Origin of the sequence: Lentzea sp. NBRC 105346, from assembly GCF_030269605.1 — a bacterium.
Lineage (GTDB): Bacteria > Actinomycetota > Actinomycetes > Mycobacteriales > Pseudonocardiaceae > Lentzea.
Map to the genome: position 1 here is coordinate 249497 of NZ_BSTQ01000010.1, position 57671 is coordinate 307167.

51 protein-coding genes (1 of these 51 cut by a window edge) are annotated in these 57671 nt (G+C 68.5%); 25 read left to right on the forward strand and 26 right to left on the reverse strand.

Annotated features, from left to right (window positions below; genetic code table 11):
• Positions 1–554 precede the first annotated feature (554 nt).
• From QSK35_RS22555 to QSK35_RS22565, 3 genes are all read left to right on the forward strand, one after another.
• A complete protein-coding gene (locus QSK35_RS22555) occupies positions 555–3668 on the forward strand; it encodes a S8 family peptidase (RefSeq protein ID WP_285749328.1) in 3114 nt (1037 codons plus the stop codon).
• Positions 3669–3751: 83 nt separating this feature from the next.
• Positions 3752–6835, forward strand: a complete 3084-nt coding sequence (locus QSK35_RS22560; protein WP_285749330.1) for a S8 family peptidase — start codon at positions 3752–3754, stop codon at positions 6833–6835.
• An 11-nt stretch (positions 6836–6846) separates the two neighbouring features.
• Positions 6847–9873, forward strand: coding sequence for a S8 family serine peptidase (locus tag QSK35_RS22565; protein ID WP_285749332.1), 3027 nt, complete (start codon positions 6847–6849; stop codon positions 9871–9873).
• 60 nt (positions 9874–9933) lie between these two features.
• On the opposite strand, the gene hemQ is transcribed toward QSK35_RS22565, so the two are convergent.
• Genes hemQ through hemE form a run of 3 tightly spaced genes read right to left on the reverse strand, consistent with a single transcriptional unit; the run spans position 9934 to position 13093 of the window.
• Positions 9934–10626 (reverse strand): hydrogen peroxide-dependent heme synthase, encoded by a 693-nt coding sequence (hemQ, locus tag QSK35_RS22570; RefSeq protein ID WP_285749334.1) that lies wholly within the window; start codon positions 10624–10626, stop codon positions 9934–9936.
• Between the two features lie 17 nt (positions 10627–10643).
• Positions 10644–12065 carry a protoporphyrinogen oxidase gene (hemG, locus tag QSK35_RS22575; RefSeq protein WP_285749336.1) on the reverse strand — a complete coding sequence of 474 codons (1422 nt, stop codon included), beginning with the start codon at positions 12063–12065 and terminating at the stop codon, positions 10644–10646.
• On the reverse strand, positions 12062–13093 hold the full coding sequence (gene hemE, locus QSK35_RS22580) for a uroporphyrinogen decarboxylase (protein ID WP_502881699.1): 1032 nt from the start codon (positions 13091–13093) through the stop codon (positions 12062–12064). Before hemE ends, hemG begins: the two co-directional genes overlap by 4 nt.
• Before the next feature lie 74 nt (positions 13094–13167).
• Between hemE and QSK35_RS22585 the strand changes: the two genes are divergently transcribed.
• Both QSK35_RS22585 and QSK35_RS22590 read left to right on the forward strand, forming a co-directional pair.
• The gene (locus tag QSK35_RS22585; RefSeq protein WP_285749340.1) at positions 13168–13722 is read left to right on the forward strand and encodes a DUF3000 domain-containing protein; all 555 of its coding nucleotides are present in this window, start codon (positions 13168–13170) and stop codon (positions 13720–13722) included.
• A gap of 71 nt (positions 13723–13793) precedes the next feature.
• Positions 13794–14336 (forward strand): response regulator transcription factor, encoded by a 543-nt coding sequence (locus tag QSK35_RS22590; protein WP_285749464.1) that lies wholly within the window; start codon positions 13794–13796, stop codon positions 14334–14336.
• Positions 14337–14402: 66 nt separating this feature from the next.
• Here QSK35_RS22590 and QSK35_RS22595 read toward each other — a convergent pair whose 3' ends face one another.
• The 5 genes from QSK35_RS22595 to QSK35_RS22615 all read right to left on the reverse strand — a co-directional run bounded on the left by QSK35_RS22595 (position 14403) and on the right by QSK35_RS22615 (position 20153).
• Positions 14403–15578, reverse strand: coding sequence for a cytochrome P450 (locus QSK35_RS22595; protein ID WP_285749342.1), 1176 nt, complete (start codon positions 15576–15578; stop codon positions 14403–14405).
• Positions 15575–16624 (reverse strand): Rieske 2Fe-2S domain-containing protein, encoded by a 1050-nt coding sequence (locus QSK35_RS22600; RefSeq protein WP_285749344.1) that lies wholly within the window; start codon positions 16622–16624, stop codon positions 15575–15577. Before QSK35_RS22600 ends, QSK35_RS22595 begins: the two co-directional genes overlap by 4 nt.
• Positions 16625–16626: 2 nt before the next feature.
• Positions 16627–17619, reverse strand: coding sequence for an NAD-dependent epimerase/dehydratase family protein (locus QSK35_RS22605; RefSeq protein WP_285749345.1), 993 nt, complete (start codon positions 17617–17619; stop codon positions 16627–16629).
• A complete protein-coding gene (locus tag QSK35_RS22610) occupies positions 17616–18827 on the reverse strand; it encodes a cytochrome P450 (RefSeq protein ID WP_285749348.1) in 1212 nt (403 codons plus the stop codon). Before QSK35_RS22610 ends, QSK35_RS22605 begins: the two co-directional genes overlap by 4 nt.
• A gap of 189 nt (positions 18828–19016) precedes the next feature.
• Positions 19017–20153: a dipeptidase gene (locus QSK35_RS22615; RefSeq protein ID WP_285749350.1), complete on the reverse strand. Its 1137-nt coding sequence runs from the start codon at positions 20151–20153 to the stop codon at positions 19017–19019.
• Positions 20154–20407: 254 nt separating this feature from the next.
• Between QSK35_RS22615 and QSK35_RS22620 the strand changes: the two genes are divergently transcribed.
• From QSK35_RS22620 to QSK35_RS22630, 3 genes are all read left to right on the forward strand, one after another.
• Positions 20408–21124, forward strand: a complete 717-nt coding sequence (locus QSK35_RS22620; protein ID WP_015099292.1) for a response regulator — start codon at positions 20408–20410, stop codon at positions 21122–21124.
• Between the two features lie 68 nt (positions 21125–21192).
• A complete protein-coding gene (locus QSK35_RS22625; protein ID WP_285749352.1) occupies positions 21193–22440 on the forward strand; it encodes a ribonuclease D in 1248 nt (415 codons plus the stop codon).
• The gene (locus QSK35_RS22630; protein ID WP_285749355.1) at positions 22440–24257 is read left to right on the forward strand and encodes a tetratricopeptide repeat protein; all 1818 of its coding nucleotides are present in this window, start codon (positions 22440–22442) and stop codon (positions 24255–24257) included. The genes QSK35_RS22625 and QSK35_RS22630 overlap by 1 nt, the downstream gene beginning before the upstream one ends.
• On the opposite strand, the gene QSK35_RS22635 is transcribed toward QSK35_RS22630, so the two are convergent.
• On the reverse strand, positions 24248–24889 hold the full coding sequence (locus QSK35_RS22635) for a MerR family transcriptional regulator (protein WP_285749357.1): 642 nt from the start codon (positions 24887–24889) through the stop codon (positions 24248–24250). The genes QSK35_RS22630 and QSK35_RS22635 overlap by 10 nt on opposite strands.
• Positions 24890–24949: 60 nt before the next feature.
• Here QSK35_RS22635 and QSK35_RS22640 point away from each other — a divergent pair, with 60 nt between their 5' ends.
• From QSK35_RS22640 to QSK35_RS22655, 4 genes are all read left to right on the forward strand, one after another.
• Positions 24950–25846, forward strand: coding sequence for a hypothetical protein (locus tag QSK35_RS22640; protein WP_285749359.1), 897 nt, complete (start codon positions 24950–24952; stop codon positions 25844–25846).
• Complete coding sequence (locus tag QSK35_RS22645; protein ID WP_285749361.1) at positions 25843–26289, forward strand: ABA4-like family protein; 447 nt, start codon at positions 25843–25845, stop codon at positions 26287–26289. The genes QSK35_RS22640 and QSK35_RS22645 overlap by 4 nt, the downstream gene beginning before the upstream one ends.
• 87 nt (positions 26290–26376) lie before the next feature.
• Entirely contained in the window at positions 26377–27594 is a 1218-nt protein-coding gene (locus tag QSK35_RS22650) for a thiolase family protein (RefSeq protein WP_285749363.1), read from the forward strand.
• Positions 27591–29702 carry a 3-hydroxyacyl-CoA dehydrogenase NAD-binding domain-containing protein gene (locus QSK35_RS22655; RefSeq protein WP_285749365.1) on the forward strand — a complete coding sequence of 704 codons (2112 nt, stop codon included), beginning with the start codon at positions 27591–27593 and terminating at the stop codon, positions 29700–29702. The genes QSK35_RS22650 and QSK35_RS22655 overlap by 4 nt, the downstream gene beginning before the upstream one ends.
• A 44-nt stretch (positions 29703–29746) precedes the next feature.
• On the opposite strand, the gene QSK35_RS22660 is transcribed toward QSK35_RS22655, so the two are convergent.
• Positions 29747–30253, reverse strand: a complete 507-nt coding sequence (locus QSK35_RS22660; RefSeq protein WP_285749366.1) for a DUF2199 domain-containing protein — start codon at positions 30251–30253, stop codon at positions 29747–29749.
• A 106-nt stretch (positions 30254–30359) separates the two neighbouring features.
• On the opposite strand from QSK35_RS22660, the gene QSK35_RS22665 reads away from it, so the two are divergent.
• Entirely contained in the window at positions 30360–30506 is a 147-nt protein-coding gene (locus QSK35_RS22665) for a hypothetical protein (RefSeq protein WP_285749371.1), read from the forward strand.
• Here QSK35_RS22665 and QSK35_RS22670 read toward each other — a convergent pair whose 3' ends face one another.
• From QSK35_RS22670 to QSK35_RS22695, 6 genes are read right to left on the reverse strand one after another with little or no spacing between them, the layout of a single operon-like run.
• Positions 30507–30974, reverse strand: a complete 468-nt coding sequence (locus QSK35_RS22670) for a hypothetical protein (RefSeq protein WP_285749374.1) — start codon at positions 30972–30974, stop codon at positions 30507–30509. It lies immediately after the preceding gene.
• The gene (locus tag QSK35_RS22675; RefSeq protein ID WP_285749376.1) at positions 30974–31525 is read right to left on the reverse strand and encodes a hypothetical protein; all 552 of its coding nucleotides are present in this window, start codon (positions 31523–31525) and stop codon (positions 30974–30976) included. The genes QSK35_RS22670 and QSK35_RS22675 overlap by 1 nt, the downstream gene beginning before the upstream one ends.
• 30 nt (positions 31526–31555) lie before the next feature.
• The gene (locus QSK35_RS22680; protein ID WP_285749378.1) at positions 31556–31783 is read right to left on the reverse strand and encodes a hypothetical protein; all 228 of its coding nucleotides are present in this window, start codon (positions 31781–31783) and stop codon (positions 31556–31558) included.
• A 6-nt stretch (positions 31784–31789) separates the two neighbouring features.
• A complete protein-coding gene (locus QSK35_RS22685) occupies positions 31790–33061 on the reverse strand; it encodes a WXG100 family type VII secretion target (protein ID WP_285749380.1) in 1272 nt (423 codons plus the stop codon).
• Entirely contained in the window at positions 33061–33363 is a 303-nt protein-coding gene (locus QSK35_RS22690; RefSeq protein WP_285749382.1) for a type VII secretion target, read from the reverse strand. Before QSK35_RS22690 ends, QSK35_RS22685 begins: the two co-directional genes overlap by 1 nt.
• A gap of 7 nt (positions 33364–33370) precedes the next feature.
• Positions 33371–33829, reverse strand: a complete 459-nt coding sequence (locus tag QSK35_RS22695) for a YbaB/EbfC family nucleoid-associated protein (RefSeq protein WP_285749384.1) — start codon at positions 33827–33829, stop codon at positions 33371–33373.
• Between the two features lie 77 nt (positions 33830–33906).
• Here QSK35_RS22695 and QSK35_RS22700 point away from each other — a divergent pair, with 77 nt between their 5' ends.
• On the forward strand, positions 33907–35760 hold the full coding sequence (locus QSK35_RS22700) for an ATP-binding protein (protein WP_285749386.1): 1854 nt from the start codon (positions 33907–33909) through the stop codon (positions 35758–35760).
• Here the strand turns inward: QSK35_RS22700 and QSK35_RS22705 are convergent.
• Positions 35672–36133 (reverse strand): DUF6326 family protein, encoded by a 462-nt coding sequence (locus tag QSK35_RS22705; protein WP_285749388.1) that lies wholly within the window; start codon positions 36131–36133, stop codon positions 35672–35674. The two genes, QSK35_RS22700 and QSK35_RS22705, sit on opposite strands and share 89 nt — an antisense overlap.
• Before the next feature lie 110 nt (positions 36134–36243).
• On the opposite strand from QSK35_RS22705, the gene QSK35_RS22710 reads away from it, so the two are divergent.
• Together QSK35_RS22710 and QSK35_RS22715 are read left to right on the forward strand one after the other, a co-directional pair.
• Positions 36244–36663 (forward strand): acyl-CoA thioesterase, encoded by a 420-nt coding sequence (locus QSK35_RS22710; RefSeq protein WP_285749390.1) that lies wholly within the window; start codon positions 36244–36246, stop codon positions 36661–36663.
• 103 nt (positions 36664–36766) lie between these two features.
• Positions 36767–37144, forward strand: coding sequence for a hypothetical protein (locus QSK35_RS22715; protein ID WP_285749393.1), 378 nt, complete (start codon positions 36767–36769; stop codon positions 37142–37144).
• A gap of 89 nt (positions 37145–37233) precedes the next feature.
• On the opposite strand, the gene QSK35_RS22720 is transcribed toward QSK35_RS22715, so the two are convergent.
• The 8 genes from QSK35_RS22720 to QSK35_RS22755 all read right to left on the reverse strand — a co-directional run bounded on the left by QSK35_RS22720 (position 37234) and on the right by QSK35_RS22755 (position 46320).
• Positions 37234–38283, reverse strand: a complete 1050-nt coding sequence (locus tag QSK35_RS22720) for a hypothetical protein (protein ID WP_285749395.1) — start codon at positions 38281–38283, stop codon at positions 37234–37236.
• Positions 38284–38285: 2 nt separating this feature from the next.
• Complete coding sequence (locus tag QSK35_RS22725) at positions 38286–40193, reverse strand: coiled-coil domain-containing protein (protein ID WP_285749396.1); 1908 nt, start codon at positions 40191–40193, stop codon at positions 38286–38288.
• A 63-nt stretch (positions 40194–40256) separates the two neighbouring features.
• Positions 40257–42713, reverse strand: coding sequence for a hypothetical protein (locus QSK35_RS22730; protein ID WP_285749397.1), 2457 nt, complete (start codon positions 42711–42713; stop codon positions 40257–40259).
• Positions 42710–43426 carry a hypothetical protein gene (locus QSK35_RS22735; protein ID WP_285749398.1) on the reverse strand — a complete coding sequence of 239 codons (717 nt, stop codon included), beginning with the start codon at positions 43424–43426 and terminating at the stop codon, positions 42710–42712. Before QSK35_RS22735 ends, QSK35_RS22730 begins: the two co-directional genes overlap by 4 nt.
• Positions 43423–44988: a hypothetical protein gene (locus QSK35_RS22740; protein ID WP_285749400.1), complete on the reverse strand. Its 1566-nt coding sequence runs from the start codon at positions 44986–44988 to the stop codon at positions 43423–43425. Before QSK35_RS22740 ends, QSK35_RS22735 begins: the two co-directional genes overlap by 4 nt.
• A gap of 100 nt (positions 44989–45088) precedes the next feature.
• Positions 45089–45313 (reverse strand): hypothetical protein, encoded by a 225-nt coding sequence (locus QSK35_RS22745; protein WP_285749402.1) that lies wholly within the window; start codon positions 45311–45313, stop codon positions 45089–45091.
• Between the two features lie 330 nt (positions 45314–45643).
• Positions 45644–46054 carry a type II toxin-antitoxin system VapC family toxin gene (locus QSK35_RS22750; protein WP_285749405.1) on the reverse strand — a complete coding sequence of 137 codons (411 nt, stop codon included), beginning with the start codon at positions 46052–46054 and terminating at the stop codon, positions 45644–45646.
• Positions 46042–46320: a type II toxin-antitoxin system Phd/YefM family antitoxin gene (locus QSK35_RS22755; protein ID WP_285749407.1), complete on the reverse strand. Its 279-nt coding sequence runs from the start codon at positions 46318–46320 to the stop codon at positions 46042–46044. The genes QSK35_RS22750 and QSK35_RS22755 overlap by 13 nt, the downstream gene beginning before the upstream one ends.
• 73 nt (positions 46321–46393) lie before the next feature.
• Here QSK35_RS22755 and QSK35_RS22760 point away from each other — a divergent pair, with 73 nt between their 5' ends.
• Together QSK35_RS22760 and QSK35_RS22765 are read left to right on the forward strand one after the other, a co-directional pair.
• A complete protein-coding gene (locus tag QSK35_RS22760) occupies positions 46394–47119 on the forward strand; it encodes a DUF72 domain-containing protein (RefSeq protein ID WP_285749409.1) in 726 nt (241 codons plus the stop codon).
• Positions 47116–48927 carry a glycoside hydrolase family 5 protein gene (locus QSK35_RS22765; RefSeq protein ID WP_285749411.1) on the forward strand — a complete coding sequence of 604 codons (1812 nt, stop codon included), beginning with the start codon at positions 47116–47118 and terminating at the stop codon, positions 48925–48927. The genes QSK35_RS22760 and QSK35_RS22765 overlap by 4 nt, the downstream gene beginning before the upstream one ends.
• On the opposite strand, the gene QSK35_RS22770 is transcribed toward QSK35_RS22765, so the two are convergent.
• Positions 48864–49625, reverse strand: a complete 762-nt coding sequence (locus QSK35_RS22770; protein WP_285749413.1) for an arylamine N-acetyltransferase family protein — start codon at positions 49623–49625, stop codon at positions 48864–48866. The genes QSK35_RS22765 and QSK35_RS22770 overlap by 64 nt on opposite strands.
• On the opposite strand from QSK35_RS22770, the gene QSK35_RS22775 reads away from it, so the two are divergent.
• From QSK35_RS22775 to QSK35_RS22805, 7 genes are all read left to right on the forward strand, one after another.
• Entirely contained in the window at positions 49616–50446 is an 831-nt protein-coding gene (locus tag QSK35_RS22775) for a DUF72 domain-containing protein (RefSeq protein WP_285749415.1), read from the forward strand. The genes QSK35_RS22770 and QSK35_RS22775 overlap by 10 nt on opposite strands.
• A 30-nt stretch (positions 50447–50476) precedes the next feature.
• On the forward strand, positions 50477–50845 hold the full coding sequence (locus tag QSK35_RS22780) for a peptidase inhibitor family I36 protein (RefSeq protein WP_285749417.1): 369 nt from the start codon (positions 50477–50479) through the stop codon (positions 50843–50845).
• Positions 50846–50952: 107 nt separating this feature from the next.
• Positions 50953–53361, forward strand: a complete 2409-nt coding sequence (locus QSK35_RS22785) for an AAA family ATPase (protein ID WP_285749419.1) — start codon at positions 50953–50955, stop codon at positions 53359–53361.
• Positions 53358–53735: a hypothetical protein gene (locus QSK35_RS22790; protein WP_285749421.1), complete on the forward strand. Its 378-nt coding sequence runs from the start codon at positions 53358–53360 to the stop codon at positions 53733–53735. Before QSK35_RS22785 ends, QSK35_RS22790 begins: the two co-directional genes overlap by 4 nt.
• A 7-nt stretch (positions 53736–53742) precedes the next feature.
• The gene (locus tag QSK35_RS22795) at positions 53743–54576 is read left to right on the forward strand and encodes a metallophosphoesterase family protein (RefSeq protein WP_285749423.1); all 834 of its coding nucleotides are present in this window, start codon (positions 53743–53745) and stop codon (positions 54574–54576) included.
• Complete coding sequence (locus QSK35_RS22800; protein WP_285749424.1) at positions 54573–57230, forward strand: ATP-binding protein; 2658 nt, start codon at positions 54573–54575, stop codon at positions 57228–57230. The genes QSK35_RS22795 and QSK35_RS22800 overlap by 4 nt, the downstream gene beginning before the upstream one ends.
• A gap of 129 nt (positions 57231–57359) precedes the next feature.
• Positions 57360–57671: the 5' end (the start) of a hypothetical protein gene (locus QSK35_RS22805; protein WP_285749425.1), read on the forward strand. 324 nt of this gene lie beyond the right edge of the window; only the first 312 of its 636 coding nucleotides appear in the window; the start codon lies at positions 57360–57362; its stop codon lies off the right edge, out of view.

Consider the following 57671-nt stretch of genomic DNA (forward strand, 5'->3'; position numbering starts at 1 on the left):
CGGCTTCGCCCAATGGGCACGCGACCGCGGCGAACTCACTCCCCTTCAGCCCCAACGCAAGCACTGGTGGCGACGCACCCGCTGACCGCCGCTCACTCCACTTGCGCTCACCGGCCGTAGCCCATCCGCGCGCCGCGGGCAGCCGAATGCACGACGACGACGCCGGCTTCGCCCAATGGGCACGCGACCGCGGCGAACTCGCTCCTGTTGAGACGCAACGGAAGCGCTGGTGGCGGCGAGCGGTGTCAAGCGTTTTCGGTGAATCGATCCAAAACAACGAGAAGTAGCAATCGGTCGGCAAATCATTCACCAAATTCACCCATTCGGCCCCTGCCTGACGAACATCACCGTCGATAGCTTCGACCGAGTCGGGGGGCGTTCGTTCATTCTCACTTCGGATAGTTGTTGGTGCACAACGTCTTCCGGCCTGCGCGATCCACAGCGCGCAGCAATTGACCGGGAGGTGTCTGTTGAGTTCCAACCAACAGCGACGACGTGGCCGATGGGGATCAGCCGCTGTCGCACTACTCGGACTGACCATGGTGGCGGCGAGCATGGGGATGCCCGCCGCCGCCGATACCGGTCAGTCCATTGTGGCCGATCAGGCCACCGCGCAGCCCGACGACCGTGAGGCGAGAACGGTCACGCTGATCACCGGTGACCGCGTCCACGTGCAGGACAACGAGCCCAAGGCGATCGTCCGCGCCCAGGGCCGGGAGAACATCAGGTTCAACGTCCAGCGGCGTAACAACCACACGTATGTGATTCCCGAGGACGCGATGGACCTCGTCGCGAGCGGGCAGGTCGACCGCAGGCTCTTCGACGTCACCGGGCTGATCCAGTTCGGCTACGACGACGCCAGGCGCAAGACCACGCCGGTCCTCGTCACCCAGCAACTCGGCGTGCAGAACGCGCGCGAACTGGCAAGCACCGGCTTGTCAAAAGCCGAGGCTCCACGTACGACCGCGAGCTGGCAAGCGCTTGCCGGCAACAACACCAAGGTGTGGCTGGACGGTCTGCGCAAGCCGAGCCTGGACCGCAGCACCAAGCAGATCGGCGCCCCCGCCGCCTGGGAGGCCGGCTACACCGGCAAGGGCGTGAAGGTCGCGGTCCTCGACACCGGTGTCGACGACAAGCACCCGGACCTCAAGGGCAAGCAGCTCGTCGAGAAGAACTTCACCGAGGACCCGGACAACACCGACACGGTCGGCCACGGCACGCACGTCGCGTCGACCATCGCCAGTGGTGACGCCAAGTACCGCGGTGTCGCACCGGACGCCCAGATCCTCGACGGCAAGGTCTGCATGGAGTTCGGCTGCGCCGAGTCCTGGATTCTCGACGGCATGAACTGGGCCGCCGAGCAGGGCGCCGACGTGGTGAACCTGAGCCTCGGCGGCACGGACACCCCGGAGATCGACCCGCTCGAGGACGCGGTCAACAAGCTGTCCGCGCAGCACGGCACGCTGTTCGTGATCGCGGCGGGCAACTCGGGCGGGTTCGAGCCGGTCTCGTCGCCGGGCACCGCGGACGCCGCGCTGACCGTCGGCGCGGTCGACCGGGACGACAGCCTCGCCCCGTTCTCCAGCCGCGGCCCGCGCAAGGGTGACGGCGCCGTCAAGCCCGACGTCACCGCGCCCGGCGTCGGCATCGTCGCCGCCAAAGCCGGAACGTCCGACCACATCGCGTACTCCGGTACCTCGATGGCCACGCCGCACGTCGTGGGCGCGGCGGCGTTGCTCAAGCAGCAGCACCCGGACTGGAAGGGCGCGCAGATCAAGGCGCAGCTCGTCGCGTCGGCCAAGCCGAACCCGGCGAACACCGCCTACGAGCAGGGTTCGGGCCGTATCGACGTGGCGAAGGCGATCACGCAGACCGTGACCGCCGACCCAGTCAGCGTGGGCCTGGGCAACCAGCCGTGGCCGCACAACGACGACACGCCGGTCACCAAGGACATCACCTACCGCAACACGGGCAAGACCGACGTCACGCTCGACCTGACGATCGACACCAAGGCGCCGGGCGGCATGTTCACCGTGTCGCCCGCGAAGCTGACGGTTCCGGCCGGCGGCACCGCGACCGCGAAGGTCACCGGTGACAGCCGCGTGGGCACCGCGGACGGCACGTTCTCGGGCGCGATCGTGGCGACCTCCGGGTCCACGTCGGCGCGCACGCCGATCGGCCTGAACCGCGAGGTCGAGAGCTACAACGTCACGGTCAACACCAAGGGCCGCGACGGCAAGCCGACCGGCAACGGCCGCACCATCCTGATCGGGCTGGAGGCCAACTCGTGGGTCGACGTGCCGCGCGACCCGGACGGCAGCGTCACCGTGCGCGTGCCCAAGGGCCATTACTACGCGGAAGCCGCGATCTTCGGCGGCGACCAGAGCAAGCCGGTCATCGACCTCGAGTCCAACGCGGATCTCAACGTCACCGGCGACATGACGCTCGACTGGGACGCCACCAAGGCGAAGCCCATCGCGATCACCGGTCCGGACGCGGAGGCGAAGCCGACCGACGCCGTCGTGGTCCAGAGCCGCAAGACCAAGCTCGGCAGCTTCTCGTCCGGGTTCATCCTGCCGGGCTTCGACGGGATGGGCATCGCCGGCTTCGGCCAGAAGCTGTCCGGCGACGAGTTCACCGTCACGTTCAACGCGGGCTTCGCCTCCGCCGACGCGACGCGGCACGGCTACACGTTCGCCGAGACCGGCATCCTGCCCACCGGCTACACCCGGAAGGTCGCGAAGTCCGAGCTCGCCGAGGTGCGCACGAAGATCGGTCCGGTGCTCGCCGGGCGCAAGGTCTACTTCGGGCTCGGGGCCGAGGGTGGATCGGGGATGAGCGTCACCTCCCTGTATCCGGCGTCCGCTCCCGGCTCGGTGAAGTACCTCGTCAACACCCCGGCGGGCGTCCGCTGGGGCGCCACGTTCTGGCAGCTGGACGGCGACAAGTTCCCGCCCGAGGTGACGCTGGGCAGGCCCGGCAAGGCGTACAGGGCGGGCAAGGCGTACGACGAGCGGATCAACTTCGCGGTGTTCGGGCCGACGGTCAGCAGCCGGTACGCCAACATCGGCCGCCACGGTGACGACATCGGCGTCAGCGTGCCGATGCACGCCGACCAAGCGGACGGGTTCGGCAACACCTACGCGTTCGACTCGGCGTTCACGAAGCTGTACCGCGACGGGAAGCTGATCGCTCAGTCGCCGTACCCGGCCAACGGCTTCTTCGAGCGGGTGCCCGCGGGCCCGGCCACGTTCAAGGTCGAGAGCGAGGTCACTCGCGGCGTCGCCGAAACCAGTACGAAGGTCGCTACCGCGTGGACGTTCAAGTCCGACACGGTGACGGGTGCAGAGTTCAAGGCCGCGCCGATGTCCGTGGTCCGGTTCGAACCGGAACTGTCGGACAGCAACTCGGCGCCGGCCGGCAAGACGTTCCGCGTACCGCTGCGCGTGGAGCAGTCGAAGAGTGCGGGCAACGGCCGGATCCGGTCGCTCACCGTCGAGGCGTCGTATGACGACGGCAAGACGTGGCAGCGAGTTCCGGTCATCGGCAGGACCGCCCTCTTGCACCACCCCGGCCAGGCCGGCTTCGTCTCGTTGCGGGCGAAGGCGACCGACACCAAGGGCAACTGCTCCGAGGTGACCATCGTCCGGGCCTACAAGATCGGATAACTGAACAGGGTCCCAGGTGCGCAGGCTCACCGGCTTCCGGTGAGCCTGCGCATCGTCGTGTATCTACGAATCGGAGATTCGTCATGCACCGCAAGAAAACAAGTGCCCTCGCGGCACTTGCCCTGATATTCGGCGCGACGACGGCGGCGGTCGCCGCGCCGGAACCCCCAGGACCGTCAATCGGGGCACCCGCCTCGGTCACGTTGATCACCGGCGACAAGGTGCTGGTCGGCCCGGACGGGCAGGTCGTCAACGTCCAGCCCGCCGAGGGCCGGGAGCAGATCCCCGTCGCCACGAGCGTGGAGGACGGGCACACCTTCGTCACCCCGCTCGACGCGACCGAACTGCTGGCGGCGGGCAAGCTCGACCGGCGGCTGTTCGACGTGACCACGCTGCTGGACTTCGGCTACACCCAGGGGCAGCTGCCGCTGATCATCAAGGGCCACGGTGTCATGGCCGCGAGATCGGCCGAGAACTGGCGGGCGCTCACCACGAGCAGCGACAAGATCTGGCTGGACGGCCTGCGCAAGCCGGTTCTGGACCGCAGCGCGGCGCAGATCGGAGCGCCCACCGCGTGGGCCGCCGGGATCACCGGCAAGGGTGTGAAGGTCGCGGTGCTGGACACCGGCGTCGACGGGAACCACCCGGACCTCAAGGGCCGCAAGATCGCGGAGAAGAACTTCTCCAGCGATCCCGACATCGTTGACAAGGTGGGTCACGGCACGCACGTCGCGTCCACCATCGCCGGCGGCGACAGCAAGTACCGCGGCATCGCGCCGGACGCGCAGCTGCTCGCGGGCAAGGTCTGCGCCAGCACCAGCTGCTCCGACTCCGCGATCCTCGACGGCATGCGCTGGGCCGCCGAGCAGGGCGCGGACGTGGTGAACCTCAGCCTCGGCGGGCCCGACACCCCTGAGATCGACCCGCTCGAAGAGGCCGTGAACACGCTGTCCGCCCAGTACGGCACGCTGTTCGTGATCGCCGCGGGCAACTCCGGCGGCAAGGAGACCGTGGCCTCGCCGGGCAGTGCGGACGCCGCGCTCACCGTCGGCGCCGTCGACCGCGAGGACAACATCGCCCCGTTCTCCAGCCGCGGCCCGCGCGTCGGTGACGGCGCGATCAAGCCGGACGTCACGGCACCCGGCGTCGGCATCGTCGCGGCCAAGGCGGGCACGAACGGCGACCACATCGCCTACTCCGGCACGTCGATGGCCACGCCGCACGTGGCCGGTGCCGCCGCGCTGCTCAAGTCGCAGCACCCGGACTGGACCGGCAACCAGATCAAGTCCGCGCTGATCAGCTCGGCCAAGCCGACCGTCAGCCTCACCCCGTTCGACCAGGGCAGCGGCCGCATCGACCTGACCAAGGCGATCAAGCAGACGGCGTTCGCCGAGCCCGGCAGCATCCACCTCGGCTTCCAGTCGTGGCCGCACACCGACGACCAGCCGGCCACGAAGCAGCTCACCTACGTGAACCCGACGGACGAGCCGATGACGTTCTCGGTCTCGCTGCAGACCGCGGCACCCGCCGGTGTGTTCTCGGTCGGCTCGTCGACGATCACCGTTCCGGCTCACGGCAAGACGAGCGTGCCGGTGGTCGCGGACACGAGGTCCGGGGCTACGGGCAATCTCACCGGCACGGTCGTCGCGACCGCCGGTGACCTCACGCTGCGCACGCCGGTGAGCGTGACCAGCGAGGTCGAGAGCTACGACGTCACGTTCAACTACCTCGACCGCGACGGCAAGCCGACGGCGAGCTACTCGACCAACCTCGTCGGGCTGGACAACACCAAGCGCGCCACGCCGTACGACCCGAGCGGCACGGTGAAGACCCGCCTGCCCAAGGGGGACTACGTCACGTACGCCTACATCCGGTCCGGCGCGCGTCTCGACGCCGTGGTGCAGCCGAAGCTCGTCATCGCGGCCAACACCACGGTGACGCTGGACGCCCGCACGACGGAGCTCGTGGACGTCAAGTTCCCGAGCGCCGTCTCCGGGTGGCCGGGCGCCGACTTCAGCTTCGCCCGCCGCAGCGGCAACGCCGCCTTCGGCGCCAGCATGCTGTTCTTCGGCGGCTTCGGCACGTTCGGCACCAGCCACCTCGGCCCGGAGCTGCCCGCGGACGAGTTCGGCGGCAGCCTCTCGACGCAGGGTAAGCGAGCCGACGAGGAGAACGCCTTCTTCCGGTTCTCCTGGCAGTTCTCCGGCAGGATCCCGACCGGTTTCGCCAAGGCGCCCCAGGTGTCCGACCTCGCACGCGTCGAGTACAACATCGGCCAGCAACAGCTTGGCAAGAACTACTACAAGGGCATGTACCCGTTCCACACCAAGGGAATCTCGGGCGGCCGCAGCAGCTCGCTGTTCACGATCGCCGGCGGCGTCCGGCCGGTCGAGTACCTCACCACCGACAGCAACTGGCAGCCGCTCGTCTACCAGCTCGGGCCGGGGTGGTTCAACTACGAGGTGTCGCTGCAGGGTCCGCCGAAGGCGTTCAAGCCCGGTGACCGGATCACCGAACGCGCCAACTACGCCGTGTTCGGGCCGTCGATCTCGCGTGAGTACCTCACCCTGGGCCGCGCGGGCGACCGGCTCTACGCGTCCGTGCCGGTGCTGGCCGACAACAACGGCGGGTTCGGTTACTCGAAGGTGAACACGGCGAAGTCCGTGCTGTACCGCGACGGTGTCGCCGTGAGCACGCAGGACCGCGCGGCGTACGCGTACCTCGACGTGGCGCCGGGGGCGGCGGACTACCGGCTGGAGACCGAGCTGACCCGTCCGTTCGAGTTCAGCACCGAGATCAAGGCCGCGTGGACGTTCCGTTCGGGACACACCGACCCGTCCGTGTACGCGGCGCTGCCGCTCTCCGTGGTCCGGTTCACGCCGAAGCTCGACGACAACAACTCGGTGCGGGCAGGCCGGTTGCTGCGCGTCCCGCTGGTAGTGGAGCAGCAGGAGGGCGCGGACAACGGCAAGATCACGTCGCTCGACGTCGAGTACTCGTTCGACGACGGCAAGACGTGGCGCCGGGCGGGTGTCGTCGGCGGCAAGAGCGCGTTGATCTACCACCCGGACATCGACGGCTACGCATCGCTTCGCGCGACGGCCAAGGACAGCAAGGGGAACACGTCCGAGGTCACGATCATGCGTGCCTACAAGGTGACGAAGTAGGGGGATTTCCGATGCACAGCAGGAGAATCGCTTCGGCGTTGGTGGCCTGCGTGCTCGCGTGCGGAACGGCGGTCGCCAGCCCGGCGGCCGCCGCTCCGGCGGAGCCACAGGACTCGATCACATTGATCACCGGGGACAAGGTGCTCGTCGACCCGTCCGGGCGCATGCTCGGCGTGCGGCCGGGCGCCGGTCGTGAGCACATCACGTTCAGCCGCTCGCAGGTCGGCGGGCACACGCTCGTCGTGCCGCAGGACGCGATGTCGTTGCTGGCCGGCGACAAGGTGGACCGGCGACTGTTCGACATCACGGCGCTGCGGGAGTTCGGCTACACGAAGGGGCAGCTGCCGCTGGTCGTCGGCGGGCACGGCGTCATGTCCGCGCGTTCGGCGGACTCGTTGCGGGCGTTGACGTCCGGCGGCCAGAAGGTGTGGCTGGACGGTATTCGGCAGCCGACGCTGGACCGCAGCGTCAAGCAGATCGGCGCGCCGGCCGCGCACCAGGCCGGGATCACCGGCAAGGGCGTGAAGGTCGCCGTGCTGGACACGGGTGTGGACGAGAAGCACCCGGACCTGGCCGGGAAACAGCTGGCGGAGAAGAACTTCACCGAGGACCCGGACAACACCGACAAGGTCGGCCACGGCACGCACGTCGGCGCGACCATCGCCAGCGGTGACGCCACGTACGGCGGCGTCGCGCCGGGAGCGCAGCTGCTGGACGGCAAGGTGTGCGTCGAGTTCGGCTGCCGCGAGTCGTGGATCCTCGACGGCATGCGCTGGGCGGCGGAGTCCGGTGCGGCCGTGGTGAATCTCAGCCTCGGCGGCGGGGACACCGAGGAGATCGACCCGCTCGAGGAGGCCGTCAACACGTTGTCGGCCAAGTACGGCACGTTGTTCGTCATCGCCGCGGGCAACTCCGGGCCCAGTACGGAAAGCGTGGGCTCGCCCGGCAGTGCCGAGGCGGCGCTGACCGTCGGCGCGGTGGAACGCGACGACTCGATCGCCTCGTTCTCCAGCCGCGGCCCGCGCATCGGTGACGGTGGCATCAAGCCGGACGTCACCGCGCCCGGTGTCGGCATCGTCGCGGCCAAGGCGGGCACCAACGGCGAGCACATCGCGTACTCCGGCACGTCGATGGCCACCCCGCACGTCGCGGGCGCGGCCGCGTTGCTCAAGCAGCAGCACCCGGACTGGAGCGGCGCGCAGCTCAAGGCCCTGCTGACCAGCACGGCGAAGCCGACGCCCGGACTCGGCGCGTTCGACCAGGGCGCCGGCCGCATCGACGTGGCGAAGGCGATCAAGCAGGACGTCGTCTCGTTGCCCAGCAACATCTCCTTCGGCCTGCAGCAGTGGCCGCACAACGACGACAAGCCGGTCACCCGTGAGGTCACCTACCTCAACCCGACCGACGCGGCGCTCGAGTTCGACCTCAAGCTCGACGGCGGTGCGCCGCTGTTCTCGTTGAGTGCCAACAAGGTCACGGTGCCCGCTCGTGGCAAGGCGTCGGTCACGCTGACCACGGACACGCGGCTCGGCACCACCGACGGCGCGTACACCGGCCAGCTGACCGCCACTGCGGGTACGCGGGTGGTGCGCACGCCGTTCAGCGTGACGCGCGAGGTGGAGAGCTACGACGTGACGCTGGAGGCGCTCGACCGCGACGGCAAGCCGTCGTCGTCGAACTTCTTCAACATCGTCGGCCTGGACGTGTCGAAGTGGCTGTTCACGTCCGCGGTCGACGGCAAGGCGAAGCTGCGGCTGCCCAAGGGTTCCTACATCGCCTACGGTTTCGTGCTGTCCGGCGGCGGGTTCGACATGCTGGTGGGCCCGACGCTGAACGTCACCGGTGCCGCGTTGGCGACGTTCGACGCCTCGAAGGCCAAGCCCATCGAGATCACCGCGCCGGAGCCGACCGGTGACTTCACCATCGGCGAGCTGAGCTTCCAGCGCAACTACGGCGAGCGGCCGATGAACTTCGGGCTGATCAGCTTCGGCGGCTTCGCCAACACCCGGTCGCTCTACACCGGACCGGACGTGCCGCCTGCCGAGTTCTCGTCGTTGGTGTCGTTGCAGACGAACAGCGCGTCCGACGACGCGACGTTCTACCGCCTGTCGTGGGAGGTGCCCGGCAAGTTCCCGACGGGCTTCAGTGCCGCACCACGCAAGGAAGAGCTCGCGCGCACGGAGACGAAGTTCGGGTCGGTGTTCCCCGGTGCGACGTACCAGAAGGCCGTGCTGCCCAGCGGCACCTATGGGGGTGGCGGCGGCTCGGCCGTCTATCCGGTGCCGGAAGGCAAGAAGGCCGTCGACTACGTGACCACCGGCGTGGCGTGGGAGCAGATGGCGTTCCACCCGCTCGGGATGGCGTCCACGCAGCCCAAGCGTTATCAGGCCGGCCAGACCTACCACGAGAACCTGCTGTTCGCGGTGTTCAGCCCGTCGCTGCCGACGACCCGGTTCCCGTACGTCTCACGTGAGGGCGACGACCTCTACGCGGGCATCCCGTTGTTCGGCGACTACAACGGCGGTTACGGCTCGTCCGCCGTGGAGTCGGGGTCGACGTCGCTGTACCGCGACGGTGTCCTGATCGGTACTTCGGACCGTCCCGGCGGCGGCCGCTTCCAGAAGCTGCCCGCCACCTCGGGCACGTACCGCCTGGAAACCTCGGCGGTGCGGTCCGCGCAGTTCGAGCTGTCCACTTCGGTCTCGGCCGCGTGGACGTTCAAGTCGGCTCGGGGCACTTCCGCGGTACCGACCGCGGTGGTCCGGTTCCTGCCGAAGCTCGACGAGACGAACACCATCCAGGCCGGCCGGCTGCACCGCGTCGGGTTCGCGGTGCAGCAGCAGGGCGGCGGCACGTTCCGCGTCACCGACGTCGAGTACTCCTTCGACGACGGCAAGTCGTGGCGCCGGGCCGGCGTGATCGGGTCGGGTGCGTTGATCTACCACTCGCCCGGCTACATCTCGCTGCGGGCGAAGGCGACCGACCAGAACGGCAACAGCACCGAGGTGACGGTCATCCGCGCCTACCGCTCGGCCTAGCTGCCATGGGGGGAGCTTTCCCAGCGCTGAGCGCTTGGAAAGCTCCCCCCATGTCATGCCTCAGGGCAGGTTGGTGACCAGCTCCGCCGCGGGCACCCGCGTCCCGGTGTAGAACGGGATCTCCTCCCGCACGTGCTTGCGCGCGTCGGTGGCCCGCAGGTGCCGCATCAGGTCCACGATGCGGTGCAGCTCGTCGGCCTCGAACGCGAGCATCCACTCGTAGTCGCCCAGCGCGAAGCTCGCCACCGTGTTGGCGCGCACGTCCGGGTAGTCCCGCGCCTCCTTGCCGTGCTCGGCGAGCATGCGGCGGCGGTCCTCCTCGGGCAGCAGGTACCACTCGTAGCTGCGCACGAACGGGTACACGCACACGTACTTGCGCGGCTCCTCGCCGGCGAGGAACGCCGGGATGTGGCTGCGGTTGAACTCCGCGGGCCGGTGCAGCGCGACCTGCGACCACACGGGCGTCGAGACTCGGCCCAGCGGCGTGCGGCGGAAGCCGGTGTACGCGGCCTGGACCTGTTCGATCTCCTCGGCGTGCCACCAGATCATGTAATCCGCGTCGGCCCGCAGGCCGGCGACGTCGTACACGCCGCGCACGACGACGCCCTTGCCCTCCAGGGCGTCGAGGTAGTTCTGGGTCTCGGTGGCCGCGGGGCCGCGGTCCTCGGGGAGCTTGCCCGGCTCCACCCGGAACACCGACCACATGGTGTAGCGGATCGTGTCGTTGAGCTCGGTGTAGTTCAGGCGTGCCATGTGCTCATCTTCCCAAATCAGCGGCGGACCCGGCCGAGCAGGTGCGCGGCCACACGGGCGGCCGCCGCGTCCGCGGTGGCGATGCAGGCGGGGATGCCGACACCGTGCAGCGTGGCCCCGGCGACGGCGAGTCCGGGAACCTCGCCGACCGTCCGTTCGATGGTGGAGACCAGGTCGAGGTGACCGACGCCGTACTGCGGCAGCCCACCACCCCACCGCTGAACCACGTAGTCGATCGGCTCGGCGGTCACGCCGGTGAGCTCACGCAGGTCCGCGCGCACGGCCTTGACCAGGTCGGCGTCGCTGCGCTGCAGCAGCGCGGTCTCCCCGAAGCGCCCCACGGACCCGCGGACGAGCACCGGCTGCCCCAGGTGCGCCCACTTGCGTGACGAGAAGGTGAAGGCCTTCGCGGTGAACGGGGTGATGCGGTCCGAGTAGCGCTCCTTCTCGGCCAGCAGGATGCCGGACCGTTCGGGCAGCGCGGTCCCCGGCGGGAACGCCATCGCGACCACGGCCATCGACGCCACGTCGACCTTGCCGTAGGCGGCCGAGGCGTAGGGGGCGATGTCGCTGAGCAGCTTGCGCGCGGCGGGCGCCGGGACGGCCAGCACGACACCGTCGCAGTCCAGGTACTCCGGGGACGCGGCCGAGCCGATCTCCAGGCGCCAGCCGTCCGAACGCCACGACAGCACACGGACCGGGCGGCCCAGCATCATGCGGGGCCGGGCGGCGGCCGCGAGCTGGTTGACCAGGCCGGACAGGCCGCTGCGCAGCGTGCCGAAGACGGGTGGGCGCGAGGCGCGGGGCTGCGGCGGCGCGGGCATGGTCATCGCGGCCGCGGCCAGCAGCGACCCGACGCCCTTGTCCAGCAGGGTGGCGATCTGCGGCAACGTGGCACGCAGGCCTAGTGAGTCAGCGCGGCCGGCGTAGACGCCGCCCAGCAGCGGTCCGACGAGCCGGTCCCCCACCTCGGGGCCGAACCGTTCGCGCATCAGCGGGCCGACGGCCACGTCGGCGCCGCGCAGGTCGATGGGCGGCAGGGTGGGTTCCATCTCCACCCTCAACGCGCCTTCGGACGAGAGCACCGGCCGGACCGTCTCGACGGACGCCGGGATGCCCATCATCGTGTGCGCGGGGATCGGCGAGGTGCGGCCCGCCGCGTGCACCGAGGCGCTGAACCCGACGGGGTGGACGATCTCGTCCGCGAGCCCGACCTCGGTGATCAGCTCGGTCGCCTCGGGCCTGCGGTGCAGGAACGCCTCGGCGCCCACGTCGTAGGAGACGCCGGCCAGCTCGACCGTGCGGATCTTGCCGCCGATCCGGTCGGACTGCTCGACCACCGTGATCTCGGCGGACGGGCCCAGCAGCAGGCGCAGGCGGTGGGCGGTGGCGAGACCGGAGATCCCGCCACCGACGACCACGACGTGAAGAGGCCTCACAAGCTGTGGATCAACTCCACGGTCCGGGTGATGACCTCGGGGTCGGTGTCCGGGAGGACGCCGTGGCCGAGGTTGAAGATGTGGCCCGCGGCCGCCTTGCCCTCGGCGTGGATGCGCCGGACCTCGCGTTCGATCGCCTCCCACGAGGCGAACAGCACGGTCGGGTCGAGGTTGCCCTGCACGACCGGCTTGCCGGCCGCTGGATCGGCAGCGACCAACCGCTCAACTGCGACATTCAGGGGGATGCGCCAGTCGACACCAACGACGTCCGCGCCGGCCGACCGCATCGCGGGCAGCAGTTCACCGGTGCCGACGCCGAAGTGGATCCGCGGCACGCCTTCGATGGATCCGAGCACCTCGGTGGAGTGCGGCAGCACCAGCTCGCGGTAGACGCGTTCGGACAGCGCGCCCGCCCACGAGTCGAACAGCTGGACCGCGGACACCCCGGCCTCGACCTGCGTGCGCAGGAAGGTGCCGGTGATCCCGGCCAGCTTGCCGAGCAGCTTGTGCCAGGTCGCGGGGTCGGAGTGCATGAGCGCCTTGGTGCGCTCGTAGTTCTTCGACGGGCCGCCTTCGATCAGGTACGACGCGAGGGTGAACGGCGCGCCGGCGAACCCGATCAGCGGGACGTCGCCGAGTTCCTTCACGAGCAGCTTGATCGCCTCGACCACGGGCTGGACCTGCGACGGGTCCAGCTGCGGGAGGCGGTCCACATCGGCGACCGACCGGATCGGGTTCGCGATCACCGGGCCGGTGCCGGGGACGATGTCGAGGTCGACACCGGCGGCCTTGAGCGGCACGACGATGTCGCTGTACAGGATCGCGCCGTCCATGTCGTGCCTGCGGACCGGCTGCAGAGTGATCTCGCAGACCATCTCCGGGTCCATGCAGGCGTCGAGCATCGCGGTGCCCTCGCGGAGCTTGCGGTACTCGGGCAGGGAACGGCCCGCCTGGCGCATGAACCAGACCGGGGTCCTTGAAGGCGTGCCGCCACGCGCGGCCACAAGAAGGGGGGCTTCAGCGTTCATGTCGGTTGCCATGCTGCCACGTCCCGGCGTGCCGCTGTCACTCGGCTGGATTGCGAAGGCCTACAGTCAGTTGCGTGACCGAGCCGGAACTCTTCCGCCGGGCTGTGGGGACACTCAAGTCGGTTCGTACCCGGCCCGAGATCGAGCTCACGGAGGTGCGGCCGCCGCAGCGGCTCGCCCCGTGGGCCTTCGCGCTGACCGCGGAGGTCTCCGGCCCGTCCGACGAGCTGTCGACCGGACGCCTCGTGCTGCTGCACGACCCCGACGGCGACGAGGCATGGGGTGGCGTGCTGCGCGTCGTCGCCTACGTGCGCGTCGAGCTGGACCACGAGCTGGCGTCCGACCCGCTGTTGCCCGAGGTCGGCTGGTCGTGGCTGACCGAGGCGCTCGAGACGTCCGGCGCGCGCTACACCGCGCTTGGCGGCACAGTCACCCAGACCTCCAGCGCTCGGTTCGGCGACATCGCCGGCCCGGCACGCACGGACGACCTGGAGCTGCGCGCGTCGTGGACGGCGCTGGACGGCGAGCTCGCCGAGCACGCGACCGCCTTCTACGACCTGATGGCCGTCGCGGTCGGGCTGCCGCCCGTTGGCGTGACCATGTTCGGCCAACGCGGCCCCTCGGCCTGAACGGCGATCACGCTCCGTATTTCCGGCGGATCGGCGGTATTTGTGGGTCCGCTATTGTCCTGATCGTGGAAATGCGGACGGTTCTGCTCGCGGTGGACCATATCGTCGCACGCACCGGACTGCGTCACCTTCTTTCCTCGTGCGACCGCCTGCAGGTCGTCGAGGAATGGCAGGACCCGGATGTCGTGGTGATCGAGATCGACCACGGCCCCGACCGTTCCTGGGAGCGGGTGCCCACGGTGTGCGCGCCCGTCCCGGTGCTCGCCGTGACCCATGCCGGGCCCGGGGTGCTCAGCCGGGCCGCACAGGCGGGCATCGCCGCGGTTCTGACGCACGGCTGCTTCACCGAGGCAGACCTCGTGAACGCCGTCCTGAACCTCACGTCGTACGCACCACCCGCGCCGGCGGACCTGTGCCCCCGTGAGATCGAGACCATGGAGCTCATCGCCCGCGGACTGTCGAACGACGAGATAGCCGACCTGCTCCACCTGCGGGTCAAAACCGTCAAGAATCGTATCAACAGTATTTTCAGCAAGCTGCACGCGCGACATCGGGCGGAAGCCGTCGCCATCTGGCTCGGCGTTCACGAGAGCGCTCCCGAAAAGGTCGCTTAGACTCAAACGACGAATCCTTCGGCCACATTTCCGATCCATTCGGGAATGACGGTCCTATACGGTCTGTCACCGCAGCCACACCCGCAACGACGACAGCTCGCGCCGGATCACGTTCGGCGCGAACTCGGGTTCCGCGGCCGGCCGCAGAGCCGGGAACCTCCGCAACAGCAACCCGATCGCGGCCTCGGCCTCCGCGCGCGCCAGGGCGTGACCGAGGCAGAAGTGCGAGCCCGCGCCGAACATCAGGCGCGTCGGCGGGCGATGCAGGTCGAACCGATCGGGATCGTCGAACACCGCGGGGTCGCGCAGCGCCGAGGCCATCAGCATCACCAGCCGCGAACCGGCGGGCACGGTGACGCCGTGCAGCTCCACGTCCTCCAGCGCCGTGCGGCTCAGGCCGTGCTTGGCGAACGAGTCGAACCGCGACGCCTCGGCCAGCGCACCCGGCAGCAGGGACGGATCAGCCCGGACCAGGGCCAGGGCGTCGGGGTGAGCGAGCAGCGTGCGCACGCCGTTGGCGATCAGGTGCACGCTGGTCTCCGCGCCGCCGACGACCAGCGACGCCACGACGCCGAGCAGCTCCTCGACCGACAGGCCGGCCATCCCGACGAACAGGCTCAGCAGGTCGTCCCCCGGCGCGGCACGGCGTTGTTCGATCAACGAGCCGAGCATCCCGGCCGCGGCCGGGAAGATCTCCACCTCGCGGTCGAACTCGTCCGGACCGATCCACGGCAGCACCGACATGATCATCGCCTGGGCGAACCGGCCGAACAACGCGTCGTGCTCGGCCGGGATCCCCAGCAGATGGCTCATCACCCGCACCGGAATCGGCCGGGCGAAGTCGGAGACGATGTCCACTTCGGACTGATCGCCCCAAGAGTCGATCAGCGATCCCACCAACGCACAGATCGCGTCGTGGCGGCGTGCGGCCTCGCGCGGGGCGAACGCGGGCGTGACGAGCTTGCGCACCCTGGCGTGGTCACCCTTGGGCAGCCCGAAGAACGCGTGCTCGAACAGCGCGCGGTGGATCCGGCCACCCTCGGTGCGCGGCGGGCCGGAGTCCATGCCGGGCAACGCGAACCGCCGGTCCTTCAGCAACGCCTCGACGTCGGCGTACCGGCTGACGAGGTATACCCCGGCGGGTTCCCAGAAGTACACCGGCGCGTGCTCGCGCAGGTGGCGGTACGTCGGATGCGGGTCGCGGTCGAACGACGGGGTGAAGGGTTCGTAGGTGAACGTCACGCGAGCGCCTCCTCCCATTTGCTGATGGTGAGCCGCTGAAACTCCTGCACCGCCGGGTTCAGCTCGGGGATCGGCTGGTCGTGATACCGCTCGTGGCCCTCCTGCTCGGCCTCGATCGCGACCCGGTCCTGGTCGAGCAACGGCAGGATGTACGCCCGTTTGGCGAGCCTCAACATGCCGCGCACCAACGGAAGCGGCATGCGGATCCGGGTGAACGGCAACCGGTAGGCGTCCGGCGCGAACAGGAAGAGGAAGAAGACACGGGTTCGTCGTTCGTCGATCGGCAGCACGAAACACCAGTGCTTGATCTTCCCGCCGGTGTCGGACCATTGGTACGGGTAGGAGTAGCAGAGCTCGATGCTGCCGCGGTCGATCGCGGGGTTGAGCACCAGCTCGGTCTTCGGGTCACCGCCGACCTTGGTGCGGTAGGCGACGAACACCTTGTCGTCACGTGACTCCAGCCGCGTCAGCACCGGATCGGAGAACGGCCGGTACTTCTCGTGCAGGTACGCGTGGGTGAAGTCGCTGACGTTGTCGATGATCATCGAGTGGTGGCCGTGCCACGTGGCGTCCACGGGCACGCTCGGCCATCTCGCGTCCATCTCCGGAATGTCCGGAACAGACTTTTCGCCGGCGAGCGAAGGATTGCCCGGAAAGATCCAGATCAGTCCATATCGGACCTGCACCGGATAGCTCGTGATTCTGGACTTGGGAACCTGCTTGCCGAACGTGTCGTGCGGGATGTGCGCGATCTTCCCGTCACCGTCGTGTTCCCAGCCGTGGTACAGGCACACGAGGTTGCATCCCTTGACCTGTCCGGCGGAGAGTTTGAGCTGCCGGTGCGCGCAGCGGTCGTCCACCGCGCGCAGGACACCGTCCTCGCCGCGGAACAAGGCGATCGAGCGCTTCCAGAAAACGATCTCGACCACCTGTCCGGTCCTGACCGCGGTGTCCCATTCGACCGGGTACCAATAGTCCGGATGCAGTCCGGCCGACCGCGCCTTCTGGTGGCGCGTTCGTGCGTTCGCGAAATCTGGTGGTGCCACGGCTACCTCCGGATCAGTCCGCGCCGGACGAAGTCCTCGTAGGCCTCTCGGATCGAGTCCTCGATGGACGTCGGCGCGAAGCCCAGCTCGGTCCGCGCCTTGGTGCAGTCGGCGCGCCGCCTCTGCGTGAGCAATCGGACGGCGGCGGGCGTCAGCAGTTGCTCACGGCGCAACCCCGTCATCACCGGTGCCAGCACGCGCACCAGGCCCGCCGGGAGTTTCCGCGGCCGAGGCCGGCCGGTGACCTCCTCGAAGCACGCCATCAGCTCGTCCATCGAGCGATAGCCGCTGCCGAACAGGTACTGGCCGCCCGACCGGCCCTTCGCCATCGCCAGGGTGTGCCCGGCGACGATGTCGCGCGCCGGCACGAACTCGAAGCCGCCCGCGATGTACGCGCGCAGGTCGCCGTGCGCGAACCGCAGCAGCAGGCGGCCCATTCGTGAGGGCAGGTAGTCGTGCGGGCCGAGGATCGCAGTGGAGATCGCGAGCACGACGTCGAGCCCTTCGGCGTGGGCGCGCAACGCCTCGTGGGCGACGAGGACCTTCGTGGCCTGGTAGGGCGTGTGCGGGGTGAAGGGGTCGAACGGCACCCGCTCGTCGCTCGGCCGGTCGGGCAGGTGACCGACCGCTCCGAACGAGCCGGTGACGACGACCCGCTCCACGTTCTCCGCGGCCGCGGCGTCGAGCAGGTTCCTGGTCCCCACCACGTTGTTCTCGTAGATCTCGCGCTCGTTGCCCGCGACCGTCGAGATCATCGCAGCGCAGTGGTACACGCGGGTAGCGCCGGACAGGGCCGGTCGCAGTGCCTCGGCGTCACGCAGGTCGACGTCGAACCGGCGCACGTCGAGGCCGTCGATCGCCGTGTCGTCGCTGCCCGGTTTCACCAGCACGCGGACGGCCTCGCCGTCGTCGAGCAGCTGCCGCACCAGGTTCGCGCCGAGGTGACCGCACGCGCCGGTGACCAGGACCTCGCCGGAAAGGGATTCCGGGGTCACCCGTGCAACCTGACCGGCAGGTGCTTGATGCCGTTGGCGAAGTTCGACCGCAGATGCGCGACCTCGCCGTCGAGCCGGATCCCAGGCAGGCGCGTGGTGAGCTCGCGGAACATCGCCGCTGCCTGCAACCGCGCCATGTGCGCCCCGACGCAGTAGTGCGGGCCGCCCCCGCCGAACGCCAGGTGCGGGTTCTGCGCGCGCGTGATGTCGAAGCCGGACGGGTCGGCGAACACGTCCTCGTCGCGGTTCGCCGAGACGAACCACGTGGTGACCTTGTCGCCCTCCTGGATCACCTTGCCGTGCAGGGCCAGGTCGCGGGTCGCGGTGCGGCGGAACTGCATGGTCGGCGTCGCCCAGCGCATCATCTCCTCGACCGCGGTCTCCATCAGGCTTGGCACCTCGCGCAGCAGGTGCCACTGGGCCGGGAACCGGAAGAACGCCAGCATCGCCTGCGAGATCAGGTTGCGGATCGGCTCGTTGCCCGCGATCGAGAGCATCAGGAAGAACAGGCCGAACTGCAGGTCGGTCAGCTTGTGCCCGTCCACCTCGACCTCGACCAGCCGGGAGGTGAGGTCGTCACCGGGTTCGACGCGTTTGCGGGCGGCGAGCTCGGTCGAGTACTGGATCATCTCCATGGCCGCGGCGGTGGCGTCCGAGCGCTGGTCGACGTACTGCGGGTCGCTCCAGCCGAGGATCTTGTTCGACCAGGTGACGAGCTTGGCGCGGTCCTCGGACGGCATGCCGAGCATGTCGGCGATCACCGGCAGCGGCAGCTTCGCGGCGATGTCCGGGACGAAGTCGCACGTGTCACGGCCGATGACCTCGTCGACGGTCTCCCGTGCGATCCGGTCGATCTTGTCCTGCATGGTCCGCAGCACGCGCGGGGTGAACGCCCTGGCCACGAGCTTGCGGTAGGTCGTGTGCTCGTCCGGGTCCATGTAGAGCATGAGCATGCGCAACATCGCCAGCTCGTCCGGCGGGCTGTCGATGATCTCGATGCCGCCGCGCGAGTTCGAGTAGCTCTGCCAGTCCTTGCTGACCGCGACCACGTCGGCGTGTCGCGAGACGACCCAGAAGCCGGGGCCGCCGGCCTCGGGCTGCCAGTGCAGCGGGTCCTCGCGCCGCAGCCTGGTGAAGAACTTGTGCGGGACGCCGTGCTCGAAGCTGCCCGGATCACCCAGGTCGACCTCGGGGGCCAGTGCGCGCACCCGGTTCCTCCTCCTCGTCCGACGAGGCCGGGTGGCGGGTCCCCCGGCCCTGCTCAGCCCAGCACCGGGTGCAGTGGCCGGGACAGGGCCCACGGCCCCTCGAGTCGTGTCTCAGCTGGAGCGCTTGAACCGTTATGGCCACCATGACGGACTTGAGGTCCGTCATGGTGGCCATAACGGTTCTTCAGGTCAGGCGTCCGCTTCGCGCAGGACGCGCAGGACGTTCGCGCCGGCGAGCTTGGCGCAGTCGTCCTCGGACCAGTTCTTCTCCAGCAGCGCGCCGAACAGGACCGGGTAGGTGGAGACGTTCTCCAGGCCCTCGGGCAGCTCCCGGACGCCGTCGTAGTCGCCGCCGAGCCCGATGTGGTCGATGCCCGCGACCTCGCGCGCGTGCTCGAGGTGGGCGACGACGTCGTCGACGGTGACCTTCGGCCGGGGCCCGCCCTCGGTCCACGAGTCGGCGAACCGCTGCCTGACCTCCAGGTCAGCGTGCTTCTCACCGGCGGCGGTCATGGCGTCGCGCAGGGCCGCGTCCCAGGCCGCGACACGCGGCGACACGAAGTCCGGGACGAATGTGATCATGGCCACACCGCCGTTGTCGGCCAACTTGCCCAGAACTTCGTCCGGAATGTTGCGCGGATGGTCGGCGACCGCTCGGCAGGACGAGTGACTGAAGATCACCGGTTTGGCCGAAACCGCCAACGCATCGTGCATCGTGCTCGGTGCCACGTGGGACAGGTCGACGAGCATGCCGATCCGGTTCATCTCCCGCACGACGTCCTTGCCGAATTCGGTCAGACCGTCGTGTTCGGGCTGGTCAGTGGCCGAATCGGCCCACGGGGTGTTGTCGTTGTGCGTCAGCGTCATGTAGCGGACGCCCAGCCGCCGCAGCGCGCGCAACACGCCGAGTGAAGAGTTGATGGAATGGCCGCCCTCCGCACCGATCAAGGAGGCGATCCGGCCGGACGCGAACACGGCCTCGGCCTCGTCGGCGGTGGTGGCGATCCCGAGGTGGTCGGGGTACCGCTCGCAGAGCTCGTGCACCAGCTCTACCTGCTCCAGAACAGCCGTGACGGCGCTGTCGCCCTCAAGCCGGCAGGGGATGAAAACGGACCAGAACTGCATCCCGAGTCCGCCCTCACGGGCCTTCACGAAGTCGGTGTGGAGCTTCGGCTGGAGCTCGCGGAGATTCACCTTGGCGGCGGTGTCGAAGACGTTCTCGGTTGAATTTTCACCGAAGAAGTCCCGGAGTGACCACGGCAGGTCGTTGTGTCCGTCCACCAGTGGCACACGCTGCAACAACGCCTTGGCCCGGTCCTGACTCACACGCAACTCCTAGATGTCGTCATGAGGGGGACTCGCGTTACACCCCCTATCCAGTTGTCAGCCGATCGTGTGACAAGTGGGTCCATCTGTCACAACTCAATAGGGATAGATACCCGATTGATCGTCCCGTAGACCCGCTTGGGCGGCTACGCTGCCCCAGACGACACCACTTTCGGTCGATCAGTGGCGCGGCTGATTGGACGAAAGTCCCGGTGCCGGTCGGGGGGCACGACCGACTCCAGGGAGGTAGTGACGTGGCTGCCGTCGGCTTAGGTCAGGCCGTTCGTACCACGCCAGCCGGCTCGTTGCCGGCGAACATGGTCCCGCACCCGCGGGAAGAGCTTTTTTCAGTGCTGGTGGTCGACGACCACCCACTGCTGAGGGAGGCGATATCAGCTCGGCTCACCCAGATGGGAGCCGGGACAGTGCATGAGGCCGCATCGGTGGCGGAGGCTCGGGCGCGGGCACTCGCAACCGGTCCGTGCGACCTCGCGATCCTCGATCTGGGTCTGCCGGATGGCACCGGCATCGACCTGGTCACGGAACTCCGTGCCCAGGGCTGGCCCCGCATCGTGGTCCTCGCATCCTCCGACGACCCCTACGCGGTCAGGTCGGCCTTCCAGGCGGGCGCCCAGGCGTACCTCCTGAAGTCCGCCTCTCCGATGGTGGTCACCGACGGGGTGCGCCGGGTTCTCGATGGCGGCGTTTACGCAGATCCGAGCGTGGCACCAGTGCTCGCAGCGGGTACTCGGGTGCCGGGCACCGACAACACGCCGCGGGAGCTTTCCGCGCGTGAGGTCGAGGTGCTCCAGCTGGTCGCCGATGGCCAGAGCAACAAGGAGATCGGCGAGGCTCTGAGCTTGTCCGCGCTCACGGTGAAGTCTCACCTGAGCCGGATCGGCCGGAAGCTGGGCACCGGCGATCGCGCCCAGATGGTCGCGCTGGCCATGCGTGCCGGCGTGATCCGTTAGGACCGGTTGAAGCACTGAACCGGCCGAACACAACTGCGAGTGGTGCGTTCGTCGTAGGGTCATCCGCTGTGGATGTACCCGCCGACGAGCCAACCGCACCAACCGGAGCTGATCCGGTACCACTGACGGAGCCTGCTGATGGGGTTCCGCCCGTGGTCGCCGACCCAACTGCGCTCCGGCGAGCCGCTACCGCGCTCGCCGGGGCGAAGGGCCCGGTCGCGGTGGACACCGAGCGAGCCTCGGGCTACCGCTACTCGCAACGTGCCTATCTGGTGCAACTGCGCCGGGACGGTGCCGGCACCGTGCTGGTCGACCCGATCGCCCTGGGCGGTCGTCTCGACCCGCTGGTGGAGGCACTGGACGGCACCGAGTGGGTGCTGCACGCAGCGTCGCAAGACCTGCCGTGCCTCGCCGAACTCGGGCTGCGTCCCAGCGCGCTGTTCGACACCGAGCTGGCGGGCAGGCTGGCTGGGTTCGAACGAGTTGCCCTCGGCACACTCGTCGAGCGTTTGCTCGGCTATCGGCTCGAAAAGGGGCACGGCGCGGCCGACTGGTCGCGCCGTCCCCTCCCAGCCGACTGGCTGAACTACGCCGCGCTCGACGTCGAACTGCTCGTCGATCTGCGCGACGTGCTGGAGCAGGAGCTCGAGCGCCAGGGCAAGCTGGCCTGGGCTCTGGAGGAGTTCGAAGCCGTCCGGCTCGCTCCGCTCCCCCGTCCCCGCACCGACCCGTGGCGCCGGACGTCCGGCATCCACCGGGTCCGCAACCCCCGCCAGCTCGCGATGGTGCGCGCGCTGTGGGAGACCCGTGACTCCGTGGCCCGCGAGCGCGACATCGCGCCCGGCCGCGTCCTGCCCGACAGCGCGTTGATGGAAGCCGCCGCACGCAACCCCGCAGATGAGGCTGAGCTGCTCGCTCTGCCCGTTTTCCGCGGCCGGGCGCAGCGCCGCATGGTCGGGACATGGATGGGCGCGCTGCGCCGCGCTGGGGCCCTGCCGAAGGACCAGCTGCCCGAGCCCGCACCCCAGCACGACGGCCCGCCACCGCCGAACCGGTGGGGCGACAAGGATCCCGACGCCGCCGCCCGGCTCGCCGCCGCGCGCACGGCGTTGAACGCCATCGCCGAGGCCAACACGCTGCCCGTCGAGAACCTGCTGCTGCCGGACCTGGTGCGCCGCACCTGCTGGCAGCCGCCGGAAGACATCTCCACCGAGGGCATCACCGCCACGCTGCGCGAGGGCGGCGCCCGGTCGTGGCAGATCGAGCTGACCGCGGACGCCCTGGCCAAGGCACTCACCGCCACGGCGGCGGCCTGATGGGGCCCGACTTACCGAGAGCCCAGACGGTCATCCGGGCCAAGTCGATCAAGAAGGTGGTGGTGCACAACGCGCCACCACCGGTCGACTGGACCGGCACGAGCAACCTGCCCGCCCGCAACCCGCGGTTCACCGGCCGAGTGGATCTGCTGGCCGAACTCGATCGGTTGGACGGCCCGGTCGTGTTGCGCGGCCTCGGTGGCGTCGGCAAGAGCCAGCTGGCGCTGGAACACGCACATGGTGGCGAGTTCACCGTGCGCTGGTGGGTGCGCGCGGCCAACGAGAGCACGCTGACCGCCGACCTGGTCGCCCTGGCGGACGCGCTCGGGTTCGACATCACCCACGAGCGGGTGGTCGCGCGGCTGCTGGTCGAGCTCGGCAAGCGGGACGACTGGCTGCTGGTCCTCGACAACGCCGAGGACCCCGAGCTGCTCACCAGGTTCCCCTCGACCGGCCGCGTGGTGATCACCACGCGGAACCGGGGCATCTCCGGGGTGACGGTGGACGTGCCCGAGATGACCCACGGCGAGGCCGTCGCGTTCCTCGACGAGGCTCCCGACGCCGCCGAGCTGGCCGAGGTGCTCGGCCACCTGCCCCTCGCGCTCGCGCAGGCGCGTGCCTACGTGGACGTCCACGGCTGTTCGATCCGCCGCTACCTGGACCTGTACGCGGAGGCATCGGCGGAGCTGCTGAAGATCGGCCCGAAACCGGTCGGCTACCCGCACACCGTCGCCACGACGTGGTTGCTGCACTTCCGCGCCCTGTCCAAGGCGGCGGTCGGTGTGCTGGAACTGACCGCCTTCCTGGCGCCCGACTCGATCCCGTTGGGCCTGCTGCTGCACGTGCTGCCGAAGGAGGAGGTGGCGCGGGAGAGTGTGATCGGCGAGCTGGTGGCCACGTCGCTGCTCGCACGCGCCGACGACCACCACGTGCGAGTCCACCGGCTCGTGCAGGAGGTGACCCGGTCGCGGCTGACGGCCAAGGAGCGGGCGAAGCGGTTGTCCCACACGGTCAGGTTCCTGGGCGGCCTGCTCCCCGACGCGCCGGCCATGCCGGAGAACTGGCCGCTCATGGCGGCCATCGGACCGCACGCGCAGGCGGCCGCGCTGCATGTGAAGACCACGTCGCGCGACGCGAAACTCGCCGGACTGCTGCTTTCCGGTGTCGGGATGCACCTGCGCAGCCGCGGCGAGCCCGCCGCGGCCGTGGAGCTGTTCGAGCGCGCCATGTCCCTGCACGATGGCCGGAGCAGGACCGAGCGGCTGGCGAGGGCCGGTACCTGGATGGAGATCGGCGCCGCGCAGGCTGCGCTGCGCGATCCACCGGCGATGGTGAAGGCGCTCAACCAGGCGATGACGCTGCTGGACCGCACCCTGGGCCCGGCCCACCCGTTGCTGGTCGAACCGCTCACCCAGATGTCGATGATGCTGATCGTGCACGATCAGCACGAGCTGGCGATGCCCCGGCTGCGCAGCGCATTGATGATCAAGCTGGCGCAGCGCGGCGAGCAGGATGTCGAGCTCGCGATGATCATGCACAACCTGGCGATGTGCGCCGGCCGGGCGAAGCAGCACTCCGAGTCGCTCACCTTTCACCACATGGCGATCGGCATCATCGAGAAGCTGCTGGGCCCCGAGCACTCACAGCTCGTCTCCCTGCTGCCCAACTACGCCGCCGACGCCATCGACGCTGGGCAACCGGAGCTGGCGCGGTCGCTGTTGCTGCGGGCGTTGCCCGTACTGCGGGAGAAGCTGGGGCCCGAGCACGAGCACACGCGGCGCGCGGAACGACTGCTGGCCGAGCTCGGTCAGACCTGATCCTCTTCCTTGGCCCGCCGCTCCGACTCGACGGCGTGGGCCATCCGCCGCAGTGCGATGAGGGCGGCGTCACCGAGGATCGTGCCGACGACCATCGACTCGACCAGGTCGTCGACGGACTTCGCCCGGCCGAGCATGTAGTCGAGGTCGGCCTTCGCGATCATCTCCAGTGCGGCCATGTAGGGCTCGAGCTGCTCGTGGAACCGGTCGTGCCCGAGTGACCGGGCCGCCGACAGCACCGCGGTGAGCATCCGGCTGATCTCCCAGTGCTCGGCGTCGACGTCTTCGTGCCTGCCATGCCGGGCGAGGAAGTCCTTCACCTCCTGCACGGACCGCTCGTCGATCGGCGTGTTGGGCACGGTCGTGATCGCCTCCTGCACCATGCCGAGCTTCTTGTGCATGGTCTGCTCCGACGAGTCGATCGCCGCCAGCGCGTCGCGGACCGCCGAGATGGACAGCTCGCCGACGTCCACCAGCGCGCGCACCAGGCGCAGGCGGCGCAGGTGCGACTCGTCGTAGTGGGCCTGGTTCGGGCTGGTCAGCACGCCGGCGGGCAGCAGTCCCTCACGCAGGTAGTACTTGATCGTCGGCACCGGGACGCCACTTCGCTTCGAAAGCTCGCCAACACGCATGCGGATAGTGTAGCTTTCCGATAGTAGAGAGTGCCGCTATCCACTTTGGGGAGAGAAGACATGTTGCGCACCGCGTTGCAGTGGCACCGGCCGCTGGTGGTCTTCGGCCTGGCGATGGCCGCGCTGATCCCGGTCACCCTGATCGGCCTCGTGGCCGACGACCGCGTCCTGACCGGGACGCCGATCTGGTTCAAGCCGCTCAAGTTCTCGATCTCGTTCGTCCTCTACTCGTTCACCCTCGCCTGGTTCCTGACGTTCCTCGACGGCCGTCTGCGCCGGTTCGGCCGGTGGGCGGGAACGATCATCACGGCCGCGAGCGCGATCGAGATGAGCGTGATAGTCGGCCAGGTCATCCGGGGTAAGCGCAGCCACTTCAACTTCGAGACGCCGCTCGACGGCGCGCTGTTCTCGGTCATGGGCGCGACCATCGTCGTGCTGTGGGTGATGCACGCCGCCATCGCGATCCTGTTGCTGCGCGCCAAGTTCGAGAACCAGGCGCTGGCCTGGTCCGTCCGCCTGGGACTGATCGTCGCGTTCTTCGGCCTCGGCGTCGCGTTCCTGATGATCGGCCCCAAGCCCGGCCAGGACATGAAGGCGGGCATCATCGGCGCGCACAGCGTCGGCGCACCGGACGGCGGCTCGTACATGGCACTCACCGGCTGGAGCACCGAGGCCGGCGACCTGCGCGTGCCGCACTTCATCGGGATGCACGCGGTGCAGGTGCTCCCGGTCCTGATCGCACTGCTCGGCCGCTGGGCGACCGTCCGCCTGGTGTGGGTGCTCGGCGCCGGTTACCTCGGCGTGCTCGCCCTCACGACGTGGCAGGCCCTGCGCGGCCAGTCGCTGATCCACCCCGACTCGATCACCCTGCTCGCCTTCGCCGCCCTGGTCGCCGCGACCGCACTCGGCGTCGTGTGGGCCCGCACCGAAACGCACAAGGAGCTCGTCGCAGCATGAACACCCTTTTCAGCCTGACGTTCGTGGGCGTGGCGCCGGTCTGGGCGTTGATGATCTTCGCCCCGAAGTGGCGGTACACCGAGCGGATCGCCGCCTCGCCGTGGGTCCCGGCGGTGCCGGTCGCGATCTACATCGCGCTCGCAGTCCCGCGCCTGGGCGAGCTGCTCCCCCTGGTTACCCGGCCGGAGCTGCCCGCACTGGCGGAGTTCATGAGCACCCCCGCGGGCGCCACGCTGGTGTGGGCGCACATGATCGCGTGGGACGTCTTCGTCGGGCAGTGGATGTACCGCGAGGGCCGGCGGTTGGACATCAACCCGCTGCTCATGGCGCCCGTGCTGGTGGTCACGATCCTGCTGGCGCCGTTCGGGTTGCCGCTGTTCCTGATCCTCCGCAAGGTGTGTGACGCAACGAACAGGGGGACTCCGGTAGTTACTGGCCAGTAACGAGGGCTACAGTGGTCGTTACCGGCCGGTAGGACTCGCGCCCCTAGCCGGTTGGACAGAGTTGTTCACCACGAGTGGAGGAGAGCCGTGGCCGCACCAGCAGCGCCGGCACGCGTTCGGAACGTGGTCTTCGTCGACGGCGTTCGGACGCCGTTCGGCAAGGCCGGCCCGAAGGGCATTTTCGCCGAGACCCGCGCCGACGACCTCGTCGTCAAGGTGATCCGTGAGCTGCTGCGCAGGCACCCCGAGCTGCCGCCGGAGCGCGTGGACGAGGTCGCGATCGCCGCGACCACCCAGATCGGCGACCAGGGCCTCACCATCGGCCGCACCGCCGCACTGCTGGCGGGCCTGCCGAAGTCCGTACCCGGTTACTCCGTCGACCGCATGTGCGCCGGCGCGATGACCGCCGTCACCACGGCGGCGAGCGGCATCGCGTTCGGCGCCTACGACGTGGCCATCGCGGGCGGTGTCGAGCACATGGGCCGGCACCCGATGGGCGAGGGCGTCGACCCGAACCCGCGCTTCCTGTCCGACCGGATCGTCGACACCAGCGCGCTCGTGATGGGTCAGACCGCCGAGAACCTGCACGACCGGTTCCCGGAGATCACCAAGGACCGCGCCGACGCGTACGCCGCGGCCTCGCAGGCCAAGTACGACGCCGCGGTGAAGGCGGGCAAGATCGGCCCCGAGCTGGTCCCCGTCGCCACGCGTTCCGCCGAGCACGGCTGGGGCCTCGCGACGGCCGACGAGCCGCCGCGTCCGGGCACCACGGTCGAGGACCTCGGCAAGCTCAAGACGCCGTTCCGCCCGCACGGCCGGGTCACCGCGGGCAACGCGGCCGGCCTGAACGACGGCGCGACCGGCTGCATCCTCGCCGAGGAGGAGACCGCGCGTTCGCTCGGTCTGCCGATCGGCATGCGGATGGTCGGCTACTCGTTCCTCGGCGTCGAGCCCGAGGTCATGGGCGTGGGTCCCGTCCCCGCCACCGAGAAGGCGCTCGAGCGGGCCGGTCTGTCCATTGAGGACATCGGCCTGTTCGAGATCAACGAGGCGTTCGCCGTGCAGGTGCTGGCGTTCCTCGACCACTTCAAGATCGCCGACGACGACCCGCGCGTGAACCAGTGGGGCGGCGCGATCGCCACGGGCCACCCGCTCGCCTCTTCGGGTGTCCGGTTGATGACGCAGCTGTCGCGTCAGTTCGCCGAGCGGCCGGACGTCCGCTACGGCCTCACCACCATGTGCATCGGTATCGGCATGGGCGGAACTGTCATCTGGGAGAACCCGAACTGGAGTGGCGACAAGTGACCATCACCGCTGAGGAAGCAAAGGCGATCTTCCCCGACGAGGTCGTCACGCACGCCAAGACCCGGCTGATCTCCGTGCCCGGTCTGGACAAGCCGGTCGCGATCATCACGATCGACAACGGCCTGGACCACACGCGTCCGTCGACGTTCGGCCCGCAGTCGCTGGTGTCGCTGGGCGCCGCGTTCGACGAGGCGTACGCCGCCTCGCCGGCCGCGATCGCCGTGACCGGCAAGCCGTTCATCTTCGCCGTGGGCGCGGACCTGACCGCCGTCGAGGGCGCGACGGACCGCTCGCAGGGTCTGACGATCGGCAAGCTGGGCCACGACGTCTTCAAGAAGTTCACCGACTCGGACATCCCGACGTTCGCGTTCATCAACGGCGCGGTCATGGGTGGCGGCCTGGAGCTGGCGCTGTCGTGCCACTACCGGACGCTGGCGTCGAACGCGGCCGCGATCGCGCTGCCCGAGGTGTTCCTGGGCCTGTTCCCGGGCTGGGGCGGCACGCAGCTGCTGCCGAACCTGATCGGTGCGAACGACGCGGTCACCGTGATCTTCGAGAACGCGTTGAACCAGAACAAGATGCTCAAGCCCGCCGAGGCGCTGAAGCTGGGCATCGCGGACGTGCTGTTCGACTCCGCGGACTACCTGGAGCAGTCGCTGCTGTGGCTGTCCGGTGTGGTGCGTGGCGAGATCTCGGTGCCCCGCAAGGAGATCGACCGCGGTGAGGCGTGGGACGCGGCCGTCGCGCGCGCCAAGGCCATCGTCGCCGGCAAGACCAAGGGCGCCGCTCCCGGTGCGGAGAAGGCGCTGGCGCTGCTGGAGCTGGCGCGCGAGAACGACCTCGAGAAGGGCTACGCCGCCGAGACCGAGGGCCTCGCGGACCTCGTCATGAGCGACGAGCTGCGCGCGGGCCTGTACTCGTTCAACCTGGTGCAGAAGCGCGCGAAGCGGCCGGCCGGTGCGCCGGACAAGTCGTTGGCGCGCAACGTGACCAAGGTCGGCATCGTCGGCGCGGGCCTGATGGCCTCGCAGATGGCGCTGCTGTTCCTGCGTCGCCTGCACGTGCCGGTCGTGCTGACCGACATCGACCAGGCGCGAGTGGACAAGGGCGTCGGCTACGTCCACTCCGAGGTCGACAAGCTGCTGGGCAAGAAGCGCATCTCGCCGGACGAGGCGAACCGCCTCAAGGCGCTCGTCTCGGGCTCGCTGGACAAGGCCGCGTTCTCCGACGCCGACTTCGTCATCGAGGCCGTGTTCGAGGACCTCGCGGTGAAGCAGCAGGTGTTCGCCGAGGTCGAGGAGCACGTCTCCCCCGAGGCGATCCTCGCGACCAACACGTCGTCACTGTCCATCACGGACATGGCGTCGAAGCTGAAGCACCCCGAGCGGGTCGTGGGCTTCCACTTCTTCAACCCGGTCGCGGTCATGCCGCTGCTGGAGATCGTGCGCGCCGAGCAGACCGACGACGCGACGCTGGCGACGGCGTTCAAGATCGGCAAGGAGCTCAAGAAGTCCTGCGTGCTGGTGAAGGACGCCCCGGCGTTCGTCGTGAACCGCCTGCTGACCCGCTTCATGGGCGAGGTCATCAAGTCGGTCGACGAGGGCACGTCGTTCGAGGTGGCGGACAAGGCGACCGACCCGCTCGGCCTGCCGATGACGCCGATGATCCTGCTGCAGCTGGTGGGTTCGGCCGTCGCGCTGCACGTGTCCGAGACGATGCACGCGGCGTTCCCCGACCGTTTCTCCGTGTCGCCGAACATGAAGAAGTTCGTCGCGGCGGGCAAGACCGGTGTCTGGCAGTGGGATTCCGCCGGCAACCAGACGGTCGACCCCGAGGTGCTCGAGCTCTGGGAGTTCGGCTCGTCGCCGCTGACCGGTGACGAGGTCAAGACCCGTGCTCTGGAGGCGCTGGCCGAGGAGATCCGCATCATGCTCGACGAGGGCGTGGTGCAGGAGGCGCAGGACATCGACCTGTGCATGATCCTCGGCGCGGGCTGGCCGTTCTGGCTGGGCGGCATCACGCCGTACCTGGACCGGTCCGGCATCTCGGAGAAGGTGACCGGCAAGCGGTTCCTCGCCCCCGGCGTGGCTTCCGTGCCGTCTGCCTGATGTTCTCGGGCCCGGCCCCTCTCCCGTGGGGGCCGGGCCCTTTGCTATCCGTGCAGTACCCGTTCCGTGATCGCCTGGATGCGCTGCAGCGTGATGCCCTGGCGTTGTTCGACGGCCAGCGGATGATCGGTCGGCTCCAGCTCGACCGTGGGCCGCACGCCGACCTCCTGCGTGTGCAGGTTCGTCTTGAGGTTCAACGTGCTGGGCTCGTAGACGAGCAGCTCGGTGCTCAGCCAGCCGAAGTACGGCGGCTCGTTCACCCGATCGGGGTCATGCCAGACCTCGCCCATGCGGTCGTAGTTGGTCTCGCTCAACGAGACCCACACGCCCCACTCGAAGTCGGTGTCCGAGTCCAGCACCGGCAGCACGATCCGGCCGCGCACGAAGAAGTGCTCGTCGTTGATCACGCATTGTTCCTCGCCGAGCACGTAACCGGGCAGGCCCTCGTACTCATCCCGCCAGTACGCGGGTGCCGCCGCGGTGTAGCCGAACGGCATCCCCTCGTGGCGCTGGTCGCAGCGCGAGCAGAAGAACCCCAGTGTGGTCGACACGTCGACAGCGTAAGCCGCCAGATCGACAACGGAAGGTTATTCATCCGATCCACGTGACCGGGCAAATCGGGTGACCATTCGCGGCCTGGCGTGTTTCGATCGCGCGGTGACGACCCCGGCGATCCTGCTCGACGTTGACGGGCCGCTGAACCCGTACATGGCGAAACCCGAACGACGCCCGGCCGGCTACACGACGCACCGGCTCTGGCCCGCTCACCTCGCGGAGATCCGGTCGTACCTCACCTCGCGGTGATCATCCGATCCGATCCGGCCCACGCCAGGCGATCACGAATGCCGCGATGCCGAGCGCCGCACCGACCGTGCCCACCGTGACCACCGTGACCACGACGGAAGCGGACGGTCCGGTCAGAGCCGTCGCGACGACCAGAGCCAGCATGAGCGCGGCCGCCATCAGTGCGAGCACGCCGGCCACGTGCGCCCTGGTCAGCTTGCGCCGCAGCACGTCGGCGAACGACAGCGGCACGGGCTCGGCCTCGATGTGGCCGGACCCGGTCAGGTCGTGCAACCGCGACCACACCGACGGCGAGACCGCCAGGACGTTCTCGAACACGACGCCTTCCCGCAGCGTCACGTAGACGCGGGCCTCCTCGTGCCCGGCCACGACCAGGCGCACGGTGTCGCCGCTGGCCAGCCGGAGGCGGTCGCAGCGCGCCCACGCCGTCGAGCCGGAGAGTTTGTCGCTCTCGACGACGCGCAGCATCAGAAACCCAGTGAGGACGCGAGCCGCACCATCAGCATCGTGTCGAGCAGGAGCACCGGCACCGGCATCTGCGGACCTCCCGGCAACTGGAGGATCGACCGCTCCAACGACCACCCCCGGCGCGCGGCGACGGCGGCGGCCAGCACCGCCGCGGCGTACTCGGCCCGGTTGCGGCTCGGATCGGATGGCGGCTCGATGGTACGCATCTCGCCACTCACCCGCTCTACCAGAACGTCCGATCCGAGCCGTTCGCGAACCTGCAGCCAGACGGCTTCGGGGTCGGTCGTGAACTGCTTCAGCGCGTGGTGCAGGTCGTCGACGAACCGGTGATCCATCAGTGACCGCCCGGCCGCCGCCAGTCTCGGGGCCTCGTCGGCGAAAGAGCGGGGTTCGGGCCCCGCGGACAACGCCCTGCGCGCGGCGCCGGCCGTGATGCAGTCGACGCAGCGGAAGGGGACCAGCTCACCGTGGTGGGCGCATGCGGTCGCGGTGCAGACGGCGCAGGTGGCGATGCCGTCCTGGGCCGCGCAGAGGTAACAGGTGTCGGCCATACCCCTGACATCGCGCTGATCCCGGCGCCGTTACGCCTGGTAGACCAGCCTCTCCGGGGCCTCGCCGCCGTGCCACGCGCGGGCCAGCTTTCGGGCCGCGGCCTGGAACACGGCGTCGGGACGGCCGTCGTCGGGCAGGATCGTGTCGGCCTGTTTGTCCAGCACGAGGTAGCGGTCCGCACCACCGTCGGTGTGGAACCGGTAGCGAAGCCGCTCCGGCGTGTCCTCTTCCTTGTGCAGGTACACGAGCATGGCCATCCGGCCCTACCTCCAGGGTGCGCTGAAGTCCTCGTTGGTGGGCTCCGGAATCCGGTCCTGCCAGTTGGACACCTTGTTCGCCGCCCCGTGCGCCTCGCGGTACGACGCGTTCGGGTGCTGCTGCCAGTATCGGCTCTCCGCCAGCTCGTGCTCGAGCAGCGCCAGGTCCTCCGGTTTACCCCGGCCGGACCGCAGCCGCAGCCACGCCTCGGCCATGTCGGGGTTCGAGTCGAACCGGGCCATCACCGTGCCGCCGCTGTGTCCCTCCAACGGATGCAGCTCGTCGAACACGTGCTTCTTGATCTGCTCCAGCTCGGCGCGGCTGAACCCGCGACTGCCGTCGAGCCGCGGCACGTCGGACATGTGCTTCGTCAGGTCGTCGAGGTCGTCGGAGTGCCGGATCGCCTGGTAGGCGTCGTCCGCCCAGCGGTCGGCCTTGAGGATCGAGTCGACCGAGCCGGTGTGCTTCGGGCGTTTGCCGCCGGTCTGGCCGGGGATCGGGATGTCGTCGGCCTTGCGCAACGGCTTGCGCAGGTCGTGCAGCACCTTGCGGACCTTGGCGAAGATGTCGCCGAGCTTGCGCAGCAACGGCATCAGCCGGTTCATGGTGCGGACGAGCTTCTTGACGATCTCGGCGATCTTGCCCGCCCACCGCGCCACCGCGGCGGACGCCTGCGCGGCCACGACTGGCGCCGCGAGGCCGAGAGTGAAGATCGCTTCGGCGGCCCACGAGATGAGCCGGCCGCACAGGTCCGCCACGAGGTCGCGAACGAACTCGCGCACCACAGCGACGACGACGCCCGCCATCTCGACCGCCGAGCCGAAGCTCTCCGACGCCGTCGCGGCGCTGCCGAGCACGCTGGCGGTGTTGGTGGCGGCCGCGCGATAGGCGTCCCCGGCCTTGCCCTGCCAGCCCGCGGTGTCGGCGGTGAAGTCGCGCGTGTAGTCGTCCTTGACGTCGGCGACGGCCTTCGCGACGTTCTTCCACGTCCTGGCATGCGCGGCGACGAGGTCGGCGTTGCCCGCCAGCCAGTCGAGCACGTCGGACAACGGTTTGACGTGCTCGATCAGCCACGCGAAGCCGGCCGACAGCAGCGAGCCGAGCGGGTCGACGTAGATGCTGAGTCCCTCGAGCCCGACACCCAGGACGCCGAGCCCGATGTCGATCCAGCTGCCGCTCTCGATGCCCTGCGCGACGTCGGCGACCGACTCGGCGATACCGATTCCCGTGTACCAGCGGGTGCTGTCCTGTTCCTGCGCGATCAGCGGGTTCGTCATCAGAGGTTCCCGAACATCACGGCCGCGTCGTCCTCACGCCGCTCGTACTCGTCCGCGGTGTGCCGGATGTTCGTGGCGATCTCGGTGACTCCGTTCTGGCCGGCGGCGAGCGCGTCGAACGCCTCCTGCGCGACGTCGTCCATCAGCGGCGGGATGAACGAGCAGATCTTGCCGTAGGCGTCGGTCTGCATCCGGACGTGCCGGGCGGCGAACAACGCCTCGCCGAGCCGGGCCGCCAGCCGGTCGATCTTCTCGGCGTGCGCCCGCAGTTCGGCGGGCAGCACCTCGTACCCACCACTCATGGCCGCCTCATTCGAAGAACGATTCGTCGGGAATGTCGTCGTCGGTACGCGGCTTCGGCCGTGGCGCCTCCGGCTCGGCCTCACCGAACCGCCGGCGGTAGTTGTCGACGAGCATCCGTCGCGTCTCCGGCAGGTCGTCGCCGACCGCGGCGGCCGTCGCCTCACGCACTCGCTCCGAGATGCGCGACTGCGCTCTTCGCAGGCAGCCCATGACGAGCGGGCCGAGCTCGCTCGGGCGCACCCGCGACGCCGCGTCGTCGAACCGGATGTCGGTCGGCACGCCGTTCGCGTCGACGGTGACGGAGACGGCGCCGCTCGTCTCGGTGATCTGGATGCGGTCGACCTGGTCGCGAACCTGCTGCATCCGATCGGCCCGCTGGCGCACGCCCTCGACCCAGTCGTCGATTCCCCGTTCCACCTGGGACGGGTCGCCGCTGAGCAGGGAATCCCACCGTGGTTCGGACATCGAACCCCCTCTCCCCGCGCTGTTATATCCCCCGATGGCCGTTGCGCGCCACGAAATCGTTGCCAACACTCTGATGGATGGCACGACTGGCGGAACGCATCACTGCGGCACGAAGACGGGCGTTCGTCGGACGCGCCGGCGAACTGGACGAGTTCCGCCTGCTGCTGCGGCCGGGCGCGACCGAAGCGATCCTGTTCGTCCACGGACCTGGGGGCACGGGTAAGTCCACACTGTTGCGACAGTTCGGCTGGCTCGCCGAGGACGCCGGCCGCGAGGTCGTCTGGCTCGACGGCCGCGACCCCGTCGCCAGGGTGGAGGCCGAACACGCGGCCGTGCTGGTGGACAACGCCGAACTGGTCGACACGTGGCTGCGCGAGGAGCTGCTCCCCCACCTCGGCGACGACGTCGTGGTCGCCATCGCGGGCCGCGAACCGCCGTCCGTCGCGTTCCGCACGGACCCCGGCTGGCGCAGCCTCATCCGGACGATCCGTCTCACCAACCTCGACCGCGACACCGGCCGCGAACTGCTGCGGCTACGCGGTGTTTCGGACGACAAACACGAGCAGGCACTGGAGTTCACCCACGGTCACCCACTCGCGCTGGCGCTGCTCGCGGACGTCTGCGCCCAGTCCGACCTGCCGAACATCACGGCCACACCCGAGGTGCTCAACACCCTGCTGCGCAGCCTGATCGGCACCGTGCCGTCCCCGTTGCACCTGACCGCGCTGGAGGCCTGCTCACAGGTCCTGGTCACCACGGAACCGCTGCTCGCGGCGTTGCTGGACGTGCCGGACGCGCGCGTGATCTTCGACTGGCTGCGCGATCTGTCCATCATGGACTATGCGCCGCGCGGCCTGGTGCTGCACGACTTCGTCCGCGAAACCCTGGCCACGGAACTGCGCTGGCGCCAGCCGGACGCCTATTCGCTTCTCCACCAACGGGCCCGGACGTACTACCAGCAGCAGTTCCCGGCGCAGCAGGCCGTTCTGCTCGACTTCGCGTTCCTGCACCGTGACTCACCCGTGCTGGGCCCGTACCTCAAGCACGTCAACGCCGCGGCCGACGACTTCGCCGTCACGCGAACGTCCGATGTGGAATGGAACTCGCTGCGCGAGGTGATCGCCGTGCACGAGGGCGAGGAGTCGGCGTCCGAGGCGGACCGCTGGTACCGCGAACAACCGCATTCCGTGTCGGTCATCAGGAATCGCGACGGTGCGGCCGTCGGCCTGATCGTCGCGCCGGTCGCCGACGGCACGCTGCTGGTCCGCCACTGGATGGCGCTGGACACCTACCAGGCCGTGTCGCCGGTGCAGATGTTCATCACGCTGCACCTCGTCCGCCGCTACCTGACCACACCGGGACTCGGCCAGGTGAACGTGGTGTGCGCCGACCCGGACTTCTGGACGGAAGCCTTCCGCTACACCGACTTCCACCGTCTGCCCGGCGAGGACTTCACCCTGGACGGCAAGCGGTTCGGCGTGTTCGGCCACGACTGGCACGCCGTGCCACCGATGCAGTGGATGGCCCTGCTGGCCGACCGCGAGCAGGCCACAGAGGTCCCGGACGCCCCGCGCGTGCTGAGCGAGGCCGAGTTCGCCGAGGCCGTGCGCACGGCGTTGCGCGACTTCACCCGCCCGGACCGCCTGCGGGGTGCGCCGATCGGCCGGGACGACATCACGCGGGCCGCCCGAGTCATGGAGGCGTCACCGCGCGACCGCCGGACGTTCCGCGTGCTGCACCACACCTACCTGCAGCCCGCCGAGACGCAGGCGGCCGCCGCCGAGCTGCTCGACCTGCCGATGACGACCTACCGTCGCCATCTCACGGCCGGCGTCGCGCGCATCACCGAGATCCTGTGGCAGGAACTGGCTGGTTCGCGAGCTCACCCGCCGGCTGCGGACGAGGCCAAGTCCAGGCATACCAAACAATGAACACGGTGCAGGCCACTTCGATGGTGGCGAAGAACGCGTAGAAGACGTTCACCGGCCCGCCGGTCAGCGACCAGGTCACCGCCGCCGTGTGCAGCACGCCGGCGACGACGTTGGCCCACCGGTTCACGCCGCGCGGAAGCAGCCGCGCCAGCAGGACCATCACGATCGCGGTCTCCATGAGGACGGCCATGATCAGGACGAACCCCTGGGTGATGGGGATGTCCACAACGTAGCCGGACAGCAGCCGCTCGTGTTCTTCCTTCTGCAGCACCGGATTGAAGAACAACCCGATGATGTCGGCGTAGGCGTAGTTGAGCACCGCGAAGATCCACAGCGTGGACAGCACGACTTTCCGGTCTCTGGTGGCGGCCATGTTCACACTCCCGCTAGTGCGCTGTTGCCGTGACGGTACGGCGACCACCCAGCCCCGGACATCGGGGAGAAACCCGGACATCGCGGCCCTCACCAGCGATGATGAGGATCATGACTGCTTTCGACGGCGTGGCGCCCTGCTTCTCGTTCACCCCGCGCTTCTACGAGATCGACGGCCAGGGCGTCATGTTCAACATGTGGTACCTGGCCTACGCCGACGAGGCCGTCGACGCGTTCTTCGTCGAGCGCGGCCTGCCGTACAAGGACTGGCAGGGCATGGGGTTCGACGTGCACGTCGTGCACGTGGAGCTCGACTTCGCCGCCGGGGTGAAGAACCGGGACCTGACCGAGGTCCTGGTCAGCCCGTCCCGGATCGGCGGGAAGAGCTTCACCCTCGACTTCGCCTTCCGCCGGGACGGGGACGTCACGTGCACCGGCCGCATCGTCTACGCCACGGTGTCCACCGAGGGCCACGGCACCATCGCGCTGCCCGCCCGGCTGGTCGAAGCTCTCGGCGAGGTCCGCGGATGACAATCGGTCCACAAGTGGTCTGAGAACGGTCTGCCGACCGGTCATCCCCGGTTTCTACCTTCTGCACATCGCAAATCCGCCTCCGGCAGAAGGAGAAACCCCGATGTTCGCCAAGATCGCCACCGCCACCGTTGCCACCGGCATCGCCCTGCTCGCCGCCTCGACCTCCGCGTCCGCCTCGCCGCAGATCACCAAGACCCTCGTGCCCGGTGAGCAGTGGTGCATCGGTCAGTACGCCTACTTCCAGGCGAGAGGCGACGGGATGGCCACCAACCAGGGCGCCAAGTTCAAGCTGCAGTACAACGGCGTGACGATCCCGTGGACGGGCTCGCCGGGCCTGGTCACCAACTGGGCCGCGGAGGTGCGCTCGTCGCTCGGCACGTTCCCCGGCGCCGGCTACTACAGCGCGTGCGCCACGAACAACGGCACCATGAACACGAAGGTGACGCTGCAGATCCGCACCGACGGCGAGTTCTACTGAGTCGGGTCAAAGTTGTCGGGCACTCCCGTGCAAAGCAAAGCGCGGGCGTGCCTGACAGCACGCGTTCCGAACGCTCCCGGTCGGCGTCATCAAACTTGATCGAGCACGTCCCCACGGATCATGAGAAGGTCATAGCCGATTGCTTCCTGCGGATATCGGACTCCACTGGCCAACGCATCACATCCTCTTTGGGCGAGAGGTCCAAGCCATGCCGAAGCTTCGGCAGCCACAGCCATGGTTACCTGCGTGGCAGACCGATCGCACCCCAACTCAAAGAGCACCTCGTACAGAGGCAACGCTGGAACAACGGCAGGCAACCCAGCGCGAGTCGCAGCGATACTCGCCGCTGCTGGAATCTGCAGACCCTTTAGATCCACGTCGCCGAAGTACACGATGCGATCCGGTAGTGGAGACAACAACGGCACGGACAGAACCGCTGATGGAAACTGACTACCAGTGCCATAGCCGACGTGTCGCCCTGGACCGCCAGCGGCTGCGCGCTGTCGCGTGACTTCCAGCAAGGACGCGTAGGTGTGGTGGTTCTCTGCGATGAGCAGCGCCACACCTTTGACGTCTTCCGTACCTGGAATCCACTGGGAGACAAACGGAATGGGCACCGTGTGACAGCGCAGGAGGCTCAGCGTGAGTGCGCCGGAGGTGAACATCCGCGTCGTCACGAGCCCATCGAGTCGTTTCTCGTCGCCAAAGAGCTCCAACGAGCGCTCTCTCATCGGCACGCTCGGACGGCTCTCACCTCCGTCGCGGAGAAAGGCTGCCACTGTCTCAAGCAATGCGATCTCGTCATTCCTGGTCGCTATCCGGCCAGCCACCTCCAGAGATTGCGGCCAAACGCGCGCGGCCTTAGCCTGGCGAGTGACCTGCTCACGCGGTGGACGACGCACCCACATGGGCAAAGGCGGTACGTCTCTTGTGTCGAAGTGCCTCGACGAAACCGGAAATGCCACCATCCCGGCGGTGACAAGCTCATCTAGCGCGTCACGAATCTCTCGACGTGCAGTCGGCGCTGTCGCGAGACTGCGATCGAAGGCAGTTGCCGCGGCGTATAACACCTCTGTGTCGATCTTTTGCCGCGGTGCCGCTAAGACGTGATCAGCGAGATTTTGGGCGAGTGAGCTCAACTTCACGATGCGGCGCCGTTCATCGACTCGTCATGCGTTACACGCACGCCCGAGATACCTTCGAATGCCGATCCGAAGCGTTCCTCCAGCACGACATACCGCCGCGTACGAAGCGCTCCCGGTGCGTTCCGCATCCGCAGCACGTTCGGAAACTGTCCGACCGCGCCGAGGTCTTCCACACCAGTCGTGTAGACGAGCTGTACCCCGTGCGCGGCTGCTACGTCACGCTGCAGCCGTAGCAGCGCCACATGGCTGGCTGTGCCCAACGGGTTGTCCAGCACCAGAGTGCCACCAAGAGCTCCCTTGCCCCGGCCGCGGTTGACCGCACGCAGCCGAGCAAGCGTGCAGTACAGCGCGACGCACACCGTGAGCTTCTCGCCGCCGGAGAACTTGCCGAGGCGCGTCACATCGACGGGCTCGACGGCCAGATCACTATTCGGTTTGAGCACCTTGACCGTGAAGCCGCGCGGAGCGACCGCCTCATGCACACATCGTTTGACCAGGGCAAGACCTTCGGGTTTCGACTTCTCCGCGACGATGCGATCCACCACCGCGTCGATCCTGGCGTGCAGATCCTCCTCACTACTGGGGCGGAAGAACCGGATCCGGAGAAACTGCTCGTTCGCCCAACCGCCCAGGGTGCCGGGCAGCTTCGAGTGCCGGTTGGCGGACTCCAGGTTCGCGAGCACGGTCTGCACGAGGGCGGCGATCTGGCGCACCACCAACCGCTGGTCTCTCCCGATATCGGCGAGCTGCCCTTCGATGGTTGTATGACGCACACGCATCTCGTCAGCACGAGCAGCAGCTCGCTCAGCAAGCACCTTCGTGTCGTCGCCCGTGAACCGATCTCGGATAGCGTCCGGGATACTGGAGAACCGGGTCTCCGACGCAAGCCGGCGCACCGACTGCGTCGCGTCGTCCAGCTGCCGCCCGGTCGAAGCGGCGGTCTCGATGGCGACTGCCAATGCGCCGAGTACCGTCCGCGTTTCGCTTTCGGCCTGCGCGTCGTCACCAGCGAACGCTGTCACGCTCTCGGGCACAACGGCAGGTACAGCGGCATCGGCGAGACGATGTGCACGCTGACCGAACACCTGTGCCGCGGTGCGGGCGTCAGTTGCGGCAATGCCCGCTTCGTCAGCATCGCGGTGCAACGCTGTCACCCGTCCACTCATCTCGGTCGCTGTCGCCGCCTGTTCCTCGGCAAGTTCACGCGCTTCCTCTTCCGTAGCGGGCTCGACGTCGAGCTGGGCATGCCGCAACCTGTCACGCGGCGTTCGGGCGACGACTTCCTGCCTGGCTTGATCAAGCTCGAACTCGAGACGGCTTAACACCAACCGCGCTTCCTCAGCCTTCTCCCTTGCCTGTGTCCGTGCCGCGACTCGACGTTCCCGGTCCTGGCCGTCGGGAGTACCGAGCAACGCCGTGGCTCGTTCACGAACATCATCCGTACAGCCCGCGAGCTCATGCTCAGCCCGTTCGGCGCGCAGACCAATATTGGCCAACCGCTCGGCGAGCACGGACTGCGCCGCAACCGTGTTCCATTGCGACTCCAAGTCGTTGAAGCGACTTTGTAGCAGAGACAACGGTTCATCAGTCTCCGCAACGACAGCCCCGCGCTCCGTGTCGAGCAAGGAAATCGAGCTGTTGTCACGGTCATACCGCGCCTTGTTGGCCTTGTGTGCCTCGACCTGGCCCCGCGCTGTACGCCCTGCCTCCCGAAACCCTTTCGCACGGATAGTTGCCTGTTCAGCGATCTCGGTGTGCGTACGGACATCTCGATCGAACTGCTCGATGGCACTCTCGATCTCTGGTAGCTCACAGACCTGAGCGGCGAGGGCTTCCAGTCGGTGGATCTTCCCTTCGAGCGAAGCGAGTTGACCGGTCAGAGCCTCCTCGGCGGCGGCGTCCAACAACTCCTGCTCGTCGAGTTCCTCGATCTGGTTCTTGAAGTCCTTGGCGGCAACGTCGATGTCCTAGATTGTCTGACGGAGCACGTCGATGGTGTTCTCCAGCGCGTGCAGGTGACCCGCTGGACAGTCGTTCAGCAAGGATTCCAACGTGCCCAGCAGCACCCGGTCGGCATGAGCCTGCTCGTGAAGCTCGGCAATCCGCTGGTCCTGGGTATCGCGACGCAGTTCGCGTTCAGTGCGAGCGCTTTCAGCGACCGCGGGGTCGAACAGCGCCAGATCGTTGGGAACGACCCACCACGCAGGATTCGCAGCGTGCAGGGCCTGCTGCATTTGAGACGCGGTCGCAACAGTCACGTGAGCGACTGGACGCCATCCTTGGGTGTTAAACGCCGCGCGGACGTTGGCGGCGTCGGAATCCGCAACAACCACTCCTGCGGCGAGCTCCGCGACAACCGGGTTCTCCAAAGCCATCGCACGGTCCGACTCGGGCACCAGGTCGCGAAACAGCTCCCACCCAGGTCGGGCCACCACACCGTGACATGCTGCGGCGATCACCTCCGCGGCGCGCTGGGCCTCGCGAGTAGTGGGTAGAAATGTTTCGCTACGCAGACCTTCCAGTGCGCGGTCGTCGTCTGCCGCGTCGACCCGAGTGTCCACAATGGCCAATTCGGCCGTGGAGACCGCATGGGTGAGCGCTGCCCTCAGATCGGCTGCCTCTGCCCACAGATCCAGCCGCCCACCGTCATCGAGCTGCATGAGTTCGCCAAGCCTGGTGTCGGTGGCAAGCGCATCGACACGGTCAGTCAATTTCCTGTGCTCAGCGGCAAACTGGTCCCGCTCGGAAGCCTTAGTGGCCGTTTCGGCGACTAGCTTCTGACGCTGGGCATCCAGGGACCTGCGCAGCCCTGGCCGATCCGCTCGTCGCTTCCGCACGCCGTCAAGCTCGGCCTGGGCCGCACGCTTGGTCGCTCGCGTTTCCGCGAGTACGACCGCAGGAACCGCATCCTGATCCGGCAAGTCGCCTCGGGTCACCGCGACCTCGACCGCACTGTTGATCTCTATTACTTTGCCTCGCAGGTTCTCGGCGCGGACCTCGGCCTCTGTGGCCAGCTTCTGGTTGTCTCGCGCCCTGCCTTCTTCGGTCTCAGCTTCGAGATCAGCTTCCTCTGCTGCCATCGTCTGCTGTTCCTCGGAGGTCCGTTCTGCAGCGGAAAGCGTCGTGTAGCGGGCCTTCAACGCGGCCGCGGCGTCGTCACGCGCCACGCGCAATGGAGCGGTCTGTCGTTCCTCCTCTGCCATCTGCTTACGCACGGACTCAGCTTCGTAGCCCGCCTCAGCCAAGTCAGCCAATGGCCCAACGGCATCCCAGGCGAGGGCCTCGTCCTTGGCGTCATCAGAGAGCTCTGCCGCCGTGTCACGGGCACCGATCGCAGTAGCCTGACGATGGGTGGCTGCGATCCTGAACAGCTCGTTTGCTACGTCGTTGACTCGATTGCGCTCACGATCCAACTTGAGCGCCTCTGCGCGGAGACGTTCCTCTTCTCCGGCAAACCACTCATGGTCGGACTCTTGAGCCGCCGCCGTACTACGAAACGCACCGGCGAGACGAGCCGCAGCCTCCCTGGCCTCCGCGGCGTTCCCGTCTGCCCTCGTGGCCCGCCCGTGTCTGTCAGCAAGCGTGTCAAGCCTGCCCGCCATCTCGGCGCAGAAGTCACGATCGACGAGCAGATCCGCTTTGCGGCCGATCACCTCGATGATCTTCCGCAGGTTCGCGGCAACAAGGTCGGGTTCGGCAGCGTCAACGGTCAGGTCGATCAGAAAGTCGATGAACTTGCTGGTGGAGCTGAACTTGAACAGCTCGGCGACGCCGCCCTCCGAGTGGTTCATCTGCTTCTGATAGCTGAACAGCGCGGGATCCAGGCTCCGCGAGGTGAGCGTCTCCATCCACTGCTTGCGCTGGTCGGTGATCGCGAACGACAGCTGCTGTGGCCGCGCGGCCGCGATCTCTCGCAGTGACCGGACGAAGTCAGCCATCGGCTTGAGGCGGCCGGACTCATCGTGTACGGGAAGGCTGTCGAGGTCGAGCACTCCAGGCACCGCGAAGAACGTGTAGTACCACCCGTTGAGCTTGTCGCGATCACGGTCAGGGTCGACCGGCTTGCGCCGGTCGGTCCACTCATAGACGGCTCCGGTGATGAGCCTGGGCGGCGGGAGCAGGCTGTCGCCGGACTGTGCGACCCATTCGGCGACCGTGTGGCTCGTGTCGCCGGACGCGATGTAGTCCTCGAGATACCGGTCGACGGACTTGCCCATGAAGTCTTTCCGTAGAGGCAGCAGCAGGGCGAAGAACAGGGAGAGCAGGCTGGACTTGCCGCCACCGTTGCGCAGCCAGAGGATCGAGTCGACCGGTTCGGCCGGACCATCCACACCGGACGCGGACACGTCCAGCGTGAGATCGGTGAACCGAGCGGCGAGGTCGCCGACGCTGGCCAGCCGGAGCCGAGAGAGCTGATAGGTCACGATGTCACCTCATCGCGCCGGATAGTGGCAAGTAGGTCGTAGGTCTCGTTTCCGGCGAGCTCTTTTGCCTGGATACGAAACCGTTCCAGCAGCTGAAACGTCTCAGGTCCACGATTGGGCACGAGCCTCGCCAATCCCTGGTCGACCATCCAGTTGAGCACGTGAGCCACCCAGTAGGTCGACGACGCCGGGGAGCGACGTGCCTTGCCCTTTCCTTTGTCCGCCTTGTATGCGGGCGAAAGTCGATCGTAGGAACGCCACGCCTCGTCGAGCGTCTCGTCGTCGGTCGGCATGCGTTTGAACCGCTCGCACACCTCACGGATGAAGCGCTCGATCTCGTCGACGGACACCCATCGCACCCTGTCGTCGTCGAAGTCCGCGGGAGTCGGATACGCATATGCCGCGATCCCCGCGCTGACGAGTCCGACCAACAGTCGGTCTGTCACACCGCTGACGTTCGGCAGGTCCGATATCCGGTAGGCGAAAACCGATTCGCGGCGCACGCCGAGCACCAGTCCGAAGTCCGTGTCCGAGAGCACTCGCACGTCAAGCCCGTCCAGGACGCTGTCCACCGCATTGCGAAACTCCACATCGGCGCGATAACGCCCCAGCAGGGCCCGATAGTCGGACTCCGCGCCGGGACGCGTCTTCGGGCGCAGCGCACAGCCGATGAGCACCCCCACATCGGCCAGATCGCGCTGGCTGAGCGTCATGAGGCCTCCCGATCCCGTTGAGCGGCAACCGAATACGTCTCGGCCCACCGCGCGAGTGCTTCCTCGTCCTGGGCGACGATGAGGTCGTCACCAGACCAGCCAGGCATGCTGATCAGGGCGCCATCCGCGTCGACGGCCGCTGTCGGCCCCAGCACACGGGCGGCGGCGTCCACCGCCGTGGACAGGTCCTCTGTAGTTTCCGGCGCGTAGTTCCACAGCACAGCCAGCACGATGAGTCGTTCGACCGCGGCAGAGTCGACCCCGTCCGGAAAGTCGGTGGTCCGAGCCGCGAGCAACAGATCGGACAACCTCGCGGGAAGCCCTACGCCGTCAACCACACGCGCGGCGGCTTCCAGGACTTCAGGTGGCACGGCGGGAGGATCCGGATCGCCGAGTTCGTCATCGGGTGCGGGCGGTTCCTCCGGCGTGGGCTCGCGGCGCGGAGCGAGCAGGTCGTCGACCAGGTCCGCAAATCGGACCAGAGGCTGAACCTGGGTGCCGGCCAGCAATATCGCGAAGGTCTCGGCTGGATCCACGGCGACGTCGACCGGCAAGGACAGCAGCGGGAGGAACACTCCGTCGGTGATGTCGGGATTACGCAAGCCGCCGACCGGGCGGAACGACTGACGCGTCTGCTCGTCAAGGAAGACCGTCCGTGCGCTGACGAGTTTTCCGTGCAGCTCGGTGTGTCGTTGGCGGCACTCCTCCAGCAGCCCCGCGATGCGGGCAGCCGCGGTGGCGACCGTAGGCTCGGTGTCGGTGGCGTCCAGCGCGCCACGGACGTGTTCGAGCAGCTTCGACTCCCCGGCGAGCCTGTCCTCCAGATGCGCGCGGTTGCGTTCCAGCTGTTCGGGCACCTGCTCGGCCCACTGAGTGAGCACCGTCCGGATGTCCCGCGTCGTGTCGGCTAGAAGTGTCCGGAGTTCGTCGGCGTAACGCACGGACAGCAGCCGTGATCGTTCGGCTGCCTTCTCCGCCTGACCGAAGGCCCCGCGTTCGAGCTGCCGGGCCAGCATCAGCTCGATCGCGGCCTGTTCGTCCTCGACATCGAACTCCAGCCCACCCACCAATGCGTTGATGGCGTCCGTCGACGCGCGCAGCACGTTGACGCCGCGGGTGTGGTCCTCATGCTCGGTGAGCAGGCGGAACTCGGCCGTGGTGTATCTGTGCCGGACGGCGCCGTCGTCGGCGCGTGCGAAGGTCGACACCTGGTAGCTGAACGGCGCTTCTCGCTCCTTGCGGTTCAGCAACGCGTCCACCACGTATCGTGCGACGGCATCATGTTCGTCGAACGAACGCTGCGGGTGGACGTTGGTGGCCAGCGCCGCGAGTCCGGCAACCGCCTCGTCATAGGTGACCTCGTCGTCGAAGCCCTGCCTCGCGATGACCGTGTCGATGGCGGTCAAGGCCAGGGTCACGACGTCATAGCCCTGTTCGCCCCACGTCTGGCGGGCGGCGTTGTCCGCCGCGTCGGCCACCGGCCGGGCACGCAGCAGCGCCCGGACGCGGCCGCCGAACGATTCGTCGAAGACGGCCCGCCCCACGGTCGAAGGCTCACTCACCCGGTGCCACCCCCTCGGTGTGCCGGCTACCTCACCGTACGAGCGACCACCGACAGTTCTCGGCGCACATGCCCCCGCGAGCACCCGTTCAGCCCAATGGTCACACCTGTTCGCGTGAATGGTCGACACAGACGGTCGCGGCGACAGCGATGTCGAGCATCTGCCAGGTCACCTGCCAGATTTTGATCGCCGGAACACCTGCGGCGGTTACACCGACAGGCAGCAGCACCGCAGCCACCCAGAAAGGTCCACCGAGCACCGCGACGAGCACCCCGCCCAGCACGGCGAGCGTTCCTGTCACGAACATCGGGACGAACCAGCTCAACCACCTGCTGGCACAGCGAATCACCGCACAGCGTTCCACGCCGACGGCAGATGTAGTCGCGTTGCCAGTCCGGCAACTCCCGCGCGACGTGCAGCAGTGTGACCGACCTGAAACGCAGGGCACCTGGTCGAGTGGATGGAAGGGTCGTTGTCGAGGGGGCGCTGGATGTCGATGGCCAGGTCCAGGAACGGCAGCGCGTCTCTGCTCAACTCTCGTACGAGCACTACGAGTTGGCGCTGGAGGCACACAGAACCAGTCGCCCGCTCATGGTCACCGGCAGACTGCGTCACACCGGAGGATCACCAGAGATCGTGACCGTGACGCGCGTTGTCATCGAATAGTCGCCACCGCGATCACCTCGACCAGGCGCTCGATGCCCGCGAAGTCACGGACGTTGCTCGTCAGGACGGGCATCTCGTGAGCCGCGGCCGTGGCGGCGATCTGCAGATCCATTCGCCGCGGCCGCGGGCTGCGCCCGTTGCGCCGGACCAGGGCGGCCATCTGCCCGTAGATCTCGGCCGCCCGGACGTCGAACGACAGCACCTCGAACTGGTCGCGCGCGGTGTAGAAGCGCTCGGAGCGCGCGAACCGCTCCACCGGGTCGTCGATGTCGAGCCCGAACGCGAGCTCGGCGATCGTCACCGCGCTCAAGAACGGCTGCGCGTCGGCCAGGTCTCCCAGGTCGACGCGCTCCAGCCGGATGACGACGCACGTGTCGAGCAGAACGTTCACCGCTGCCACGGGTCTTCCGGCTCGTCGGACCCGAACACCGCGTCAGCGGCCCGCCGGTCGGCCTCCCACCGTTCGAGGTCGACGGGCGGCAGCTCGCGGAACTTGGCCTGCAGCTCACCGAGCCTCGGCAGGTTCCGCGGATCGCCGGCGTACGGCGCCAGGGTCGCGACCGGACGACTGTTGCGCGTGACGACGAAGCTCTCGCCCGCCTCGACGCGCCGCATGATCTCCGCGTTGTCGTTGCGGAGCTCGCGTTGTCCGATGGTGTCAGTCATGGCACCACTGTAGCCCAATCCGCAAAAAGGTGCTACAGATGCGCTACGCCGATCACAGGGTACCCCGCACGTCGTGAGGAAGATCAGGATCGGCACGTCCGGCTGGGCCTACCCGGAGTGGCGCGGCGACTTCTACCCGCGTGGCCTGCGCAAACCGTTGGAGTATCTCGCCGAGCGGGTCGACTCGGTCGAGATCAACGGCACGTTCTACTCGCTGCGCACACCCGAGAACTACCGGAACTGGGCCGCGCAGACACCGGACGACTTCGTGTTCGCGGTCAAAGGGCCGAGGCTGATCACCCACATCCGCCGGCTCGCAGACGTCGACGAGGCGCTCGACCGGTTCACGAAGTCGCTCGACCTCGGGCACCGGCAGGGTCCGATCATCTGGCAGCTGCCGCCCACGATGAGATTCGACCGCGCCGTGCTCGACACCTTCCTCGGCAGGCTCCCGGCCGGCCGCCACGCCGTCGAGGCGCGCCACGAGTCGTTCCGCGACGACGAGTTCCTCCGGACGTTGACCAACCACAACGTCGCCAACGTCATCGCCGACTCGCCCGGCACGTTCCCGTGCATCGACGCGATCACCGCGGACTTCGCCTACGTTCGCCTGCACGGCAACGAACGGCTCTATTTGAGCAGCTACTCAGACACCGAACTGGACGAATGGGCCGCGAAGATCCACGACTGGACCATCGACGGCTATGTCTACTTCGACAACACAATGGCGGCGGCCGCGCCTCGAAATGCCATGTCCCTGGCGCAACGGCTCCGCGCGCGGCTACCTTCCGGAACGTGAAGTCAGTTCGCATCCTGGCCGCGGTCATCCTGACAGCCGCGGTCGTCCTCCCTGCGCAGGCCCAGGCCGAGACCTGGTCCGGCCCGCTGAGCACCCGCGGGCGCTACATCGTCGACGCCAACGGCGCGCGCTTCAAGCTCAAGTCCGGTAACTGGCACGGCGCCAGCGGCACGTGGAACGGCACGGGCGACATCACCGACCCGAACAACCACCACGCCGGCGAAAAGGCCGACCAGGTCCCGCTCGGCCTCGACCGGGCCACCCCGGAAGAGATCATCAGCGGTTTCCAGGAGCTCGGCATCAACAGCGTGCGGCTGCCGTTCTCCAACCAGATGATCAAGGACACGCAACGGGTCCAGAACCTCAAGGACCCGAGCCTCAACGGCAAAACGCCCCTGCAGGTGTACGACGCCGTCGTACAGATGCTCACCGCGAAGCAGATCGCGGTCATCCTCAACAACCACACGAACACCTCGCGCTGGTGCTGCGGCGTCGACGGCAACGAGCGGTGGAACACCAGCCAGACCACGCAGCAGTGGATCGACGACTGGGCGTTCATGGTCAACCGCTACAAGGCCAACAAGCGCGTCGTCGGCGCGGACCTCTACAACGAGGTGCGCCGCAACGTGTGGGACGACCCGAACTGGGGCCGGGGCGACTCGCACGACTGGCGGCGAGCGGCTCAGGAGGCGGCCGACCGGATCCAGACGACCAACCCGGACATCCTCGTCATCGTCGAGGGCATCAACTGGACCGGCATCCCGGTCGACGGCCTCCCGCACGGCCGGCCGACGCTCGAACCGGTCCGCAACCTGAGCCACACGCTGATCAGGCCGGACAAGCTCGTCTACTCGGCACACTTCTACGGCTACACCGGCCCGAACCACAGCGGCGCCACGGGCACCGGCGAGACGCACGACCCGCGCTACCAGGACCTCACGTCACAGGAGCTCAGGGACACGGTCTACCGCCAGGCGCTCTATGTCGCGCTGGAAAGCCAGAAGCACTTCACCGCACCGGTCTGGATCAGCGAGTTCGGTGTCCTGGGCCGGGGCAACACCGACGCGAAGTCCAGGGCGTGGTTCGAGAACTTCGTGAACCTCCTCGTCGAGACCGACGCCGACTTCGCCTACTGGCCGCTCGTCGGGTTCCACCAGAACCGCACCGGCAACAACTGGGCGTTGCTCCACTGGGACGCGAACGGCAACCGCGCGGGCCTCTACGACGGCGACGACTGGCGCGCCAGCGCGTGGCAACGACTGATCAACGCACCCGCGAAGCCGGCACCGAACACCAGGCGCTGGAACATGCTCACCCTCGACTTCGCCGACCATGTGCAGTCCCAGCGGATGCGCACCCGGCCGGACTGGAACTCCGGCGCCCGCAAGGGCGTGTGCCCGGACGGCGAGATCCTGGCCGGGCTGAGCCACACCGGCAACCGCGGGCTGTGCACCGAGGGTCCACAGTGGACCGAGACGACGGTCGTCAAGGACGAGCGGTTCGTCGAACAGGACTGGGCGTCCGGCTACACCAAGGTCCAGTGCCCGCGCGATCACGTCGCCATCGGCTACAGCGTCCGCGGCAACGCCTTCGACGCGTTGCTGTGTGCCCGGACGACGACGGGCACCTCAGCCAGGACACTGTGGTTCGACCGCGGCGACAACCGCCCGGACCTGGGCGGCGACTTCGCGTACGGGCACTACAAGGGACAGTGCGCGACCGACGAGCACATCGCCGGTGTCGCCTACACGGGCAGGGTCGGCTCCGGCAAGAGCCCGGACGCGCTCTTCTGCCGGAAGTCGGTGTGAGGCAGCTCGACGCCGAAGTACTTGCGCAGCACGGCAGGCACGTCGTCCACCGGAGTCTCCTCCCGTGAGTCACCGGACGTCCGGATCAGCTTCGTCCCCGCGAAGGTGATCCGGCCGTCCGGCAGGGCGATCGTGCACATCGGTTCCTTGAGGAAGTGCGACTCCGGCGCGGTCTGCATCCACCAGCAGGTCGGGATGAACTGGTCCAGCGTCCGCTCCCGCGGTTCCAGCCGGTACTGCGGCTCGCCGTTCTGGTGCACGTCGATGTCGCCGTCCTCGGTGTCGTGCAAGCGGAACACGCCGGACGGGTCGACCTGGTCCTCGCGCGAGTCCAGGCGCAACGGCCGCATGGCGAACCGGCCGAAACCCACGTCGCACAACCACACGTCGTCGACCTGCAACGCCACATGGTCGAGCGGCGCGCCGATCCGGTCCGGCAGGAACACCCTGCAGGCCAACAGCTTCACGTCGTGCCCGAGCGAGCGCAGCAGCGCCGCGAACGCGCCGTTGAGCTCGTAGCAGAACCCGCCGCGCCGCCGCCCCACGACCTTCTCGAGCAAGAGCGACTCGTCGAGCACGATGCGCGTGCCGAGGTGGATGTCGAGGTTCTCGAACGGCACGGTCAGCAGGTGGCGCTCCTGCAGCTCGGCCAGCGACGAGTCACGTGTGGCTCCGATCCGCGCCAGGTATGCGTCCATGCCACCATGGTGCCGTGGGCGAGGTGCGGATCGGCACGTCGGGGTGGGTCTATCCGCCGTGGCGCGGCACGTTCTACCCGAAGGGCGTGACGCAGAAAAAGGAGCTGAGCTATCTCGCCGGCCGGCTGAACAGCGTCGAGATCAACGGCAGCTTCTACTCGCTGCAAACGCCGTCCAGTTACCGGAAATGGGCCTCCGAAACCCCGGACGACTTCGTGTTCGCCGTCAAGGGCAGCCGTTTCATCACGCACATGAAACGGCTCAACGACCCGGAGACGGTCCTGCCCAACTTCCTCGCCTCCGGCGTGCTGGCGCTCGGCCCCAAGCTCGGCCCGATTCTCTGGCAGCTGCCGCCGACGTTCCGGTTCGACGCCAAGAAGCTCACCAACTTCTTCGACCACCTGCCGCGTACCACCACCGACGCCGCGAAGATCGCCGAGGACCACGACGAACGCGTCGAGGACCCGCACACGACGACGGACGCGGACCGCCCGTTGCGGCACGCGCTGGAGATCCGGCACGACAGCTTCAGGGGCAAGGAGTTCACCAAGCTGCTGAAGGATCACGACATCGCCCTGGTGATCGCCGACGCGGCCGGCAAGTACCCGCTCATCGAGGAGGTCACGTCCAGCCTCGTCTACATCCGGCTGCACGGGCACGACGAGCTGTACGTCAGCGGTTATACCGACGAGGGCCTGGACATGTGGGCGAAGAAAATTCGCAAGTGGTCGAAGAATCACGACGTGCACGTCTATTTCGACAACGATGCGAAAGTCATGGCCCCGCGCGACGCGCTCGCGCTGCGGCAGCGTCTGAGTTAGCAGACACTCGGTGGACGGGAGGTGGCGCCCATGTCCACGAAGGTGCTGATCGCGGCGATCATCGTGTTCACCGGCGTTCTCGTGGCACCCGCGAGCCAGGCCCAAAATGATCAGACACAGAATGATCAGACCTGCGACAAGGGCGAGTTCTGCGTGTGGACCGCCGCGCAGTACCAGGGCCAGGCCAAACGGCTCGACCTGGAGACCGCGAACCCGAGTGAGTGCATCCCGCTGGGCCTGGAGGGCAGGTCGTTCGCGAACCGGCTGAGCCGCGACGTGAGCGTCTACCAGAGCGAGACGTGCTCGACGGAGGCCGAGTTCACCACCTATCCGAAGAACGGCACCTACGTTCCCGATGCCTATTTCGTGATACGTGCGATCACTGTCTGGGAACCCTGATAGTTCCTCACCCTATACATCGCCACCCGATCGTGTGATGACCCTTCAGTAAGTCTCAAATGGTGCCTAAGTTGCCGCCCTATCGAGTGGTGGCAGCTGGAGGCAATGTGACCGTGGCGGGTGAAGCCGGGTTACTCGACTTACTGGCCAGCCGACTGGCCAATGATGATCTGACACCGCAGGCGAAAAAGCTCGTGCTCGCGGCATGCCAGGGGGAAGCGGCTCTGGACCGCGTCCTGGACGGCATCCCGGCACCGGAGGAAGAGCCTGCGCGGCGGTCGGCTGGACCGGGTACGGGCATCTTCGTGTCCGCGATCAGGGTCCGCGGGTTCCGGGGCATCGGTCCCGAGGTGGAGCTGCCGCTGGCGCCCGGCCCCGGCCTGACCGTCGTCGTGGGCCGCAACGGCTCCGGCAAGTCGAGCTTCGCCGAGGCGGCCGAACTGGCGCTGACCGGCGACAACGCCCGGTGGACGCGGGCACAGCACGAGGTGTGGCGGCAGGGCTGGCGCAACCTGCACAGCGCCGAGGACACCGCGGTGGCGTTGTCGATCGTCCGTGCGGGCGCCTCCGAGGCGACCACGGTGCAACGGGTCTGGCACGCGGACGAGCCGCTGTCCGGCGGCACGTGGACCGAGGAGGGCGCGCCGTTCGACGAGACTCGGTGGCGCGACGCGCTGGAGACCTACCGGCCGTTCCTGCCCTACAGCGAGCTCGGCACGGTGCTCGACGCGCAGCCGGACGAGCTGTACGAGGCGCTGCACCGGCTGCTCGGCCTGGAGGCCATCACCGAGGCGCAGAACCTGCTCGCGGACCACCGCAAGCGGCTCGCCGAGGTCGTCGCCCGGCCGTTCGACCGCAAGGAGCGCGTCCGGGCCGAGCTGGCGGCCTCGTCCGACGAACGCGCGCGGCACGCCGCGCAGCTGCTCGGCCAGGACATCCCCGATCTCGACGCGATCGCGGACCTCGCGCTCGGCGCGGACGTGGGCGGTGGCGGGATGCCGCTGCTGCACCACGTGATCGACATCCAGCTGCCCGGCGAGGACGAGGTCGAACGCTGCCGCGAGAACCTCGACGCCGCGCTCGGCGCGGTGACCGTCGTCGCGACGGACAACGCGCAGGACTCGTTGCGCTGCAGCGAGATCCTGCGCCTCGCGATGCAGCTGCACGAGTCCGGCGGAAACGCGCAGTGCCCGGTGTGCGACCTCGGGCGGCTCGACGGGCTGTGGCACGCGAAGGCCGCCGAACGCGCCGACCGGCTCGCGACCGCCGCGGCCGAGCTGCACACCGCCGCCGACCGGCTCGACGTCGCCGTGGCCGCGACGCGGGCGCTGTGCCAGCCGCCGCCGGACGCGCTGGCCCAGGCCAGTGGCGTGCTGGACACGTCGGCCGTGCTCAACGCGTGGATCGCGTGGCAGGACTGCGCGGCGATCGACGACCCGGTGCGGCTGCGGAGCGAGCTTTTCGACCGGTATGCCGAACTCGTCGTGGCGCTGGACGCGCTGCGGGCCGTCGCGCAGGAGCAGATCGACCGGCGCGACCTGGTGTGGCGGCCGATGGCGATGGCGTTGTTCGAGTGGCACTCCCAGGCCCAGCAGGCGCTGGCCGACCTGGAGGTGCTCGGTGACGTCACCGAGGCGGAGAACTGGATCCGCAAGACCGCCGCGACGCTGCGGGCCGAGCGGATCGCGCCGTTCGCCAAGGAGTCGCAGCGGATCTGGCAGCGGCTGCGGCAGCAGAGCAACGTCGACCTCGGGTCGGTGCGGCTCGGCAACACGCGCCAGGTCGAGCTGGACGTGTCGGTCGACGGCATCGGCAATTCCGCGCTCGCGGTGATGAGCCAGGGCGAGCTGCATTCGCTGGGGCTCGCGTTGTTCCTGCCGCGGGCGATGGTCGACGAGAGCCCGTTCCGGTTCGCGATCATCGACGACCCGGTGCAGGCGATGGATCCCTCCAAAGTGGACGGACTGGCGCAGGTGCTCGCCGACGTCGCGCTGACCAGACAGGTCGTCGTGTTCACGCACGACGAGCGGTTGGTCGAGGCGCTGCGGCGGTTGCGGCTGACGGCGACGGTCTGGGAGGTGTGCCGCGGCGAGGAGTCCGTGGTGCAGGTGCGGTTGTGCGACGATCCGGTCGGCCGGTGCCTGTCCGACGCCCGTGCGATGCGGATCGACGAGGACCTGCCGGAGGCGTTGCGGTCGGAGCTGGTGGCGTCGTGCTGCCGGTCCGCGCTGGAAGCCGCGAGCCACGCCAAGTTCCGCCGGGAACGGCTGGGGCGCGGCATGCCGCACGCCCAGGTCGAGCAGGTGCTCGAATGCGCGCTGACGACCAAGCAGAAGATCACGCTCGCGGTGCTCGACGACATCGGTGAGACCTCGAGGTTGTTGCCGCACTTGGAGAACTCCGTCGGATCGTGGGCGGTCGACCTGCTGCAGGCGTGCCGCGTGGGCGGGGACTGCGGCGATCTGGACGTGCTGATCAGGGATACCGAGCTGTTCGCGGGGTGGCTGCAGAGATGACCGTGGAACAGGACGTGCGCGATCGGCTCACGTGCGTCCGCAACCTCCTGGACAGCGGCCAGCCGCTCGATGGTGTGCGAATCCGCTGCTGCGCCGAGCTTTTGCGCACCGCGGTCGAACGCGCCGTGATGCTGACCTGCGGTTCCGTGCGGCCGGTGCACGCGTTGCTGCTGCAGCTCCCCCGTTACGTGGACGCCGACACCGCCGTGGACGTCTCCCAGCTCTGGCACGCGCTGGGCCGCGCCACCCGGCAGCACGGCTACGAGGTCACCCCCACCCCGGACGAGCTGCGCGGCTGGCACGCCGACGTCACCGCCGTGACGACCGTGCTGCTGTCGACGTTCACCCTGTCCGGCATCATCGATCTGTCATGAGGCCCCGGTGAAACTGCTCCTGTTCGCGGACCTGCACCTCGACACCAACTTCGACCACAACGGTCCCGCCCGCCGCAAGGCGCAGCGCGAGACGCTGGGCCGCATCGTGGAGCTCGCCTTCGAGGAGAAGGCGGACGCCCTGCTGTGCGCGGGAGATCTGTACGAGCACGACCGGTTCTCCCCGGACACCGCGGCCTTCCTGCGCACGGCGTTCGACGTCGACCTGCGCGTGTACCTGGCGCCGGGCGACGACGACTGGTACGGCCCGCAGAGCCTCTACCAGCAGGTGGACTGGTCGCCGAACGTGCACGTGTTCACCGAGGACACGCTCGAGCCGGTGGACCTGGCCGACGGGATCACCTTGTGGGGCGGGGCCAACTGCGCGCCCGCGCCCGCCAAGGGGTTCCTCGACGGGTTCGCCGTGGCGCGCGGCGGGGTGAACCTCGCGCTGTTCCACGGGCCTGAACCGGAGGACATCGCGATCACCGGCCTCGACCACGCGTTCCTCGGGCACGTGCACACGCCGTCGCACGCACCGCACCACACCTATCCCGGCAACCCCGATCCGTTGACGCCGGGGGAAACCGGTGATCGTGGCGCGGTGTTGTGCACGGTGCACGAGGACGGCACGGTGTCGCGCAAGACGTTCGACGTCTCGGCCGGCCGCGCGCTTTTGATGCCGCCCGCCGAACCGTCGCCGGTGCCGCTGCACCTGGGCGCGCTGGCGGACGAGCGGACCGTGCGCGGCCAGTTCGTGCGCGACGTCGAGGCCTCGTCGCTGGATCTGCCGACGAAGGCCCGTGTGCTGGCCATGGGACTGCGTGCCCTGGAGGAACGATGAGGATCGAAACCGTTACCGCACAGGCCTTCGGTCCGCTGGCGGACCGGACGATGACGTTCTCGCCGGGTCTGACCGTCGTCGCCGGCGCCAACGAGTCGGCCAAGTCGTCCTGGCACGCGGCGATCCGCGCGGCGCTGTGCGGCTCGCCCGCCGAGCGCTACCGGCCGTGGTCCGGCACGCCGTGGCGGGTGTCCGCGACCGTGGAGATGGCGGACGGCCGCCACGTCGAGCTGGATCGCGCGCTGGACGCCGACGACTGCCCCGACGCGTCTACCTGGCTGGGCCTGGACCGCACGTCGTTCGCCGCGACGGCGTGTGTCGACCAGGCCCAGCTGCTCGGCGTGCTGGACGCGGCGGACGGCCTGCAGGAGCAGCTGCGCCGCGCGGCCGCCACCGCGGGCACCGACCGTTCGGCCACGGAGGCGTTGGCACGCCTGAAAGATCCGGCCGATGCGTTGCGCGCGGCGCGCAACCGATTACGCGAGGCCGAGACCGACCTCGCGCACGCACGCCGCGCCCACGCCGAGTACCTGGAGCTCGCCTCACGAACCGCGCTGGCCGCCCGCGAAGCCCAGGCGTTGGCCGCGCGCGAGGCCCGCAAGGCGTTGGAGGAGCACACGGCCGAGCTGATGGAGCACGCCTCCCGGCTGGCCCGCGCTCAGGAGCTTTACGATCGTTTCGGCGACACCCCACCGTCCGGCCTTGCCGCACAGGAGGAACTGGCGCGCCAGGTGAACGCGGCGCTCGCCGCGTGGCGCGCGGCCCCGACCCCGCGCCAGCTGACCGGTCCCGGTGTGGCGGAGATCGAGGCGGAGCTGGCCGCGTTGCCTCCCGATCCGGACGGCCCGCTGGAGGTCGAGGACGAGATCCGTTCCCTGGCAACGTCTTTCGAGGCGGCTGTGGCCGTTCTCGAAGCACATGAACTGAAGCAGGCGGGCGTCGACGTGACGACGTCGGTCCCACCCGCCCAGCTGCGCGAACTGGCCGGCATGCTGGATCCGGCGTCGGGCGGGCGGCTCACCACCGCCACCATCGCGGTCGACAGCGCGCGCCAGCAGCAGGACGAGGCCGCCGCCACAGCCGCGCGAGCCCAGGTCGAATCGGACGTCGCCACGGCCCGCCTGCACGAACTGGGCGAGCCGCGCGGCGCGGTGGCACGCCCACTACTGCTGTGCCTGGGCGCGGCAACCGCGGTGGTGGGCGGGCTGCTGCTGTTCGTAGGCCAGGGCGTACCCGGCGTCGGCGTACTCGTCGCGGCCGCGTTCGCCTTCCTGGCCGGCATGGTGATCCGCCGCGACATTCCCGAACACGACGCCGCCATGAACTACGCCTCGCGCGCGCTCGCGAACGCCAACGAGGCCCGCACGGCGCTGTTCCATGCCGACCGCACCCTCGCCGAGGCGGAGGGCCAGAAAGCCGTGGCCGTCGAAGCCGCCCGAGTCCACGACGAGACCGCCACCCGTTGCACGTCGCTGGGCCTGCCCTCGGACCCCGACGTACTGCGCCTGCTGGCGGACCGCTCTGGCTGGGAAGCCGAGCGCTCCGCCTACGTCACCCGTGTCTCGGACTGCGCGGAGGCCGTGCGTTCGGCGTTGACCGCGCGCGGCAAGACCGAGCCTTCGATGTCGGTCGCAGACCTGTTGGTGGACTACGAAACCGACTGCAAGGTGCGCGCCCGCCAGGCCACCATGGCCGCGCAACGGCCCGTGCTGACGCAGGCCCTGGCCGACCGCTCCGCGGCCGAGGCCGCCGTGGTCGAAGCCGCCGCGTTGCGCAAGTCCGCACTGTCGTTGTTGCGCTCGGCGGTCACGGCCATCTCCGGTTCCGCTTCGGGCGATCCGGTGGAGCTTCTGAAGGTCATCGCCGACTGGCAGCGCGGCTGGGAGAGCATGCTGCGCACCGCCGAGTCCGAACGCAACGACTGGGCCGAGCTCACCATGTTGTTGTCCGGCACCACTTTGGGCGCCCTGTCGGTCCGCCAGGCCGGGCGCCGGGAACGCCACGCCGTGCTGCTGGCCGAGGCCATCCGGCTCGGCGAATGCCACGCCGAGGTCGATGCCGAGCTGGCCGCTTCGGCTCCCGCCCTGGCGGCCGCGCTGGCTTCCTGTTCGGTGCCCAGCGTGCCCGATGCGGAGGAAGCCGTTGCCGCCTGCGCTTCGGCGTTGGCGCGGCTCGAGGAGCACGCCGCTATCGTTGTGCTGACTACTTCGTTCCTTTCCGCCGCGGCGGAGAAGGTGTACAGCGATCTGGCTCCTGTGCTGGAGGAGTCGCTTCGGGTTTGGTTGCCCGTGGTGACTTCTGGGCGCTATGTCGATGCTCGGGTTTCCGGGTCTACTTTGGACGTTTCGGTGCTTTCTGCCGGTGGTTCGTGGCAGCCGGCGGTGTCGCTGTCGCTTGGGACGGCTGAGCAGGTCTACCTGTTGCTGCGCTTCGCTTTGGCGCAGCAGTTGACTTCGGAGGCCTGTCCGTTGTTGCTCGATGACGTGACTGTGCAGGCGGACGATGCGCGCACGTTGGCGATTCTCGACCTCTTGCTCGCTCTGTCGGAGGATCGGCAGATCGTGCTGTTCGCGCAGGAGACCGCGGTGCTGGAGTGGGCGCTCGAGCGACTGCCGGATTCGTCGGTGCACCAGCTGGAGCCGGTCACGACGTGAGGAATCGCTGGTCGGGTCGCACTTGGCCCTGAACCTGAGCACGGCGACCAGCCTTCTCACCCGCCAATGAGATCACGACCGAAGGCCGCCCGCCCGAAATTGTCAGACCCCGCCGCTACCGTGCGAGACATGACCAAACCCGCACTCCGCCTCCAGCCGACCATCCACGACAAGCTCGCCGACCTGGGCCTGCGCCTCACCCACCTGGACCAGGCGATCTGGGCGGGCATCGACGCCCGAGCCGCCTCCCCGCCCCACGGCCCGACGAACGGCCCAGGCCTGCTCGACTGGATCCACCGAGTCGGCAAGCTGCGCTCACTGCTGGTCGCCGAGGGCTGGAAGCGCCTGGACCAGTGGAACGCGGGCCTGGTGCGGCACCCGACCCTGCCCATCGTGCTGGGCACACTCCAGGGCAACCGCAACACCGGCGTGGCGGACGCA

What these genes read in the sequence shown, in the direction of transcription:
- QSK35_RS22555 (WP_285749328.1), top strand. Translation starts at nt 555, where the DNA reads ATGGGGATGCCCGCCGCCGCCGATACCGGTCAGTCCATTGTGGCCGAT.
- QSK35_RS22560 (WP_285749330.1), top strand. Translation starts at nt 3,752, where the DNA reads ATGCACCGCAAGAAAACAAGTGCCCTCGCGGCACTTGCCCTGATATTC.
- QSK35_RS22565 (WP_285749332.1), top strand. Translation starts at nt 6,847, where the DNA reads ATGCACAGCAGGAGAATCGCTTCGGCGTTGGTGGCCTGCGTGCTCGCG.
- hemQ (WP_285749334.1), bottom strand. Translation starts at nt 10,626, where the DNA reads ATGGCACGCCTGAACTACACCGAGCTCAACGACACGATCCGCTACACC.
- hemE (WP_502881699.1), bottom strand. Translation starts at nt 13,093, where the DNA reads ATGAACGCTGAAGCCCCCCTTCTTGTGGCCGCGCGTGGCGGCACGCCT.
- QSK35_RS22590 (WP_285749464.1), top strand. Translation starts at nt 13,794, where the DNA reads ATGCGGACGGTTCTGCTCGCGGTGGACCATATCGTCGCACGCACCGGA.
- QSK35_RS22630 (WP_285749355.1), top strand. Translation starts at nt 22,440, where the DNA reads ATGGGGCCCGACTTACCGAGAGCCCAGACGGTCATCCGGGCCAAGTCG.
- QSK35_RS22635 (WP_285749357.1), bottom strand. Translation starts at nt 24,889, where the DNA reads ATGCGTGTTGGCGAGCTTTCGAAGCGAAGTGGCGTCCCGGTGCCGACG.
- QSK35_RS22640 (WP_285749359.1), top strand. Translation starts at nt 24,950, where the DNA reads ATGTTGCGCACCGCGTTGCAGTGGCACCGGCCGCTGGTGGTCTTCGGC.
- QSK35_RS22645 (WP_285749361.1), top strand. Translation starts at nt 25,843, where the DNA reads ATGAACACCCTTTTCAGCCTGACGTTCGTGGGCGTGGCGCCGGTCTGG.
- QSK35_RS22670 (WP_285749374.1), bottom strand. Translation starts at nt 30,974, where the DNA reads ATGCTGCGCGTCGTCGAGAGCGACAAACTCTCCGGCTCGACGGCGTGG.
- QSK35_RS22675 (WP_285749376.1), bottom strand. Translation starts at nt 31,525, where the DNA reads ATGGCCGACACCTGTTACCTCTGCGCGGCCCAGGACGGCATCGCCACC.
- QSK35_RS22680 (WP_285749378.1), bottom strand. Translation starts at nt 31,783, where the DNA reads ATGGCCATGCTCGTGTACCTGCACAAGGAAGAGGACACGCCGGAGCGG.
- QSK35_RS22685 (WP_285749380.1), bottom strand. Translation starts at nt 33,061, where the DNA reads ATGACGAACCCGCTGATCGCGCAGGAACAGGACAGCACCCGCTGGTAC.
- QSK35_RS22690 (WP_285749382.1), bottom strand. Translation starts at nt 33,363, where the DNA reads ATGAGTGGTGGGTACGAGGTGCTGCCCGCCGAACTGCGGGCGCACGCC.
- QSK35_RS22695 (WP_285749384.1), bottom strand. Translation starts at nt 33,829, where the DNA reads ATGTCCGAACCACGGTGGGATTCCCTGCTCAGCGGCGACCCGTCCCAG.
- QSK35_RS22700 (WP_285749386.1), top strand. Translation starts at nt 33,907, where the DNA reads ATGGCACGACTGGCGGAACGCATCACTGCGGCACGAAGACGGGCGTTC.
- QSK35_RS22705 (WP_285749388.1), bottom strand. Translation starts at nt 36,133, where the DNA reads ATGGCCGCCACCAGAGACCGGAAAGTCGTGCTGTCCACGCTGTGGATC.
- QSK35_RS22710 (WP_285749390.1), top strand. Translation starts at nt 36,244, where the DNA reads ATGACTGCTTTCGACGGCGTGGCGCCCTGCTTCTCGTTCACCCCGCGC.
- QSK35_RS22715 (WP_285749393.1), top strand. Translation starts at nt 36,767, where the DNA reads ATGTTCGCCAAGATCGCCACCGCCACCGTTGCCACCGGCATCGCCCTG.
- QSK35_RS22735 (WP_285749398.1), bottom strand. Translation starts at nt 43,426, where the DNA reads ATGACGCTCAGCCAGCGCGATCTGGCCGATGTGGGGGTGCTCATCGGC.
- QSK35_RS22755 (WP_285749407.1), bottom strand. Translation starts at nt 46,320, where the DNA reads ATGACTGACACCATCGGACAACGCGAGCTCCGCAACGACAACGCGGAG.
- QSK35_RS22775 (WP_285749415.1), top strand. Translation starts at nt 49,616, where the DNA reads ATGCGTCCATGCCACCATGGTGCCGTGGGCGAGGTGCGGATCGGCACG.
- QSK35_RS22770 (WP_285749413.1), bottom strand. Translation starts at nt 49,625, where the DNA reads ATGGACGCATACCTGGCGCGGATCGGAGCCACACGTGACTCGTCGCTG.
- QSK35_RS22780 (WP_285749417.1), top strand. Translation starts at nt 50,477, where the DNA reads ATGTCCACGAAGGTGCTGATCGCGGCGATCATCGTGTTCACCGGCGTT.
- QSK35_RS22790 (WP_285749421.1), top strand. Translation starts at nt 53,358, where the DNA reads ATGACCGTGGAACAGGACGTGCGCGATCGGCTCACGTGCGTCCGCAAC.
- QSK35_RS22800 (WP_285749424.1), top strand. Translation starts at nt 54,573, where the DNA reads ATGAGGATCGAAACCGTTACCGCACAGGCCTTCGGTCCGCTGGCGGAC.